The organism is Streptomyces sp. NPDC051286 (assembly GCF_044455345.1).
In the GTDB taxonomy this organism is placed as follows: domain Bacteria; phylum Actinomycetota; class Actinomycetes; order Streptomycetales; family Streptomycetaceae; genus Streptomyces.
Genome location: NZ_JBITER010000043.1, coordinates 1 through 54937 on the forward strand (window position 1 = coordinate 1; position 54937 = coordinate 54937).

The following is a 54937-nucleotide window of genomic DNA, read 5'->3' on the forward strand; positions in this document are numbered from 1 at the left end:
AGTCGAAGCACACCTGCTCGAACTCCTCGGCATCGATGAAACCCGACCCCGCTGGCTACAGACCTAAACCCCCATGTGCGAAGTCTCCGGCTAGCTCCGTACTTCGCGGGTCGTTGATTCAGGTCGAGTTGGGAGCCTGGCGGTGTCTGTTGCGGGGGTGGTGGCGTTGACCGGGCGTGACGAAAACTTTCTGGTCTCCGCGGCCACGATCGCAGCGTCCACGTATGGAATGCGTGGTCAGCGCTGTGGTGGAGAAGCGTCTGGGCGCTCTGCCTGTCGCTGCTGAGTTTTCCCGTCGGCTGACCATGGCCGGGATCGTCGACCGTCTGTGCCCAGGCCGTGAGACCGCTCATGTGAAGCACGGCCAGGTCATCGAGGTCCTGGTGGCCAACCGGCTGACCGCGCCCGCATCGTTGTGGCGGGTGGATGACTGGGCGCGGGACTGGGCTGTGGAAGAGGTCTTCGGCATCGAAAGCGAGTTGCTCAACGACGACCGGCTTGGCCGGGCCCTGGACGCGATTGCCCCGCACCTGCAGGAGATCACCGACAGCATCGGTGCCCGCGCGATCGGCGAGTTCGGCATCGATGTGGCGACGATGCACTGGGACATGACGTCCATGTCGTTGCACGGCGCTTACCCCGCCGACGACCAGGACGAGGAGTATCCCCAGGTCAAGCACGGGCACCCCAAGGACCGCAGGTTCGATCTCAAGCAGATCTAGACCGGGCTCGCGGTCTCCGGCGACGGCGGGATCCCCTTGCTGTCCCGGGTCATCGACGGGGCGCCGCGGAGATCTCCCAGATCACCGGCACCATGACCGCCCTGCGTCAGATGGCCGGGCCGAAGGACTTCCTGCTGGTCGGCGATTCCAAGCTCATCTCCTACGCCAATGTGAGCGCGTTGATCGCCGCCGGGACCGGGTTCATCGCCCCAGCCCCCGCCTCCAAGGTCGCCGACTGTGTCTATGCCGCGCTCGACCTGGACGAGGCGAACGTCGTAGACTATGTCCCCCTCCGGGACGGCCCCGAAGTCCAGCCCGGACACCAGAGAACAAGTAATCCGCCAATAGCTTTCAGGACTTCGTGACTGTGGTCTTCTTCGGCTGGCGGGGCACGGTCCTGGTATTGGCCCCGGAGTCCTAGCCGACACCAGCCGCAAAGTAGGTCGCGGGTAGCCGGAGAGCCCCGTTTTACCCCACGGGCAACTTTTTCGCGCCCTGTTATGACGGCACCATGTCGAACGGCACGTTCTGCCAGACCGACAACGCCACCCTCACGGTCTACCGTCAGGGCTCCCTCACCTCCGGCGAGAAGAGCGTGATCAGCTCGGCACTCACCGGCTACTACAGCCCCACCGACCTCGCGGTCTCCATCAAGAGCTCCGGCGAGTACACCGGCTCTTCGGAGACCGACATCATCTACCAGGCAGGCGTCCTCCCGGCGACCACCATCGGGCGCGCCTGGTGCGACGACGCGGTCACCACGCTGAAGTGCGACCAGCACTACGTCCGCTTCAACGACAACACCTCGTCAATTGGCGCGATCAACAAGTCCGACGCGTGCCACGAGACAGGCCACGCCGTCGGCCTGACTCACGGTCCGCAGGCGTCCCCAAAGCTGGGCCTGTACGACAACCGGCTCGGCTGCATGTCGTACAACGACGTGTACGGGCTGGGCAGCAACAACGTGCAGAACATCAACGCCACCTACTAGGAAGGTTGCCTCCCGTCACCATGAGCACCCAAGTCAAGCTCCTCAGTGCCATCGCCGGCGTGGCTGCCCTGGGCGCGGCCGCCTTCCTGGCCCCGCTCGTCGCCGCCGACAGTCACGAACGCCCGGATGTCATCATCGCCCAGGGCAAGGACGGCTTACCCAACCGATCGCCCATCGACTGGGTCTCCTACGGGGACCAGGTCGCGGTCGTCAACGTCACCTCGGAGGCCGAGATCCCCGCCAGCCCCGAGGAGGTCGCGGCCGGCGAGGGCTACATCAGTAGACGCATCGCCCTGGACATCGGCGAGGTGGTCTGGTCGCGCCCCGGCGCTCCCACGCCTCCGGGAACGCTGAGCATGGTCGTGGACGGCTGGTCCTTCAAGGGCGACACTCGCACGCCGATGGCGCTGGAACAGAGCTCGCGTCTCGAGCCGGGACACACCTACGTGCTGTCGCTGGCCCAGCTCGCCGACGGAACCTGGTCGGCGATCGGCTCCCAGGCGGCGCTGCCATACGACAGCGGAACGATCGGCGCGGGCGAGTACCAGGGCGAGACCGTGACCGCAGCCCAGTTCGGCACGGCCGTGAAGGCCCACGACGACGACAAGCCGAAGGATGGGGGCTTTACCTCGGAGGGCGCCGAGGTGATCATGGAGTCCGTCGCGGAGCTCACCGTCGGCAAGTCAGCAGACTACGTCGAGACGCTGCTGACCACCACCAACCCCGACCCGCTGGCGGAGGCCAACTTCGACCTCGACCCGATCGCGCGGTACGAGGCCGTCGCTGGCGTCGACGAACCCGTCGAGACCTTCTGCTCGATAGCCACTCCCCTCGCCGTCTCCGAGGCGAGCAAGCTCACCTCGCCCGAGCTGGGCGGCATCCTGAACCAGCTCGTCGCCAAGGAGAGCGGGAAGGACGCCACGGACCTCAGTGTCCTGGCCGCGTACCACAACGGTGACGACAGCCTGGCATCCCAGGCCGACACCGTGCGCCCCACGGTCATCGCGAACATCGAGGGCCAGTGCGGGATCGAGGTCGGCGACCTGCTGCCCAACTCCACCGCCCCGCTGGACTAACAGCCGCCTGACCCGTCACACCTGATGCACCGTGATCGCCCCCGTCCCGTTCTTCGGGCCGGGGGCGATCACCGCGCGCGGGCAGGGCCTGGGGGCGGCGCCCAAGCCCCCGCGAGCCCTCAGCCCTGACGCCGCAGAAGGGATGCCCAGCCGGATCGGTGAGAATCTGCGCCTTGGCGTGCGGCTGGTGATCCGGCTCTGTGCGAGCTCGGCCTCACTTCGGGCGCCGTGTCGGCGTACCTGGACCGGCTGGAGAAGGCGGATCACAACCGCCGGGTGCGGGAGGCGGACGACCGCAGGGTCGTCCACCTCCGCCACGAGGAGCGCACCCAGGAGCTCGCCCGGGACTTCTTCTCCGTTCGCCGAGGCCACTGAGGTGACGCGCCGCCGCTTCACCGACGAGGAGCCGGGTACCGTCGTCGAATTCTTGGCCAGACTCAACGACGGATTCAGGAAGCTGCGTCCAGCGACGTGAGATCCGCGCCCTGGACCGCCACCAGCACGGCCTCGCCCGGGGTCTTCCCCGCCGCCACGGCGACCGCCGGATCGATGCCCTCGACCTCGTAGACGGTCACCTTCTCCGACTTCTCCGTGCCGTCGACCTCGCCCGATTCGTCACACCCGGGCAGCAGACCGGTACCGAGGTTTTTGCCGACTGTGAACTTCTTGTCGGTCACGGACCGCCCCCTCACGTCGAGGTAGGACCGCCCCTCGTACTTCACGAGGTACGCGCACTTCTCCTCGGAGGCGCCGCCCGCCTGGAGACCCCCGTCGGTCTCCCCCTTCGTCGTACAGCCGGTCCCCCCGACCACCAGGACCGCCGCCACCGCCAGAGTCCTCATCCACCCGCTCCGCACCCGCGGCTTCGCTTCCATCTCCCGCCCTCCGTCTCTCCGGCATCACCGAAGGCCCTTCGGCCTCTCAGTGCTACGACGGAGCAGCCCCCCTTTTCGTTCGGCCTGGTCGTCGGCGTTGTGACCCTGCCAGGCGGACGGCAGGTCGGGTCCGTCAGCGGAGTTCCGCGGCCCAGTCGGTCCGCGAGCGCGGCATCGGTCCCCTATAGCCTGACCAACCTGGAACAATCCGGCGCGCTGATACGCGACGGCCGGGGCTGGAACTGCCGTCCGGGCCACTGACCGGCACAACAAGGGCTCAACTGGCTGCGCCTGCGCACCGAGATCACCGTTGACGACACGGGCCGCCCCCCTGACCTGGCACTTCGACACCGACGTGCTCCAGGCCGAACAGGCCGTCGATGGCTGGTACGCCCTGCTGACCACCCTCACCCCCGAGCAGGCCGATCCCGCCGAGGTCCTGCGACGCTACAAAGGCCAGGACGCCGTCGAGCGCCGCTAGAGCGACTTCAAGGGCCCCCTGGCCGTCACACCGATCTTCGTCAGGACAACAAGCGCCTCGCCGCACTGATCACCGTGATCTGCCTGGCCCTGCTGCTGTTCTGCCTGATCGAACGCCAAGTCCGCCGCTCCCTGGGACCCGAACAGAAGATGCGGGGCCTGTATCCGGGCAACCAGGCAGTCCGGCCGACCGGCCGGATGATCCTCTACCACCTCTCCGGCCTGCGCCTGCGAGTCAGCAGCGCCACCGCCCCGCCCACCGTCGTCATCAACCGGGGCGTACAGCTCCACCTGCTCGACCTCCTCGGCCTGGAACCCACACATCCCCGCTGGCCAGAGACCAACGGGTTACCCGCGAAGTACGGAGCTAGCCGCCGATCGCCGACATCGGGCGGTCGGGCTGCAGGAACGACGGGTCGTCCAGACCGGATCCGGCCTTTTTCCCCCACATCGCGAGACGCCAGATCCGGGCGATCTCCTCGTCCGGGGCCTCGGACCGCAGCGCGCCGCGCAGATCGGTCTCCTCGCGGGCGAACAGGCAGGTCCGCACCTGGCCGTCGGCGGTGAGCCGGGTGCGGTCGCAGGCCCGGCAGAACGGGCGGGTGACGGAGGCGATGACGCCGACCCGGTGAGGTCCGCCGTCGACGAGCCAGCGCTCGGCGGGGGCGGAGCCGCGCTCGTCCTCGCCCTCGGCGGTGAGGGCGAAACGGGTGCGCAGCGAGGCGAGGATGTCGCCTGCCGTGATCATCCCGTCGCGCTTCCAGCCGTGCTGGGCGTCGAGCGGCATCTGCTCGATGAAGCGGAGCTCGTACCCGTGCTCCACGGCCCAGGCGAGCAGGTCGGGGGCCTCGTCCTCGTTGAGCCCCGGCATCAGCACGGTGTTGATCTTGACCGGGGTGAGGCCGACGCCGTGGGCGGCTTCGAGGCCTGCCAGCACGTCGTGGTGGCGGTCGCGGCGGGTGAGGGTCTTGAAGACGTCGGGGCGCAGGGTGTCCAGGGAGACATTGACCCGGTCCAGTCCGGCGGTTCTGAGGGCGGCTGCGGTGCGCTTCAGCCCGATGCCGTTGGTGGTCAAGGACAACTTCGGGCGGGGTGTCAGCGCCGCGCACTGCTCGACGATGGAGACGAGGCCGGGGCGCAGCAGCGGCTCGCCGCCGGTGAAGCGGACTTCCGTGATCCCCAGCTGGGTGACGGCGATACGGACGAGCCGGACGATCTCGTCGTCGCTCAGCAGGTCCGGCTTGGCCAGCCACTGCAGTCCCTCTTCGGGCATGCAGTAGGTGCACCGCAGGTTGCAGCGGTCGGTCAGCGACACGCGCAGGTCGGTGGCGACCCGGTCGTAGGTGTCGATGAGCATGGTGGGCCCCCTCCCCCGGTGGATCCCGGTTGCGGATCTGACTCCTCCGAGACTACGCGAGACCTGCGACACGCAGGTGGCCCGATTGCCACGAGGTACGGCGCGGCCGCGTCGTAGGACTCTACGACGCGGCCGCGGCAACAGCGTGGTGCGTGGCTCGAACCTTTCGATTAATTCCCGCTCGTCAGTGGGCACCGACGCCGGTGAGGGACTTGACCTCCAGCTCGGCGTACTTGCCCTTGTCCGGCTCCTCCTTAGAGAGGAGGGAGCCGAGCCAGCCGAGCAGGAAGCCCAGCGGGATGGAGATCAGGCCCGGGTTCTCCAGCGGGAACCAGGCGAAGTCGACGCCCTTGAACATCGATGTCTTCGCGTTGCCGGAGACGACCGGCGAGAACAGCACCAGGATCACCGAGCTGGCCAGACCGCCGTAGATCGACCACAGGGCGCCCTGGGTGGTGAACCGCTTCCAGAAAAGGCTGTAGAGGAGGGTCGGGAGGTTGGCGGAGGCGGCGACCGCGAAGGCGAGAGCCACCAGACCGGCGACGTTCATGTCGCGGGCGAAGGCGCCGAGGATGATGGCGACCGCGCCGATGAGGACGGTGGCCCAGCGGGCGGCCCGCATCTCCTCCTTCTCGGTGGCCTTCCCCTTGCGGATGACGTTGGCGTAGATGTCGTGGGCGAAGGAGGACGAGGAGGCGAGGGTGAGGCCCGCGACGACGGCGAGGATCGTGGCGAAGGCAACGGCCGAGATCACGGCGAGCAGCACCGCTCCGCCCGTCGTACCGACCCCGCCGAGGTATTCGGCGAGCTGCGGAGCCGCGGCGTTGCCCGCCGGGTTCTTCGCCCTGATCTCGTCCGGGCCGATGAGCGCCGCGGCGCCGAATCCGAGCGCGATCGTCATCAGGTAGAAGGCGCCGATGATGCCGATGGCCCAGTTCACCGACTTACGGGCGGCCTTGGCAGTCGGGACGGTGTAGAAGCGGATCAGGATGTGCGGGAGTCCGGCGGTGCCGAGGACCAGGGCGATGCCGAGGGAGAGGAAGTCCAGCTTCGAGGTGCCGGTGGCGCCGTACTTGAGGCCGGGCTCCAGGAACGCCGCTCCGTGGCCGCTCTTCCCGGCGGCCGTGCCCAGCAGGTCGGAGATGTTGAAGTCGAACTTGAGCAGCACCAGGAAGGTCATCAGGAGGGCACCGGCGATGAGCAGGACGGCCTTGACCATCTGCACCCAGGTGGTTCCCTTCATGCCGCCGATGGTGACGTACACGATCATCAGGACGCCGACGAGGGCGACGATGAGGATCTTTCCGGCGTCGCTGGTGATACCGAGGAGCAGCGAGACGAGCACACCCGCGCCCGCCATCTGCGCCAGCAGGTAGAAGATCGAGACGACGATGGTGGAGACGCCCGCGGCGGTACGTACCGGGCGCTGCCGCATCCGGTAGGCGAGGACGTCGCCCATCGTGTAGCGGCCGGAGTTGCGCAGCGGTTCCGCGACCAGCAGCAGGGCCACCAGCCAGGCGACGAGGAAGCCGATCGAGTAGAGGAAGCCGTCGTAGCCGAAGAGGGCGATGGCGCCGGCGATTCCGAGGAACGAGGCGGCGGACATGTAGTCACCGGAGACCGCGAGTCCGTTCTGGAAGGCGGTGAACTGGCGGCCGCCCGCGTAGAAGTCGGAGGCGCTCCTGGTCTGCCGGCCCGCCCAGACGGTGATGCCCAGGGTCGCGGCGACGAAGACCGCGAAGAGCGTGATGATCAGCGGCCGGTGCTCGGCGGTGGACGAGGCGGCGAGCTGGATCACGGGGTGCGAGTGGTACGCGGCGCTCATGCGTCGTCCTCCATACGGGACTTGATGGCCTCGGCCTTCGGGTCGAGCTTCGCCGCGGCGTGCCGCGCGTAGAACCAGGCGATGAGGAAGGTGGTGACGAACTGGGCGAGACCGAACACGAAGGCCACGTTGATGTTGCTGTACACCGTGGTGCCCATGAAGCCGCCGGCGTAGTTCGACAGCAGCACATAGAGCAGGTACCAGAGCACGAACGCGATGGTCAGCGGGAAGGCGAACGAGCGGTGCGCGCGGCGCAGTTCGCCGAACTCCGCGCTCTCCTGGACCTCGGCGAACCGTTCTGTCGTGGGCTGGGCGGGGCCGGTGTCCGGACCGGCCTTGGGCGGCGATGCATCGGTAGCCACGGAGTCTCCTCGCGACGCGGGTGCGGTGGTGGGGGCGGTGGATTTCACAACAGAACCTCGATGTCGGGGGGTTGGTGGTGCGACTCCCCTGACAACGGCACGTGCGGCGCGGCGAAGCGGTTCACCGCGCGTTACCGCTTCTCCGCTTCGCCCGATCGGCGGCACCCTTCGAACTGAATGTCGTCAATTCATTGATGTGCCGGATGATCAGCGATAACTTCACCGTTCATACACACGTCCGGACACACCTCGTGTCCGGCCGGCTGACACGGATGATGTGGAGACCCCATGGCGCATCTGGGATCCAGGCGGACCCGCGCACTGACGCTGCCCGTCGGATTGGCCCTCACGGCCTCGCTCGGCTTCCTGCCGACGAGTGCCGCATCTGCCGCCCCGTCGGACGGACTGCCCACGGCGGCGGTCTCGACGAACGGCCCGAAGCTGTCGTACGTCGTCAACACCACCCCCGTACACAGCACGGATGTGGTGCGCCGAGCGATAGCCGCAGCCGGCGGGACGATCGTGACGTCGCACGACCGCATAGGCGTGATCGTCGTCCACTCCTCGAACCCCGACTTCGCGAAGACCATTCGCAAGACCCCGGGCGTCGAGTCGGCCGGTGCCACTCGCACCGCCCCGCTCCGGTCCGTCGCCACGACCGAAGAGGGCAGCACCGAGCTGCTGACCGCCGAGGAGGCCGCGAAGGCCGCCGCGGCCGCGGGTCCGGGCCAGGAGCCGCTGGAGCCCAACCAGTGGGACATGCGCGCCATCCAGGCCGACGAGGCCAGCAAGATCAACGACGGCAGCCGCTCGGTCACCGTCGGCGTGATCGACACAGGTGTCGACGACACCCACGTCGATCTCAAGGCGAACTTCTCCAAGGAGCAGTCGGCCAGCTGCGTCGGCGGCGTGGCGGACACCACCGAGGGCGCCTGGCGTCCGTACCCGGGCCCCACCGGCAGTGACCACGGCACCCACGTCGCCGGTACGATCGCCGCCGCCCGCAACGGCATCGGCGTCACCGGTGTCGCCCCCGGTGTCAAGGTGGCCGGCATCAAGGTCAGCGAGCCCGGCGATGGCTTCTTCTACACCGAGGCGGTCGTCTGCGGCTTCGTCTGGGCCGCCGAGCACGGCATCGAGGTGACCAACAACAGCTACTACGTCGACCCCTGGTACTTCAACTGCCAGGACGACCCGGACCAGAAGGCTCTGCTCGACGCCCTCACCCGCGCCACGAAGTACGCCGAGCGCAAGGGCGTCCTCAATGTCGCCGCGGCGGGCAACGAGAACTACGACCTGAACTCCGACAGCATCGTCGACAGCTCCAGCCCGAACGACTCCACTACGGGGACGCGCACCATCGACCCCCACAAGTGCTTCGACATCCCGACCCAGCTGCCGGGCGTCGTCACGGTGTCCGCGACCGGCGTCAAGGGCTTCAAGTCGTACTACTCCAGCTTCGGTCTGGGCGTCGTCGACGTGTCCGCCCCCGGCGGCGACAAGTGGCAGATCCCGGACACTCCGGACGGAAACAGCTCCGACCCCGTCGTCCGCGGCAACGCGGGCCGTGTGCTCTCGACGGTCGTGGACGGCAAGTACGGCTACAAGCAGGGCACCTCGATGGCGACCCCGCATGTCGCGGGCGTCGCCGCGCTACTGAAGAGCACGCACCCGAAGGCCACCCCCGCGCAGCTCCAGGAGATGCTGAAGGCTCAGGCCGTCAACCCGGGTTGCCCGGCGAAGGTCTACAACTCGGCCGGCCAGCTGATCGACGCGACGACCTGCAAGGGCGACAGCAAGGTCAACGGCTACTACGGCCACGGCATCGTCAACGCCCTGAACGCCGTCAAGTAGTCGGCTCCGCACCTCTGCGCAACCGGGGCCGGACGGGAAGCACTTCCCGTCCGGCCCCGTCGTCATGGCGTCACGGCTCGACGAGCAACTTCAGCGCCGTACGCTCGTCCATCGCCCGTTTGCCGGCGGGGACCTCGTCGAGGCCGATGGTGAGGTCGAAGACGGGGGAAGGGCCAGGGGCATCCCCCGGCCCTCCCTTCCGCCAGGTGGCACTCAGTGCCATAGTGCGGACATGACACACGTACAGAACTCCGGTACGGAGCAGGCCTGGGCCGCTCTCGGCGGTGACCCCGCTCTTCTCGGCCGTATCGGCTTCGGCGGACCGACCGGTGCGCTGCCCGCGCGGCTGCCCGTCCCGGAACTGGCCCGCTCCACTGTCGCGGTCTGTTCGCTGGCCGCCGCCGAACTCGCGGCGCGCCGCACGGGGGGCGGCGCCGGTCGCGTACCGCAGGTCCGGATCGACGACGGGGCGGTGGGCACGGCGTTCCTCAGCGAGCGGCAGCTGCGGATCGACGGACGCGCGCCGACGACGTTCGCCCCGCTGTCCCGGTTCTGGCGGACGGCCGACGGCTGGGTCCGCACCCACGCCAACTACCCCCACCACCGCGCCCGGTTGCTCACTGCGCTCGGCCTGCCCGGCGACACCGGGGTGGACACAGTGACGGCCGTGCTCGCCGAGCGCCGCTCGGTGGAGATCGAGGAGACGGTGTACACCGCGGGCGGTCTGGCCGTCGCGCTGCGCACCCCCGAGGAGTGGGCCGCGCACGAGCAGGGCGCCATGATCGCCGCACGCCCGCTGCTCACGCTCGAACGGACCGAGGCACCGGGAGAGGTGGCGCCGCGCCGCCTCACCCCGCTGTCGGGTCCGCCGCTGCTGCCCGCCGCCGGGCTCCGGGTCCTGGACCTGACGAGGGTGCTCGCCGGTCCGGTCGCCACCCGCACGCTGGCGCTGCTGGGCGCGGACGTGCTGCGGATCGACGCGCCGCAGCTGCCGGAAAGTCAGGACGCCCACAGCGACACGGGCTTCGGCAAGCGGTCGGTCGCCCTGGACCTGCGCGACCGGGCCGGGCGGGCGACGTTCGAGGAGCTGCTCGCCGACGCCGATGTACTGGTGACCGGATACCGGCCGGGCGCGCTGGAGGCGTACGGCCTGACTCCGGAGGCGCTCGCCGTACGCCGTCCCGGTCTGGTCCTCGCGCAGGTGTCCGCGTGGGGCCGGTACGGGCCGTGGCACGAGCGGCGCGGCTTCGACAGCCTGGTGCAGGTGGCCACCGGCATCGCGACGCTGGAGGGAAGCGCGGAAGCCCCGGGCGCGCTGCCCGCGCAGGCCCTCGACCACGGCACCGGGTACCTGCTGGCGGCGGGGGTGCTGCGGGCGCTGTCCGAGCAGCACGACGACGGCGGCTCGCGGCTGCTGCGACTGGCGCTCGGACAGACGGCGCACTGGTTGTGCACGGGCCTGTCGGGGCAGCCGGCCGACGGCGCCGCTCAGACGTACGACCCCGAGAAGTACCTCGGCAGCACGGACAGCGAGATGGGACGCCTGCGGTACGCCCTGCCGCCGGTGTCCTTCGCGGGCGGCCCCGCGGACTGGTCGCGCCCGCCGGGCCGGCTGGGCGCGGATTCCCCGGTGTGGAGTGTCACCGCTGCTGCCACCAGCGGCACCCACTGACCGGGACGGGCCCGGCGGACATGTCTCGTGCGCCGGGCTCGCACAGGTCACTGCCGGCGTCCGCTACGGCTTGATGAGGACCTTCAGCGCCGTACGCTCGTCCATCGCCCGGTAGCCGGCGGGGACGTCGTCGAGGCCGATGGTGAGGTCGAAGACGGGCGACGGGTCGATCGTGCCGGACAGGACGTCGGGGAGCAGTTCCGGAATGTACGCACGCACGGGGGCGACGCCGCCGCGCAGGGCGATGTTCCGGTCGAACATGACGCCGAGGTCCAGCCCGGTGCCGCTGCCGTGCGGCACGCCGACGTAGCCGATCGAGCCGCCGTCGCGGGTGATCCCGACCGCCGTACGCATCGACTGCTCGGTGCCGACGGCCTCGATCACGGCCTGCGCGCCCGCGCCGCCGGTCAGTTCCCGTACGGCGGCGACGGCCGCCTCGCCGCGCTCGGCGACGACGTCCGTGGCGCCGAAGTCGCGGGCGATGTCCGTACGCGTCCGGTGGCGGCCCAGCGCGATGATCCGCTCGGCGCCGATCCGCTTGGCGGCCATGACGCCGCAGAGGCCGACCGCCCCGTCACCGACGACCGCGACCGTGGAGCCGGGCTTCACACCCGCGCCGACGGCTGCGTGGTGGCCGGTACCGAGCACGTCGGACAGGGCCAGGAGCGCGGTGAGCAGCCGGTCGTCAGACGCGGCGGCGGCCGGGAGCTTGACCAGTGTGCCGTCGGCGAACGGCACGCGGACGGCCTCGCCCTGGCCGCCGTCGGAGCCGACCGAGCCCCAGAAGCCGCCCTGCGGGCAGGACGTCATCAGGCCCTCGGCGCAGTACTCGCAGGTGCCGTCGGACCAGACGAAGGGGGCGACGACCAGGTCGCCGACCGCGAATCCAGCGACCTCCGAGCCCGCCTCCTCGACGATCCCGAGGAACTCGTGGCCGATCCGCTGGCCTGGCTGCCGGGCGGACTCGCCACGGTACGCCCACAGGTCGCTGCCGCAGATACACGCCCGCAGGACCCGCAGCACCACATCGGTGGGCTGCTGGATCGTCGGGTCCGGCACCTCCTGCACGCGTATGTCGTGGGGGGCGTGGATGACGGTGGCGCGCATGCGTGGGGGTCCTTGCTGATCTCAGATACTGATACTCCGCTCACGGTACGCCCCAGGGGCGACAGCGGCCCATGGCGCACCCGGTGCCAGCGCTCCGACCGTCAGCAGGAACTGCGCAGCGATGTAGGTGAGCATGATCCAGAAGTCGGGGGCCGGCAGCTGGGGCAGGTCGGCGATGCCGGTGGCGATCAGCGTGTCGGAGAGCAGGAAGAGCGCCCCGCCGACGGCCGCGTACCGGCCGAAGGTACTGGACCGGTAGGCCATCGCGGTCAGCAGCAGGCTGTACCCGGCCATCGGGATCCTCAGGTCTGCGGGCAGCCCGCCCCAGAGCAGGACGAGGAAGCCGGCCAGGACGACCGCGTACGCGACGCCGAGCAGCACGGAACTCCGGGCGCGCCCGAAGAGCCAGAGATAACAGACATGACCTGCGGCGAAGGAGCCCATGCCGATGAGGAAGGCGGTGTCGGCGTCCGCCAGCAGGAAGGTGTCGCCGCCCCAGCCGAAGAGCAGCGCGGCGATCAGCAGCCGGGGGCCGCGGCGGGCGGCGGCGTACCCGGCGAGCAGCGGCATGAGCAGCGGCTTGGCGACGAGGTGGGCGATGCCGGCATCGGCGAGGAGACCGAAGAGATCGACGGCGGAGGCGACGAGGAAGGCGATGAGCAGGGGGCGTACGAGGCGCGCCCGCGGATCAGCGGCCGTGGCGGCGCTCATCCGGTGCGACCGGGTGCGGGGACGACGGTGGCGGAGACCTTGGGCGCCGGCTGCCACCCCGGCCCGCGGAAGACTCGCCCGGCCCGCTCGCGCCAGCTGCCCGCCGCCCGTACGTCCCGGGCGATCGCGGCGTACTCGTGGGTCGCCACGCGCAGGGGGTTGTGGGTGGCGATGTTCTTGGTGAGCCCGTAGACCGGCCGCTCGGTCTCGGCGGTGAAAGAACCGAAGAGCCGGTCCCACAGGATCAGGATGCCGCCGAAGTTCCGGTCGAGGTAGCCGCCCTGGGACGCGTGGTGCACCCGGTGGTGGGAGGGCGTGTTCAGTACGTACTCGAAGGGCCGGGGCAGCTTGTCGATCCGTTCGGTGTGGACCCAGAACTGGTAGACGAGATTGGCCGAGGAGCAGAACGCCAGCGCCGCCGGATGGACCCCGCACGCGATGAGCGGCACATAGAACGGCCAGACGGTCAGCGAGGTCCAGGGCTGGCGCAGCGCGGTGGTGAGGTTGAACTTCCGGCTGGAGTGATGGACCACATGGCAGGCCCAGAGAATCCGGATGACGTGGTGGCCGCGGTGGGACCAGTAGTAGAAGAAGTCCTGCGCGAGCAGCATCAGCAGGACCGTCCACCACAGGACGGGGACGTGGAGCGGGGTCAGCTCGTAGACCGCGGTGTAGATCGCCACGATGGGCACTTTCCACAGCAGGTCGAAGACGAGGCTGCCGAGCCCCATGGTGACGCTGGTGACGGCGTCCTTGGTCTCGTACCCGGCGGCGTCCTCGTCGGGGTGGATGCGGTGGCTGACCATTTCGACAACGGTGAGCAGGACGAAGGCCGGTATGGACCACAGCACGACATCGGGGAGGTTCGGCTCCATGCGAGCACCGTAAAGCTGCTGGTCGGTCCGGGACTAGACGTTGTTACCAACAAGTATACGAGACGCGATGTCAGCAACCTTTGGCACCTTCTGCCAACAAGACCGTCGCACGATTCCGCTCATGTGCCCTCGGGCGGGACCGGTGTGGCCTGGTGGTAGTACATCTGCCACCTCCCGCTCGCGCTCCGCCTGCGCCAGAGGGAGCTCCGTCGTGCCCGGTCTCCACCGATCACGGTCTCGTAGGTGAGGTGCACCAGCCCGGGCGCCAGCAGGACACCGGTCATGTCCGAGGGCTCGAAGCGCGGGCCGCCCTCTGCCGCGCCGTCCAACTCGGGCAGCTCGGCCAGCATGTCCTCATACGTCCACCGTCGGCCCGAGGCGCCTACCTCCACGAAGTCCGGATGCAGCAGCTGCCGGGCCTGCGACCGTGACGTGCGCACGTCGGCGTCCATCAGTCGCAGCTCGCCCGCGATGGCTTCGCGTACCTCGTCCGTCTCTCTGCTCATGCGGCATCATCGCCCAGGTGGCCGGCCCCTTCGCAACCGAGTTACCCCGCGGAGCGGGCTCGGCCCCGGTTCCGGGGAGCCGACGGGCGGGCCGTCGGGCAGAACCGAGCCGCCTCAGTCGGATGTCCCGGACCTACCGCGTCACGGCCGTCCACGCGGACGGCACCAAGTCGGGCGCGACCGAGGCCGTCGCCGTGACCGACTGGGCGCACCCGCGCTGAGCGGACCACGCGGGCGGTGAACTCCACCAAGGAGACTGGAAATTGAGCTTCCAGTCCCCTTCGCCGCGCCACGCCGGATGTCCGGCCTCTCGCCTGCGACCAGCCGCGTCATGATCCGAACGAGAGGTCCCGGTGCCCCTCCGGGCAAGCTTTGCCCGGAGGGGCACCGTCCAGGTCACGGCATTACGGCCTGGTGCACGATAGAGAGTGGATCAGGCCGTTAGACCCCCACCGCCCCCAGCAACGCCCCCGCCCCGTAGGTCACCGCCATCGCCACCGCTCCCCCGCCCATGTTCCGCAGTACCGCGCGCCCCGCCGCCGCGTCGCCCAGCCGCGCGCTCCACCACCCCGTGAGCGCCAGCGCGGCCAGGACCGCCAGGACCGTGATGATCAGGCGTACCGACGACGGCGGCAGCACGATCGCCAGCAGCGGCAGCAGGGCGCCCACCGTGAACGCCAGGAAGCTGGCGCCCGCCGCGTGCCAGGGGCTCGTCAGGACGTCCGGGTTGATGCCCAGCTCGACTTCCGCGTGGGCGCGCAGCGCGTCGCGGTCGGTGAGCTGGAGGGCGGCCTCGCGGGCGACTTCGTGGCTGAGGCCCTTTCCCTCCAACAGGCCGGTCAGTTCCACGAGTTCCGCCTCCGGGGTCTCCTTCAGCTCCCGTTTCTCCGTGGCCAGCGCAGCCTGTTCCGAGTCTCGCTGGGTGGAGACCGATACGTATTCGCCCGCGGCCATCGACATCGAACCGGCCAACAGCCCGGCCAGGCCCGCTGTGAGCAGGGCACCGCGGTCGTCGGTGGCTCCAGCTACACCGACGACGAGACCCGCGGTGGAGACCACGCCGTCGTTGGCTCCGAGGACCGCGGCGCGCAGCCAGTTCAGCCGCGCGCCCAGGCCCTCGCCGTGGGACTCGTCATGCGCCTGGGTATCCGTCACCCGGGGATGGTCTCACCCAGCCCCGTCACCAGACGCGGACCGACCCGCCCGGCGCGAAGGCTGGGCTGGTCGCGTCAGCCGGGGCCTCAGTGAGGGGCTCTCGGGCCGACGGTTGTGGCGATACGGTCGAGCGCGGCCAGGTCGAAGCCGTAGACGCGGGCCGCGTTGCCGCCGGCCATCGCCGCGTTCTCGTCGGACGGGAGTCCGGCGTACGCGATCCACAGGCCCTCCCGTGAGTAGGGGGCGGTGCCCTCGTCGTGCGGGCAGTCACTGCCCCACATGATCTTGTCGAGGCCGATCCGGTCGCGCAGCGGCACCTCGTGAGGGCGCATGAAGCTGGCGCCGACGAAGCAGTTGTCGCGCCAGGCCTCGCCGGGGGTCGTCCCCCACCGCGAACTGCGCGCCCGCCCCCATCTGATCGCCATGGTCCATGAACGCGGTCTCACGGAACGGATGTTCCTGCCCGCGCAGCAGACGCTCGTCCATGAGGTGCACGCCGCGGGGCTGCTCGGGGCGCGGGCCGCCGACGCGGTGCGGGCGGTGCAGTTCCAGACGGTCGGCTTCCTGCTGGTCGAACGCAACCGGGAACGCTCCCCCTCCGGTCCCCCGGTGAGAGTGATCTATGGAGTGCGGCCACCACGGAGCACGACCGGGCGCCGGCCCGGGCGCCGGCCAGGCCCGCCGATCAGGACCGGCTGTTCACGGTGTCCGTGCGGGCGCTGGTGAACGGGCTGCTGGCGGGCGGCGGGACGTGGTGCCCCTCCCGGCAAGCTTTGCCCCGTCGCGCCGCGCTCCTCACGGGGCAAACATTGCCGGTCACGGCACCAGTTGCTCTGTCCCGGACCGATCGAACAGAGGGCTCCCGGATAGGGGACTGTCAGTACCGGCCCGTATTCTCTGTGACCATGCTCGACGACCCCCAGACCGCAGCACCGTGGCCGACCGCCTACCCGCAGGGGTACGCGGTCGTCGACGTGGAGACCACCGGACTCGCCCGCGACGACCGGATAATCTCCGCTGCCGTCTACCGGCTGGACGCTCAGGGCGATGTCGAGGACCACTGGTACACCCTCGTCAACCCGGAGCGGGACCCCGGCCCCGTCTGGATCCACGGTCTGACCAGCGATGTCCTGGACGGAGCCCCCCTCTTCCCGGAGGTCGCCGCCGCCCTGTCGGAGCGTCTCGCGGGCCGGGTCCTGGTCGCGCACAACGCCGCCTTCGACTGGTCGATGCTGGCCCGGGAGTACGCCCGCGCGGCGGTCGTCGCCCCGGTCGAGCAGCGGCTCTGCACGATCGCGCTCTCCAAGGAACTGCGGCTGCCGCTGCCCAACCACAAGCTGGAGTCGCTGGCCGCGCATTTCGGAGTCGTGCAGCAGCGTGCGCACCACGCGCTGGACGACGCCCGGGTGCTGGCCGAGGCGTTCCGGCCGAGTCTGCATGCGGCCGCGCGCGGCGGGGTGCGACTGCCGCTGCTGGAGTGCCGCCCACTGACCGAGTGGTCGGAGTCCCCGGTGACCCCGAGGGTCGGCTATCAGCCCTCGTACGGCAGCCAGAACAGCTGGCGCCCTTCCCGGAAGCGGCCCGCCTGCCCGTATCCCAACCCCGGGCGGTACGACAAGGACAAACCACTCATGCAGGGCATGCGTGTGGCGTTCTCCGGGGACACCTCCGTCGACCGTGAGCTGCTGGAGGACCGGGCGGTCGAGGCCGGGCTGCATGTGGCAACCAGCGTCTCCCGGCTGACCAGTCTGCTGGTCACCAACGACCCGGACGCGGCGACGTCGAAGACGGTGAAGGCCAAGGCGTTCGGCACGCCGATCGTGGACGAGAGCGCCTTCACCCACCTGCTGAGAGATGTGGCCGAGGTGTCGGCGACGAGGGGGGCGCCCGTGGCTCCTGCTCTGCCGACGCCGTCATCGGAGTGAACCGGGGGCGACTCGCCCGTCCGCCGCTCGCTGCCCGGCGTCCCCACGTCCCACCCTGTGGCGCATGGCACGTTGTGAGGTTTGCGGAAACGACTACGGCATGTCGTTCGAGGTGCACGCGCAGGGCGCGGTGCATGTCTTCGACTGCTTCGCCTGCGCCATTCACCGGATGGCACCCATCTGTGAGCACTGCCGGGTCCAGGTCATCGGCCAGGGTGTCGAGGTCGACGGTCACTGGTTCTGCGGGGGGCACTGCGCCCGCGCCGAGGGGAAGGTGGGCATCATCGACAGAGTCTGAGCCCCGGCCGCGCGACACCGTCCGCCACCCCCTCCGCGATGCACCCCATGACGCAGTTGTACCGTCGTGGGGTGTACCGCTTCCTGTTGACCCGGCAGTGGCTGATCCTCGCCCTCCTCGCCCTCGTCCTCATTCCCACGATGGTCGAGCTGGGTTTCTGGCAGCTCCACCGGCATGAGAACCGGGTGGCGCAGAACTCCCTGATCTCGCACAACCTGAAGGCGAAGCCGGTTCCGGTCACCACGCTCACCTCCCCCGGTCACACGGTCCCGCGCTCCGACTACTGGCGCGCGGTGACGGCCACGGGGACGTACGACACGAAGCACGAGGTCGTCGTGCGCCGCCGGACCTCCACCGACGGCAGCGTCGGCTTCCACGTACTGATCCCGCTCGACCTCAAGGGCGGCGGTACGGTCCTGGTCAACCGTGGCTGGATCCCCACCGCCGACGACCAGCGCGCCTTCCCGGACATCCCGGCCGTGCCCACGGGCGAGGTGACCGTCATGGGACGGCTCAAGGCCGACGAGACGACGGGCACCAGCGGCATCAAGGACCTGTCGGACCTGCCGGACCGCCAGGTGATGCTGATCAACAGCGCCCAGCAGGCCAAGGCGCTCTCCCGGCCGGTCCTCGGCGGCTACATCGAGCAGACCGCCCCCGAACCGTCCGGCGACGTTCCGGAGCTGATCGCGGCGCCGGACGACAGCTCCATCGGTCCGCACATGGCGTACGCGGTCCAGTGGTGGCTGTTCGCCGCCGGTGTCCCCGCCGGATACGTGGTGCTGGCCCGGCGCGAGAAGCGCGACCGGATGGAGGCCGCGGCAAAGGCCGGGGCAGCAGGCGATCCGGAGCCGGAACAGCCGGAGAAGCCCGCGCCCGCGACTGCCTGAGCAGCCCTGCCCGACGACGGCCCGCCGCGTGCCCACGAGCCGGTGATGTCGGGCGGGCGGCCGCCTGTGGGACATCGGCTGCTTAGCGGGGCCCCGGTGCGGGAACACGCCAGAACGTGACCCCACGCATCGAGGACTACGCCCTCATCGGCGATCTGCAGACAGCCGCCCTGGTCGGCAGGAACGGTTCTGTGGACTGGCTCTGTCTGCCCCGCTTCGATTCGGGCGCCTGTTTCGCCGCCCTGCTCGGCGACGAGGACAACGGCCACTGGCGCATCGCCCCGAAAGGCGCGGACACCTGCACCCGGCGCGCCTACGCGGGCGACTCCCTCGTCCTGGAGACGTTCTGGGAGACCCGCACCGGCACCGTCAAGGTCATCGACTTCATGCCGCAGCGCGACCGTGAACCCGATGTCATGCGGATCGTCGAGGGGGTCAGCGGCACCGTCGACATGGCCTCAGTGATCCGGCTGCGTTTCGACTTCGGCTCCATCGTGCCGTGGGTGCGCCGCGCGCGGGGCCACCGGGTGGCGGTCGCCGGGCCCGACTCGGTCTGGCTGCGCAGCGAGCCGCCGGTCAAGACGTGGGGCCAGGAGTTCTCCACCTGCTCGTCGTTCACCGTCTCCGCGGGCGAACAGGTGGCGTTCGTGCTGACCTGGCATCCCTCGCACTCGCCGCGCCCCGATCTCGTCGATCCGCACGAGGCGCTGAAGAACACCCTGTCCGACTGGGCCGAGTGGTCGGCCCGCTGCAAATACCGGGGCCCGTACCGGGAGGCCGTGATCCGCTCGCTGATCACCCTCAAGGCGCTCACCTTCGCTCCGACCGGCGGCATCGTGGCTGCCCCCACCACCTCGCTGCCGGAGGAGATCGGCGGCGTACGGAACTGGGACTACCGCTTCTGCTGGCTGCGGGACTCCACCCTGGCGCTCAACGCGTTGATCTCGGCCGGCTATGTGGAGGAGGCCGCCGCCTGGCGGGACTGGCTGCTGCGCGCCGTCGCCGGCGACCCGGCCGACCTGCAGATCATGTACGGCCTGTCGGGCGAACGACGGCTGCCCGAGGCGGAGCTGCCGTGGCTGCGCGGATACGGGAACTCCAGCCCGGTCCGGATCGGCAACGCGGCGGTCCGGCAGCGGCAGCTCGATGTGTACGGAGAGGTCATCGACTCGCTCCGGCTGGCGCGTGAGGCGGGCATGGCCGACCAACCGCACGCCTGGAGCCTGCAGCTCAGCCTGCTCGGCTTCCTGGAGTCCACCTGGCGAGAGCCGGACGAGGGGCTGTGGGAGATCCGCGGCCAGCGCCGCCACTTCGTGCACTCGAAGGTGATGGCCTGGGTCGCCGCCGACCGCGCGGTGCGCACCCTGGAGGCCAACCCGTCGCTGGCCGGGGACGCCGACCGGTGGCGGGCGATGCGGGACGCCGTGCACCGGGAGGTGTGCGAGAAGGGGTACGACCCGGTGCGGAACACCTTCACCCAGTCGTACGGCTCCCGGGAACTGGACGCCGCGACGCTGCTGATCGCCCGGACCGGCTTCCTGCCGCCGGACGATCCGCGGATCGTCGGGACGGTCGACGCGGTCCGGGCCGAGCTGGGCAGCGACGGGCTGGTCCGCCGCTACAGCACGGAAGGCGGCTCGATCGACGGGCTGCCGGGCGACGAAGGAGCGTTCCTGGCGTGCTCGTTCTGGCTGGCGGACGCGTTGCGCCTGACCGGGCGCACCGAGGAAGCCACGGAACTCTTCGAGCGGCTCCTCGCGCTGCGCAACGATGTCGGGCTGCTCGCCGAGGAGTACGACACCGTGGCACGGCGGCAACTGGGCAACTTCCCGCAGGCGTTCAGCCACATCGGGCTGGTGGGCACCGCCGTTGCCCTGGCCGGGTGCGACATGCTGGAAGCCGACGCGGCAGGATAGGGCCCATGGATCTTGGGCTGAAGGACCGTGTGTACATCGTGACCGGCGCGACCCGGGGGCTTGGCCATGCCACCGCGCGGGAGCTGGCGGCGGACGGCGCGAAGGTGATCATCACCGGGCGGGACGGGAAGCGGGCCGAGGCAGCCGCCGCCGAACTCGGACCGGACGTGGTCGGCGTGGCCGCCGACAACGGGGAGCCCGGCGCGGCGCAGCGTCTGGTGGACGCCGCCCATGAGCGGTTCGGGCGGCTCGACGGCATCCTGATCAGCGTCGGCGGACCTGCGCCCGGTTTCGTCGCCGACAACACGGACGAGCAGTGGCAGTCGGCGTTCGACTCGGTGTTCCTGGGCGCGGTACGGCTGGCGCGCGCGGCGGCCGCGGCGCTCGGCGAGGGCGGGGTCATCGGCTTCGTGCTCTCCGGCTCGGTCCACGAGCCGATCGCCGGGCTGACCATTTCGAACGGTCTGCGTCCGGGCCTGGCCGGGTTCGCCAAGTCCCTGGCCGACGAGCTCGGCCCACGGGGCATCCGTGTGGTGGGCGTGCTGCCGTCCCGGATCGACACGGACCGGGTGCGGGAGCTGGACGCGCTGTCCGGCGATGCGGAGGCTTCGCGTACGGCGGCCGAGGCGCGGATTCCGTTGCGCCGGTACGGTACGCCGGAGGAGTTCGGGCGGACGGCGGCGTTCCTGCTGTCGCCCGCGGCGTCGTATCTGACGGGGATCATGGTGCCGGTGGACGGCGGGTCACGGCACGGGTTCTGAGGCGTGTTCCGAAAGGAGCGCCGTCCGCCCGCAGGGCGGGCGGCGAGACTTTCGGAACACACCCTGACGGCCGCCCCGTGCCAGGAGGGCGAGGGAGGGCCCCTCGTCGGGCTCGATTCTGCCGCTGCCGGACGTCCCCGCGCTCAACTCACCCGTTCCGCACGGTGCTTGACGGCCCTCAGGCGCACTTCCGCCGGCAGTTCCGCCAGGCCCGCCGAGTCCCTCGCGTGAGCCAGGGCCTCGTCCGTGAGGCGGCCGAGAGCCTCGTCCGGTGCCGCGTGCGGTTCCATCAGCAGCCGGATCCGCGCCTGCGGCGTGCTGCGCCGGCCGACCAGCATCACCTGGGCGCGGGCCACCCCGTCCAGCGTCCCCGCCTCCGCGGCGAGCACGCCCTCCAGGGCCCGGCCGCGCAGCAGCGCCCCCTCGCCGTCGCCGCTGTCGACCAGCACCTCGGCGAGGCGGGCGCGGCGGAGCTGGGCGAGGAACCACCACAACGCGAGGACGACGAGGACCGCGAGGACCACGAGGACAGTCGGCCACCACCAGCCGTCGGCACGCCAGCGGTCCCGGTCGGCCCTGCTGAGCAGCACGTCGGTCCTGCCGTGCCACGGCCACCAGGACGGCACGGAAAGGCCGAGCGCGGCGGCGAGCACCGCGCCGCCGCCGCAGATCAGCACCAGCCCGGCCAGTGCGAGCAGTACCCGGTTGACGGTCCTGAGCACCGAGGTCACCCCTTCTTCGCCGGACGGCGGACATACACGGACAGGCTCGGCGGCTTCGCCAGGCCCAGTTCCTCGATCCCCGCGCCCAGCACGGTGTCCAGGTCGGCCCGCACGTCGTCGAGTTCGCGGAAATGCGACACGGCATGCACCGCGACCTTGGCGCGCCCCATCCGGACCCGCACCGACTGCACGCCGGACACCTCCACGGCCCGGTCGCGCAGGACCAGGGCGGCGGCGGTCCGGTCGAGCCCGGCCCGTACCCCCGGACGGTCTCGGCGCATCGGCAGCACGTCGCGCAGACCGGGCGTGGCGGCGAGCACGATCAGCCACACACCGATCGCCATCATGAGCGCGGCACCAGTCACCACCCACACATTGTCCAGCGGCCGCTCCGCCAGGTCGTCGGCGAGGGCGCGGCGCCAGTGCATGGCCGGGTGATGGGCCCGTACCGCCGCCACGTCGTACAGCAGCAGGCCGGATCCGCCGAGGATCACCAGCGCGAGGAGCCCGGCCGGGATGCGGCGCGCGGACCAGAAGCGGCCGGCGCTGCCGCCGCTGCGCTCCTTCACCGGCGCCGGTTCGTACGCCGCGGCGGAGGCGGACTGGTCGAGAGCCAGTCCGCCTCCGCGTTCCACGGGGTCGCCCGTGGGCGGGCGCCGCGTGCTGTTCTCCGGCTCCTGGGGCTCGGTCATCGGATCCTCCCCTGTGTCGCGGCGCTCGCTCCCGCGGGGTGCAGACGCTCGACCTGTACGGCCACTTCGGGCACTTCCATCCCCGCCAACGCCCTTACCCGTTCGATGACGTGCCGACGCACGGCACCGCACTGGCGGCCGATGTCGGTGGGATATCCGAGCTCCAGACTGACCCGTACCCGGGCGGTGTCGCGGTGCACCGTGACCGTGGCGCGCGGCGAGGCACCCTCCCGCGGCGGCTCGATGACAGCCTCCTTCGCCGCCTGTGCGGCGATCTTCGCGACAACCCGGTCGGCGATCCGGGTCTCGCCCCGTTCCGCGGCAGGGACCCGGCCGAGCACCCCCGACAACGCCGTCACCGCCGTCGGTCGCCGCGCTCGCGACTCCGGAAGAAGTCGCCGGGTTCCAGATCGCCGTCCAGGAAGCGACCGGCGACGTAGCCGATCGCTCCCAATGCGGCGACGAGCAGAAAGGCCCCGAATCCGCCGAAGTACCCGGCGAATGCGAGCGCCATGCCGGCCACCATGCCGACCACAGCCATGCTCATCGTGCGCTCCTCAACTGCCTCGGGTGGGAGGCCTACTGGAGACGTGGCTCGGAATGGTCCTCTTCCTCCTCGTCGGGCAGCTTCACATCGCTGACCGCGATATTGACCTCGACGACCTCGAGGCCCGTCATCCGCTCGACCGCCGCGATGACGTTCTCCCGTACGTCACGGGCGACATCGGCGATCGACACGCCGTAGTCGACGACGACCTCCAGGTCGAGGGCGGTCTGCGACTCGCCGACCTCCGCCTTGACGCCGCGGGTGACCGATTTGCCGCCGCCGGGGACCCGGTCGCGCACCGCGCCGAAGGTACGGGCCAGGCCGCTGCCCATCGCGTGGACACCGACCACGTCACGCGCCGCCATACCGGCGATCTTCTCGACCACACCGTCCGCGATGGTGGTACGGCCGCGGGTGGCGGGATCTCCTCCGCCGCGCTTGGTCAGCGGACTCTTCCTGGCGTCGTCCCCCGTCGCGCTGTCGGGGTTCTCGGGCCGGTTCCGCTGCGGGATGTCGGTCATCGCGGCTCTTCCCTTCGGGGCAGGGTTGGACTTCCTTGCCCACACTAAGTGCGCTTGCCCCGTCTCGCGCCGTGGATGCGGCAGGCTGGGGCAATGACGACGGCTGACAGCCCGCACAGGGCCGACGGGTGGACGGCGGCGGTACGGCAGAGGCTCGGCCTGGGCCGTCTACTCCCGCTGGGTGGTCCGGCGGACGGTGCGTGGATCGCGGAGCGGGCCGTGATCTCGGTGCTGCGGCGCTCGGTGGGCGCATCGGAAACCGGCCCGGTGCTCGGGCACGTACGGATCACCGTGGTGGACCCGGACGCGGCCCCTCACCCGGCGCTGCCGTCGCCGCCGAGCGCGCTGCCGCCCGGGCCGCTGCGGATCGAGGCGACGATGTCGGCGACGGCCGACCGGCCGCTGCCCGCCGCTGCGGCCGCCCTGCGCTCGGTCCTGGTGACGGCGGCCGTGCAACGGCTCGGCCTGGTGGTCGGCGAGGTGGATCTACAGGTGACGAAGCTGCTGGACACGGTCCCCGACCGGACGGCCCCGGAGCCTTCCGCGGTGCGCGGGGCGGAGCCGGAGGGCGCGGCGGGGACGGCGGCGGCCGCGGTCCCCGGTGTCGCGACGCTGACCCGTGTGCTGGGCAGCGCGGTGCACACGGCTGCGGACCATGTGCGGGTCGAGCTGGCGACGGACGCGAACCACCGGGCGCTCGATGTGGCGCGGGCGGTGCGAACGGCGGTGGCGGACGCCGTGGACGGTCATCCGCCGGTGACCGTGCTGGTCACCTCGGTGGTGGCCGCGGGATGAACGGACCGGCCGCCGCGGTGGTGGACGCGGAGCCACCGGAATCGTCACGGCCATGGGGCGGACGAAGTGCCCCTGCATCGCCGCCACTGCGGCGCACACGGAGCGGCCGGACCGTCGGCACCGCGGCGCACACGGAGTGACCGGGCGGCTCCCGCTGGGGGGACGCCCGGTGCCATGACCTCACGGCCTCCCCGCGACAGGGAGTGGATCAGCGAGCGGAGCCGCAGGGCGTCGGGAGCCCACTCCCTGTCGCGGGGGAGGCCATCAGTCCGTGAGACCCGCGAGGTCGCGGAGGCGGCGGCCCTGGGCCGCGCGCTCGGCGGTGCGCTGGTCCTCGTACGAACGCGAGACCGCACCGCTCAGCAGCGCCTTGGTCTCTACGACGGCGTCACGCGGGGCCGCCAGCAGCGCCGCGGACAGTTCACGGGTCGCCGCGTCCAGCTCGTCGGCGGGGACCACGAGGTTGGCGAGACCGGTGCGCTCGGCCTCCTCGGCGTGGACGAAGCGGCCGGTGGCGCAGATTTCGAGCGCGCGGGCATATCCGACCAGGTGCACCAAGGGGTGCGTGCCGGTGAGGTCGGGGACCAGACCGAGACTGGTCTCACGCATGGCGAACTGCACGTCCTCGGCGACAATCCGCAGATCGCAGGCGAGGGCGAGTTGGAAGCCAGCGCCGATCGCATGCCCCTGGACCGCCGCGACCGACACGATGTCGTTGCGACGCCACCAGGTGAACGCCTCCTGGTACTCGGCGATGGTCGCGTCGAGTTCGGACTCCTTGCCGCGCGCCAGGTCAAGGAAGGACGGCTCACCGTCGAACCCCTCGGGGCTGAACGCCTGCCGGTCGAGCCCCGCGGAGAAGGACTTGCCCTCACCACGGAGCACGACGACCCGCACGCTGCCGGGCAGCGCCCGTCCGGCCTCTGTCAACGCCCGCCACAGAGCGGGGGACTGAGCGTTGCGCTTGGCCGGATTGGTGAGGGTCACCGTGGCAACCGCGTCATCGACGGTGAGTCGTACGCCGTCCTGGTCGAGCACAGAGTCGAACGAGGTCATGGGGCGCCTCCGAGTCGGGTGCAGTCAGCATGGCGAGCTAAGTGACTGAACAGTAACCACCCGGTCGGCCATAGGGCCGACCGGGTGGCCACCGCCCGAAACCGGCGAGCCCTCGGGGCATGCCCATCCCGCGACATGTCCCGACACGGCCTGAGGCCGTCAGGCCGTGGCAGCCTTCTTGCCCCGTGTCGCTCCGCCGCGTCCCCGCAGCGTGACTCCGGACTCGCTGAGCATCCGGTGGACGAATCCGTAGGAGCGGCCGGTCTCTTCGGCCAACGCCCGGATGCTCGCACCGGAGTCGTACTTCTTCTTCAGGTCTGCCGCGAGCTTGTCGCGCGCGGTGCCGGTCACCCGGCTGCCCTTCTTCAGAGTCTCGGCCACCCGTGCCTCCTCAGGGGAAGTGCGCTCTGGATTCTCATGATCACCCCTCGCGGGCTTCCTGGCCACCCATTCGGCAAGGTCCATACAACCGGTTTCGCACCCCGGGAATACGTCTTCACGAGCGGAATCTCGCATTCTGCCGGGCTTCGGGGGCGGTCCGGCGCGGAGTTGAGACGAAGAGCCAGGTCAGGGCCGTATGAGGGGAATCGGCCCCACATGGGTGCGCCCGGCAGGTACCTGCCGGGCGCCGCGCCGAGGTACGAGAGGTCCTCACGCAGATGATGGATCACGCGTAGGCCGAATGATCCAGTCGGAGTGGATCAGCCGGCAGCGGGCAGGGAAACCGCCCGGACCGCGGGAATCAGGCCAGGGCGACCAGGTCCCGGTAGTCAGCACCCCACAGGTCCTCGACGCCGTCCGGCAGCAGGATGATCCGCTCCGGCTGGAGCGCCTCGACCGCACCCTCGTCGTGCGTGACGAGGACGACCGCGCCCTTGTACGTGCGCAGCGCGCCGAGGATCTCCTCGCGGCTGGCCGGGTCGAGGTTGTTCGTCGGCTCGTCGAGGAGCAGCACATTGGCGGAGGAGACCACCAGGGTCGCGAGCGCCAGACGGGTCTTCTCACCGCCGGAGAGCACGCCGGCCGGCTTGTCGACGTCGTCGCCGGAGAAGAGGAACGAGCCCAGCGTCTTGCGGACCTCGACAAGGTCGAGATCCGGGGCGGCGGAGCGCATGTTCTCCAGGACCGTGCGCTCCGGGTCGAGGGTCTCGTGCTCCTGGGCGTAGTAGCCGAGCTTGAGCCCGTGGCCCTCGATGACCTCGCCGGTGTCGGGCTTCTCGGCGCCGCCGAGGAGCCGGAGCAGGGTGGTCTTGCCCGCACCGTTGAGGCCGAGGATGACGACGCGGGAGCCCTTGTCGATGGCGAGGTCCACGTCGGTGAAGATTTCGAGCGAACCGTAGGACTTGGACAGTCCCTCCGCCATCAGAGGGGTCTTGCCGCACGGCGAGGGCTCGGGGAAGCGCAGCTTGGCGACCTTGTCGGAGACCCGGACCGCTTCCAGGCCGGAGAGCAGCCGCTCGGCACGCTTGGCCATGTTCTGCGCGGCGACGGTCTTGGTCGCCTTGGCGCGCATCTTGTCGGCCTGAGAGTTGAGCGCGGCCGCCTTCTTCTCGGCGTTCTGGCGCTCACGCTTGCGGCGCTTCTCGTCGGCCTCGCGCTGCTGCTGGTAGAGCTTCCAGCCCATGTTGTAGATGTCGATCTGCGAGCGGTTGGCGTCGAGGTAGAAGACCTTGTTGACGACCGTCTCGACAAGGTCGACATCGTGGGAGATCACGACGAAGCCGCCGCGGTAGTTCTTCAGGTAGTCGCGCAGCCAGACGATGGAGTCGGCGTCGAGGTGGTTCGTCGGCTCGTCGAGGAGCAGGGTGTCGGCGTCCGAGAACAGGATGCGGGCCAGCTCGACGCGGCGGCGCTGACCGCCGGAGAGCGTGTGGAGCGGCTGTCCGAGCACCCGGTCGGGCAGGCTGAGCGCGGCGGCGATGGTGGCGGCCTCGGCCTCGGCGGCGTAACCGCCCTTGGTGAGGAACTCCGTCTCCAGCCGCTCGTACTTCTTCATCGCCTTCTCGCGGGTGGCGCCCTTGCCGTTCGCCATCCGGTCCTCGTTCTCACGCATCTTGCGCAGGATCTCGTCGAGACCACGGGCGGACAGGATGCGGTCGCGGGCGAGGACGTCGAGATCACCGGTGCGCGGGTCCTGCGGGAGGTAGCCGACCTCACCGGAGCGGGTGATGGTGCCGCCGGCCGGTGCGCCCTCGCCGGCGAGGCACTTGGTGAGAGTGGTCTTGCCCGCTCCGTTGCGACCGACGAGGCCGATGCGGTCACCCTTGGCGATACGGAAGTTGGCGGACTCGATGAGGATGCGGGCGCCGGCACGCAGCTCGATGCCGGAAGCGGTGATCACGGAAAAACTCCAGGGCGGGTTGGACGGCGGACGGGCACGACTTCAGAGTCTCGACTCGATGCCGCTACTCATGCACAAGGAGAATTGCCATACGGGCCATTCTACTGGCGGTGTGCAACTGCTTTTCCGCATGCTCCTACGGCATTTGCCGATCACTCGCCCGGGACGCCCTCCGGCGCCGCCATCCTGACTCCATCCGGCAACCAGAACAGGCATAGCGGTGTGAACTATCTGATACTCGGCGCAGTGCGGTGAGGCAGCCGCGGCCGGACCGGAGCGTGGTGGCCCCATGCAGTTCGACGACGACGCCGATCTGGACACGTCCGAGGTCAGCGACGTACGCAGCAGCCGGATCCCGGGGGGAAAGGCGACGGTGGGCGGCGGTATCGCCGGTCTCGTCGCCCTGATCCTGGGGCTGCTCTTCGGTGTCGGCCCGGACCAGCTGGGGCTTTCGTCGGGCGGCTCGGGTACGACGGCGACCGCGTCGTCGGCCGCGCAGGTCGAGCAGAGCTGCCGGACCGGTCGGGACGCGAACACCAGGGACGACTGCCGCATCGTCGCCGTGGTCAACAGCGTGCAGGACTTCTGGCGCCAGGAGCTCACCCGCCGGGGCGCTCGGTACGGGGACGCGAGGACGGTTCTGTTCACCGACCGGATCGGGACCGCCTGCGGTTCGGCCACCTCGGCGGTCGGGCCGTTCTACTGCCCGGCCGACCGGCAGGTCTATCTGGATCTGGGGTTCTTCGACGAACTGCGGACCACATTCGGGTCGAGCGGCGGCCCGTTCGCCGAGGCGTACGTCGTGGCGCACGAGTACGGCCACCATGTGCAGAACCAGATGGGGACGCTCAGCCGCTCGCAGGACAGCCGCACGGGCTCCAGCAGCAACGCCGTGAAGGTGGAGCTGCAGGCGGACTGCTACGCCGGGGTCTGGGCGCACCACGCGACGACCACGCCGGACGAGTCGACCGGGCGGCCGCTGATCACCTCCCTGACGCAGGCGGACATCCGGGACGGACTCGACGCGGCCGCCGCGGTGGGCGACGACCGAATCCAGGAGAAGTTCCAGGGCAGGGTCACGCCGGAGTCCTGGACGCACGGCTCGGCGGCACAGCGGCAACAGTGGTTCACCACCGGTTTCCGCAGCGGAGACATGGCCGGCTGCAACACCTTCCGGTGAGCCGGCCGCGCGGCCGGTCCGGCCGCTGTCGGTGACCGCCGGAATACTGAGACGCAGATCACAATGGAGAGTGAAGAGAGGTGAGCGTCATGGCGGGCGCACGGGCCGGGATTCCGACGATCTATCCGACGATTCTGTACGACGACGCGAAGGCCGCGATCAGGACGCTGACGGAGGGGCTGGGGTTCACCGAGGAAGCGGTGTACGAGGGCGAGAACGGCATGGTGCTGCACGCGGAGCTGTCCTGCGGCAACGGCAGGGTGATGCTGGGCTCCAAGGGGCGCGGGGGGATCTTCGCCAAGGCGATGACGGATGCCGGACCGAGCGGGGTGTACGTCGTGGTGGACGAGGTCGATGCGCACCATGCGCGGGCCGTGGAGTACGGGGTGGAGATCCTGATGCCGCCCACGGATCAGGACTACGGGTCGCGCGACTACACGGCGCGTGACGCCGAGGGCAATGTGTGGAGCTTCGGGACGTACGCCCCGGGGTCCGCGGACTGACCGCGTCCGCGTCCCCGGGCGCTCCCCCTGATTCCTCGTGGGTGCCAGGCGTCGCCTGGCACGCGGGACTGCCGGAACACGCCCTACGCGCCGCCGGTGTGCACCTGGAAGGCGGCCCGGCGGACGGCCTTGGCCAGCGCGGGGTCCGGATGGGCGGCGGCCAGCGCCACCAGCACCTGGACGGTGCGCGGGTGGCCGACGGCCCGGACCTCGTCCAGCAGCGCCGGGACCGTGCCCTGGACTGCGGAGTCGAGATGACGGACCAGCAGCGCCGTCTCGCCGTGGTCGGCGACGGCCGCCGCGGTGTCGACCCAGAGCCAGGTGGCTTCCTCGCGGCTGAGGACCTCCTGGGCGTCCTCCGGGTCGGCTCCGTCGTACTCGGCCAGCCAGAGCAGCGCGTACGGGCGCAGCGATGGGTCGGTGACGACGGAGCGCACCACCGGCTCGGCGGGGGCTCCGACGACCCGGAGTGCCTCGAAGGCGAGTCCGCGCAGCAGCGCGTCCTCGCCACGGGCAACGGCGAGCAGTTCGGCGACGGCGCTGCCGACGGGACGGGCGGCCAGCCAGGCGCGGTATTCGGCGCGGGCCGGTCCGGGGGTGAGCCGGGCACAGCCGAGCAGCATGTCGGCGGCGGACTGCTCGATGTTCCCGGCCGGGCTCTGGGCCGCGACGCAGATCTGTTCCAGCTTGACCCAGACCGCCCAGTTGCCGAGCGGGGTGAGGGTGGCATGACCGGCGCCGAGCGTGAGTGCGCCGACGGCGGCCAGTCCCTCCAGTGCCCAGTCGAGGAGCAGCGCGACCAGGGCGGCGGGGTGCGCGGTGAGAGCGGGTCCCGCCGGTTCGACCGGCGCCTCCGCTCCGTACGGCACCTCGCAGCGCTCCTCATGGAGTTCGGCGACGCGCTGGCCGAGGAGATCGAGGAGGGCGGGCACGGTGACCGGGCCCGCCGAGAGCTGCAGGAGGGAGAGCACCTGGGGTACGGCCTCGACAGCTTCGGCGACCGCGGTGGACTCGATGCCCTCGGGCGCCGGGTGGACGAGCGACCAGGCATCGAAGAGCGCCACCCAGCCACGGAGCACGGCGGAGTCGTCGCGGTCCCAGGCGCGCAGCCGCCAGCCGGGGCGCGCCGTCTCGCCGTGGAGTTCGACGAGGCCGGCCAGGCGGGCCCGGTCCCAGCCGGAGCGGACCTGCGCCGGGGACAATTCCAGTGCGGTCGCAGCCCGTTCGAGAGCGTGGGCGGCGAGCGGGGCCGTGCCGGGGCTCGCGCCGTCGGCGGCCCAGCGGGCGATCCGTACGGCGTCGGCGAGCGCGGCCCTGGCCTGGTGGGCCAGTTCGGCACGGGGCGGGGTGCCCTCGGGCGGGCGGGGGACCGGCCTGGTGCGCCGGGTGGTCACGGCCTTGCGGGCGGTGGCAAGGGGTCGCGGGCGGACAAGTCGCAGCCTGGAGTCGCGCGGGGTACGGGACGTCACGGGGAGCAGTCTTGCCCCTGACGGCCCGAAAGCCCAAACGGAACCCGGATTCGCGGCGGAGGAGGGCTGCGGGCCCGGACGGCACCAACCGGCCGATCCCTCGCATCAGCTCACATCAGGGGCGTGAGGAAGCGCCGCAGAGCCTCTTCGTAGCGGGCCGGATCGGCATTCCACATCGCCGCATGCGGAGCCTGCGGTACGGGATGCAGGGCGACCAGGTCGGGACGGCGCTCGGCGAGCTCCCGGCTCGGCTGCCAGGGGGCCAGGGTGTCGGCGGGGCCATGGAAGATCAGTGTCGGGGCGTGCAGGGCCTGCGGGAGGGAGGCGTCGAGGAGCCGGGAGCCGCGCAGACCGGTCTGGCCCTGGGCGGCGCGCAGGGCGAGCGGCAGCAGCGGGGGCGGAACGCCGCGGGCGATGGCCAGGGCGCGCAGGGTGGTGGCCCAGTCGAGCACCGGGGAGTCCAGGACGAGGCCGCAGATCCGCGTGCGGAGCGCGGAGTTGACGGCCGCGTGCAGGGCCATGGAGGCGCCGGTGGACCAGCCGTGCAGGACGACCTTCTCGGCGCCGTACCGCACGGCGAAGCGGACGGCCGCGTCCAGGTCGCGCCATTCGGACTCACCGAGGTGAGCGAGTCCGTCCGGGGAGCGCGGGGCTCCGGGGTCGCCGCGGTAGGCCAGGCCGAGGACCGGCAGCCGCAGCCCGTACAGGAACTCCATGATGTTCATGGGGTGTTCGCGGGTGGCGCCGAGGCCGTGCACGGTGATGACCCAGGTGTCCCGGGGGCCGGGCACGAACCAGGCGGGCAGGATGCCGAGCTCACCGGGGATCTCGACGTCCTCGTGGTCGAGGCCGAGGGCCGTGCCGGGGTCGCCGCTGTACAGCGCGGGGGTGATCCGGACCTCGGCGCCGGGTTCCAGGCTGCCGTCGTTGACACGTTCCAGTCTGCGTACGACGGCGTCGGGGGCGTGCGGCGCCTGCTCGACCACCGGGCCGACGACGGCCTGGACGCCGTCGCCCACCAGCCCGTACGTACCGGGCCGGAGCGCGGCGAAGGAGCGGGTCAGTGTGACCTGCCCGGCCGCCGTGGCGTGCACGGTGAGCCTCCGGTCGGCGGGGAGCGGACGTCCGGACGGCACCCTCAGGGCGGCGCCGCTGGCGTACCGGCCGGCCACGACCGCTGCCGCGCCGACGCCGAGGAGGGTGGTGACGGCTGCTGCCGCCGCTGTTGCCGGGCGCACTGCTTCAGTGTCGGGGGGTGTGCCGCGCCCTGCCAGTGGACAGGGGCCGTCCGATGGCTCGCCAAGGCTCCCGGTCAGCCGGGTTGTCCGTACCCCTTCAGGGCGTCCTGCACGTCGCGCAGCTGAGCGAGGGAGAGCAGGGACGGGGTGTGGCCGGGTACGGAGCTCGCGGTGAGCCAGAGCCGGCACATCCATTCCAGCTGGGCGGTGCGGTCGTAGGCCTGGTCGAGGGTGGATCCGTAGGTGACGGTTCCGTGGTTGCGGAGCAGACAGCCCGTGCGGTCACGCAAGGCGGCCAGCATGTGCTCGGCCAGCTCCTGCGTTCCGTAGCGCGCGTAGGCCGCGGTACGAACAGGACCGCCGAGCATGGCGGCGGCGTAGTGCACCAGCGGGACCTCGGGGACGAGGGTGGAGACGGCCGTGGCGTGCACGGCGTGGGTGTGCACGACGGCGGCGGCGTCGGTGTTGCGGTAGACCGCCAGGTGGAGCGGGAGTTCGCTGGTCGGGGCGAGGGCGCCGAGCACCTGGTTGCCGTGGAGGTCGACGGCCACGGTGTCGCCGGGGCCCAGCCGGTCGTACGGCACACCGCTCGGGGTGACCAGGACGAGGTCGCCGACCCGCGCCGACACATTGCCCGAGGTGCCGACCACCAGGCCCTCCGCAGCGGTCCTGCGGGCGGTGGCGACGACACCGTTCCAGGCCTGCTCGATCGCGTCGCGTGCGTCGTTCGCATCGCGCCCGTTGTGCCCGTTATGCCCGCTGTGCGCGTCCTCGTGATGCTCAGTCATAGGGGAATCCTGTCAGCGGGTCCGGCACGGCAGGAGACGTCGGGTGATCCACATCTCTTTTCGGAGGTTTCCGGGCACCCGGATCAGAGGGCGTGAAGCGAGGCGGGAGGGGCGAAACCCGGCCACGACAGGCGCTGCACCCCCGCATCGACTGTCGGTGACCCGACAAAAAGAGTGACTCAACTCCGCTTGGAGTCACCACAGAGCCCCGCTCAGTTCATCTTCCGTTCACCCAGGTTGCCTACGTTCCACGTGCCAATGACGTCGAACGATTGCCTGGGTAAATGGAACACATCACGCTGCTCCTCGCGATTGTGATCGTGACAGCTCTAGTGTTCGATTTCACGAACGGTTTCCATGACACCGCGAACGCGATGGCGACCACCATCTCGACCGGTGCCCTCAAACCCAAGACAGCGGTGGCCATGTCCGCCGCTCTCAACCTCGTCGGCGCCTTCCTGTCGGTGGAAGTCGCCAAAACGATCTCCGGCGGGATCATCAACGAGGACGGACTGCGGACAGAAGTCATCTTCGCGGCCCTCGTCGGCGCCATTCTGTGGAATCTGCTCACCTGGCTGGTCGGCCTGCCGTCCAGCTCGTCCCACGCACTCTTCGGCGGTCTGATCGGCGCCGCGGTGATGTCGGCGGGCTGGTCCTCGGTCAACGGCGGAACCGTCGTCACCAAGGTGCTGCTTCCCGCGGTCGCCGCCCCGGTCGTCGCGGGTGTCGCCGCGCTGCTGGCGACCAGGCTGACGTACCGGATCGGCGGCGGGAACCGCAACGAGGCCCAGGAGAAGGCAACTGCCAAGGGCTACCGGGCCGGCCAGATCGCCTCGGCCGGACTGGTCTCGCTCGCCCACGGCACCAACGACGCGCAGAAGACCATGGGCGTCATCACCCTGGCCCTGGTCACCGGTGGCGTCCTGTCCCCCGGCTCGAACCCGCCGGTCTGGGTCATCGTCTCCGCCGGTCTGGCCATCGCGCTCGGCACCTACCTGGGCGGCTGGCGCATCATCCGCACCATGGGCAGCGGCCTCACCGAGCTCAAGCCGCCGCAGGGCTTCGCCGCCCAGACCAGCGCGGCCACGGTCATCCTGGCCTCCTCGCACCTCGGCTTCTCCCTCTCCACCACCCAGTCCTGCTCCGGCGCCGTGATGGGTGCGGGTCTGGGCCGCCAGGGCGGCGTGGTCCGGTGGTCCACCGCGACCCGGATGTTCGCCGCCTGGGGTCTGACCCTGCCGGCCGCGGGTCTGGTCGGCGCGGGCGCGGAGTTCCTCACCAAGCAGGGCACCTGGGGTGTCGTCGCCGTCGCCGTCCTGCTCGTCGCGGGCTCCGGAGCGATCTGGCTGCTGTCCCGGCGCAAGCCGGTCGGGCACGGCGATGTCGCGCCCACCGGTGAGGTCGCCGAACCGGCGGGTGTCATCACCACCGCCATCGCGGCCGTCACCCCGCCGCCGCCCGCCGGAGCGGCCGCGGTCGCCACGGCAGTGGACACGACCACGGACCTCAAGACCACCATCCCGGCCCAGCCCGGAACCGTCGCCGCCGATCCGGCGCGGCCCGCCACGGTGTAAGGACAGATCACCATGAACATCGACTGGGCAGCTCTCGGCACCGTCTTCGGCGTCTCGCTCGTCGTCACCGTCGCGCTGGTGGGCCTCTTCACCCTGGGCATCGTCGGCCTCTCCAAGCAGCCGGAACCGGCCGCGCAGGGCGGCTCCACCGGAGGCTCCCTGGTGCTCGCCCGCGCGGGCGCGTACCTCTGCTTCGGGCTCTGTGCGGCCTCGGTCGCGTACGGGATCTATCTGATCGTCGCCTGAGCCCCTTTCCGCACTCCGCCATCGGGCCGGACACACCTCACGTGTGTCCTGCCCGATGTGCGTCTGCGCACACTGCACCACCGCAGGTCAACGCCAGGTTGACGGGCGTTCGCGGAGCGTGGTGGACTGCCGGAGCCATTTACGGCGACAGCAGAGGAAGCCGGTGTGAATCCGGCGCGGTCCCGCCACTGTCACCGGGGAGCAGTCCCCCACACCGGAAGTCACGGCCCGCGCATGCGGGCTGGAAGGCCGGGGGAACTGCGGATCCGGGAGCCAGGAGACTCTCGCCGCCGGTCACGTCGAACCAGGGCGCGGACCCTGAGTGAGGACATATCGCCATGCCCGGCTGCCGTGCGTCCGCCGTTTCTGTGCCGCTCTCACCAGGAGCCGGCTGTACCGAGGTCCTTCGAGGCAGCGCGGCCGGCTGAGCCGTGCGAGCCGACCGCATCTTCGCGTACGGCGCCGCCGCCGGCCTGATCGGCGATCTGCTGCTCGGTGATCCCCGCCGGGGGCATCCGGTCGCCGCCTTCGGGCGGGCCGCGGCGGGCCTCGAACGGCGTCTGTGGCGCGACCACCGCGGGTGGGGCGCCCTGCACACCCTGGTCTGCGCCGGAGGCGCTGCGGGTGGAGCCGCGCTCGCCGCCCGTGCCGTACGCCGTCATCCCGCCGCCTCCGTCGCGCTGACCGCGGCCGCCACCTGGTCCGTCGTCGGCGGCACCTCGCTGGGTCGCGAGGCGCGCGCCATCGGCGGCGCGCTCGCCGCCGGTGACATCGAGCTGGCCCGGGAGCGCCTCCCCCATCTGTGCGGGCGCGACCCGCACTCCCTCGACGGGCCGCAGATCGCGCGCGCCGTGGTGGAGTCCGTGGCCGAGAACACCTCGGACGCGGTGGTGGGTGCCCTCGTGTGGGGCGCGCTGGGTGGCGTGCCCGGACTCGTCGCCTTCCGCGCCGTCAACACCCTCGACGCGATGGTCGGGCACAAGTCGCCCCGCCATGTGCGCTACGGCTGGGCCTCGGCCCGCCTGGACGACGTCGCGGGCTGGCCCGGCGCCAGGCTCACCGCAGCGCTCGCCGTGGTTGCCGGGGGGCAGCCACGTCGAGCGCTGCGGGCCTGGCGGGCGGACGCGGGCAGGCATCCGAGCCCCAACGCGGGTCCGGTGGAGGCCTCGTTCGCGGGGGCACTCGGCGTACGGCTCGGCGGGACCCTCGCGTACGGCGGGCGTGTCGAGCACCGGCCGGTACTGAACGGCGCGACCGGCCGTGCGGTGCAGACCGGGGACATCGAGCGCGCGGTGCGGCTGTCGCGCCGCGTGGGGGTACTGGCCCTCGGCGTGTGCGCGGCGGGCCGGCTGATCGCGGGACGCTGGTCGCCCTCGGGGCGGCGTGCGGCCGCGGGACGGAGCGGGAAATGAGCGGCGGGCTGCTGGTCGCCGGAACCACGTCGGACGCGGGCAAGAGCGTCGTCACGGCAGGCATCTGCCGGTGGCTGGTGCGCCAGGGTGTGAAGGTCGCGCCGTTCAAGGCGCAGAACATGTCGCTGAACTCGTTCGTCACCCGCGAGGGCGCGGAGATCGGACGCGCGCAGGCGATGCAGGCGCAGGCCGCCCGGGTGGAACCGACCGCGCTGATGAACCCGGTGCTGCTCAAGCCCGGCGGCGACCGGTCCAGTCAGGTCGTCCTGATGGGCAGGCCGGTGGGCGAGATGAGCGCACGCGGTTACCACGGGGGGCGACAGGAATCGCTGTTCGGCACGGTCGTGGACTGTCTGGAGCAGCTTCGGGGCACCTATGACGCCGTGATCTGCGAGGGGGCGGGCAGCCCGGCCGAGATCAATCTGCGGCGCACCGACATCGTGAACATGGGGATCGCGCGGGCTGCGGGGTTCCCCGTCGTCGTCGTCGGTGACATCGACCGCGGTGGCGTCTTCGCCTCGTTCTTCGGCACGACGGCGCTGCTCAGCGCCGAGGATCAGGCTCTGATCGCCGGCTATCTGGTCAACAAGTTCCGCGGCGACGTGTCGCTCCTGGAGCCGGGTCTCGACATGCTGCACGGGCTGACCGGGCGGCGGACGTACGGAGTGCTGCCGTTCGCCCACGGCCTGGGCATCGACGAGGAGGACGGGCTACGGGTCTCGCTCCGCGGGGCCGTACGCGAGTCGGTCGTCGCTCCGCCGCACGGCGAGGACGTGCTGCGGGTCGCGGTGTGCGCCGTGCCGCTGATGTCCAACTTCACCGATGTGGACGCGCTGGCCGCCGAGCCGGGTGTCGTGGTGCGGTTCGTGGACCGGGCGGAGGAGCTGGCCGACGCGGATCTGGTGATCGTGCCGGGCACGCGCGGGACGGTGAAGGCGCTGGCCTGGCTGCGGGAATGGGGGCTGGCCGACGCGTTGCTGCGACGGGCGGCGCAGGGGCGTCCGGTGCTCGGCATCTGTGGCGGGTTCCAGGTGCTCGCGGAGCAGATCGAGGACGAGGTGGAGTCGCGGGCGGGGCGGGTCGACGGGCTCGGACTGCTGCCGGTGCGGATCCGGTTCGACCGTGAGAAGACCCTCGCCCGGCCGGTCGGTACGGCGCTCGGGGAGCCGGTGGAGGGGTACGAGATCCACCACGGGGTCGCCGATGTGCGGGGCGGCGAGCCGTTCCTGGACGGGTGCCGGGTCGGCGCGGTGTGGGGGACGCACTGGCACGGGTCGCTGGAGAGCGATGCGTTCCGGCGGCGGTTCCTGGGGGAGGTCGCGCGAACGGCGGGACGGCGGTTCGTGGCCGCACCCGACACGAGTTTCGGGGCGTTGCGGGAGGAACAGCTGGACCGGCTGGGGGATCTGATCGAGGAGCACGCGGATACGGGGGCGTTGATGCGGTTGATCGAGGCGGGGGTACCGGAGGGACTGCCCTTTGTGGGCCCCGGGGCGCCGGAGGTGCCGGCGGCCCGTGGGGCCGGGGAGACCGGAGGGTGGGCGTGAGGGGGACGCCCTCCGCGGACTCTGTTCCCCGGCCCGCACCTTCCCGTGACCGGACCTCCGCCCCGGGCCCCGGTCCTCAGGTGCCGGACGGGCTGAGCCGTCGCCCAAAAGCGCTGGACAGCGGGCCGGGCGGACTGGGTGGCGGGCCGGAACGGGTCACCGGTTCTTGGATGGATTTGGATGGATGACGTCGTCAAGGAGGCTTTGTGAGTACCCCGTATCCCTTTACTGCCATCGTCGGCCAGGACGATCTGCGGCTCGGACTGTTGCTGAACGCCGTATCGCCCGCCGTCGGTGGTGTGCTCGTGCGTGGGGAGAAGGGGACCGCCAAGTCCACCGCCGTGCGGGCGCTCGCCGCGCTCATGCCCGAAGTCGATGTCGTCTCCGGATGCCGGTTCTCGTGTGACCCGGTGTCGCCCGATCCGGCGTGTCCCGATGGGCCCCACGAGGCCGGAGGCGGCGTGTCGCGGGCGGCGCGGACCGTGGAACTGCCGGTGGGCGCCTCCGAGGACCGGCTCGTCGGGGCGCTCGACATCGAGCGGGCACTCACCGACGGGGTCAAGGCGTTCGAGCCGGGGCTCCTCGCCGACGCGCATCGCGGAATCCTGTACGTCGACGAGGTCAACCTGCTCCATGACCACCTGGTGGATCTGCTGCTGGACGCGGCTGCCATGGGTGCCTCGTACGTGGAACGCGAAGGCGTCTCCGTACGGCATGCCGCGCGGTTCCTGCTCGTCGGAACGATGAACCCCGAAGAGGGCGAGCTGCGGCCGCAGTTGCTCGACCGGTTCGGGCTGACCGTCGAGGTCGCCGCGTCACGCGACACCGATCAGCGGGTCGAGGTCGTCCGGCGGCGGCTCGCGTACGACGACGATCCGGCCGGGTTCGCCGCCCGGTGGGCCGAGGAGGAAGGGGAGTTGCGGGAGCGGATCGCCGCCGCGCGGGCGCTCCTTCCCCACGTGGTGCTCGGGGACCGTGCGTTGCGGCAGATCGCCGCCACCTGTGCGGCCTTCGAGGTCGACGGGATGCGCGCCGACATCGTGATGGCCCGCACCGCGACCGCGCTGGCCGCGTGGGCGGGACGTACCGACGTGCTCGCCGAGGACGTCCGGCAGGCCGCCCTGCTGGCGCTCCCCCACCGACGCCGCCGCAATCCGTTCGACGCGCCCGGTCTCGACGAGGACAAGCTCGACGACACGCTGGAGCAGAACAGCGGTGAAGGCGACGGGAGCGGGGACGACCCCGGTCCGGACGGGCCGGGTGGAGGTGGGCAGCCCCCGCGGGGGGATGGGCCCGACACGCCGCCGCAGCCCGAGGCGGGGAACGGCGACACGCCCGGACTGCCCTCGCAGGGGCGGCCGGCCGACGGCGGCGAGCAGCAGCCCGTACGTGCTGCCGAGCCGTTCCGCACGAAGATGCTGAGCGTGCCGGGGCTCGGCGAGGGCGCGGCGGGGCGGCGGTCCCGGGCGCGTACCGAACACGGGCGTACGACCGGGGCGCGGCGGCCCGAGGGGGCCCTGACCAGACTGCACCTCGCCGCGACCGTGCAGGCTGCCGCCCCGTACCAGCGTGCGCGCGGACGGTCGGGCCGGGGGTTGGTGGTGCGACGGGATGATCTGCGGCAGGCGACCAGGGAGGGACGCGAGGGGAACCTCGTTCTCTTCGTCGTGGACGCGTCCGGGTCGATGGCCGCCCGGCAGCGGATGGGCGCCGTGAAGGGTGCGGTGCTTTCGCTGCTGCTGGACGCGTACCAGCGGCGGGACAAGGTCGGTCTGATCACCTTCCGCGGCAGGGGCGCCGACGTGGCACTGCCGCCGACCTCGTCCGTGGACGCGGCCGCCGCGCGGCTGGAGACGCTGCCGACCGGTGGGCGCACCCCCCTCGCGGCCGGACTGCTGAAGGCCCATGACGTCCTGCGGGTGGAGCGGCTGCGCGATCCGTCGCGGCGGCCGCTGCTGGTTGTGGTGACGGACGGACGGGCGACCGGAGGCCCGGAGCCGGTGGCCCTGGCGGCGCGGGCCGCGCGGCTGCACGAGGCCGAGGGCACGGCGTCCGTCGTCGTGGACTGCGAGTCGGGGGTCGTGCGGCTCGGGCTGGCCGGCTCCCTGGCCCGCGATCTCGGGGGCACTGCCGTCACGCTCGACGAGCTCCGGGCCGACTCGATCGCCGGGCTCGTCAGGGATGTTCAGGGAACCAACGGATCCAACAGGAGGGCCGCCTAATGCCGCAGGGACAGCCGACCACCGTGCCGGACGACGGGCTGACGACGCGTCAGCGCCGCAACCGTCCGCTGCTCTTCGTCCATACCGGTATCGGCAAGGGCAAGTCGACGGCTGCGTTCGGGCTCGCGCTGCGCGCCTGGAACCAGGGCTGGCCGATCGGGGTGTTCCAGTTCGTCAAGTCGGCGAAGTGGAAGGTCGGGGAGGAGAACGCGCTGAAGGTCCTCGGCGCGAGCGGTGAGGGCGGCACGGTCGCCTGGCACAAGATGGGCGAGGGCTGGTCGTGGGTCCAGCGCGGCCTGCACGGTGACAACGCGGACAACGAGGAGAAGGCCCGCGAGGGCTGGGAACAGGTCAAGCGCGACCTGGCCGCCGAGACGTACAAGCTGTACGTCCTCGACGAGTTCGCGTACCCGATGCACTGGGGGTGGATCGACACCGACGAGGTGGTCGAGGTGATGCGCGACCGTCCGGGGACGCAGCACGTGGTGATCACCGGGCGCAACGCCCCGCAGAAGCTCGTCGAGGCCGCCGACCTGGTGACGGACATGTCCAAGGTGAAGCACCCGATGGACGTCGGCCAGAAGGGCCAGAGGGGCATCGAGTGGTGACCATTCCGCGACTGGTGATTGCCGCGCCGGCCTCCGGCAGCGGCAAGACCACCGTGGCGACGGGACTGATGGCGGCCTTCGCGGAGCGCGGCCTCGCCGTGTCGCCGCACAAGGTCGGGCCCGACTACATCGACCCCGGCTATCACTCGCTGGCCACCGGGCGGGCGGGGCGCAACCTCGACGCGTACATGTGCGGGCCGGAGCTGGTCGCTCCGTTGTTCGCGCACGGGGCGCGTGGGTGCGACCTGGCGATCGTCGAGGGGGTGATGGGGCTGTACGACGGGGCCTCCGGAGAGGGCGAGCTGGCGTCGACCGCCCATGTCGCTAAGCTGCTGCAGGCACCGGTGGTGCTGGTCGTGGACGCGTCGTCGCAGTCGCGGTCGGTCGCCGCGCTGGTGCACGGCTTCGCCTCGTGGGATCCCGAGGTACGGATCAGCGGGGTGATCCTCAACAAGGTCGGCTCGGACCGGCACGAGATGCTGCTGCGGGAGGCGCTGGACGAGTCCGGCGTGCCGGTGATGGGGGTGCTGCGGCGGGCCGAGCAGGTGGCCACGCCCTCGCGCCATCTGGGGCTGGTGCCGGTGGCCGAGCGGCGGGGCGACGCGGTGGCCGCCGTCGCGGCGATGGGGGCGCAAGTACGGAGCGGGTGTGACCTGGATGCGCTGATGGCGTTGGCGCGGTCGGCACCGCGGACGCCTGCCGCGTCGGGGGCGTGGGAGCCGGTGGAGGCCGTGCGGCAGTCGGGCGCAGCCAGGGACGCCGACGGCGAGGGTGGCCCGGGCGGGCCGCGTCGTGGCCGGCCCGTCGTCGCCGTGGCCGGAGGGCCCGCCTTCACGTTCTCCTACGCCGAGCACAGCGAGCTCCTCGCCGCCGCCGGGGCCGACGTCGTGACGTTCGATCCGTTGCGGGACGAAGCGCTGCCCGAGGGCACGCGTGGGCTCGTCATCGGTGGAGGGTTCCCGGAGGTGTACGCCCCCGAGCTGTCGGCCAACGAACCGCTCCGCAAGGCCGTTGCCGGTCTCGCCGCCGCCGGGGCCCCCCTTGCCGCCGAGTGTGCCGGGCTGCTCTATCTCTCGCGTTCGCTCGACGGACTGCCGATGTGCGGGGTGCTCGACGCCGACGGCCGGATGTCGAAGCGGCTGACACTCGGCTACCGGGAGGCCGTGGCACTCACCGACAGTCCGCTGGCCGCGGTCGGCACACGGCTGCGTGGGCACGAGTTCCACCGCACGGTGCTGGAGCCGGGCGCCGGCGCTTCTCCCGCCTGGGGGATGCATCTGCCGGAGCGGCGCGTGGAGGGCTTCGTGCAGCAGGGCGTCCACGCCAGCTATCTGCACACGCACTGGGCCTCGGCGCCGGGCGTCGCGCGGCGGTTCGTCGACAGGTCCGCGGTGTGACCCACCCCATGGTTCTGCCAGGGCGCGTTTCGAAAGTCCCGCCTGCCTGGCGGCGTCTGGCACGCACGCTCGCTGCGTTGTCGGGCTCGCCCCGATACGACCGGTACCGGGGCGACCCTCCGCCTTGCGATCGCACGCACTGGACGCCGCTCCTTTCGGAACACGCCCTGGTCGTCGGGGTCGGCGCGGGCCGTGGTGCCCCGGCCGGTGAGGTGCTGGAGCTCATCTCGTCCGTACTGCACGAGGCGGGGCTGTCGCCCCGCGGCGTCGTGGAGTTGGCGACGCTCGACACGAAGACCGAGGAGCCGGGGATCGTCAGAGCGGCGGCGCGGCTGGGCGTTCCCGTGCGCGGGTACAGCGCGGAGGAACTCTCCGCAGTTGCCGTACCGAATCCGTCGGGCGCCGTGCTCGCCGCGGTCGGTTCGGCGTCGGTCGCGGAGGCGGCGGCTCTCGTCCACGCCGACGAACTCCTCGTACCGAAGCGGAAGTCGAACCCCGCGGGGCGGGTGGGGAAGGTGACCTGTGCGGTGGCCCGGCGGGCTTCGCAGGCGCATCCGGATCCGACCGTTGCGTCGAGTGCGGTGCCGGGCACATAGTCGTCCTGCTGTCGCTCCATCCCCATCGCCATGAACCCGCCCCCCACACCCTCTGGAAGTCATGCACACTCCCACTGAGAGACCCGATGTCAACCGCGCGGACGGACAGCACGATCTGCGGCACCACGGTGACGCGGAGGTCCGCGGCCTGGATCTGACCGACCTCGCCGTCAACGTACGTACCGATACGCCCCCGGCCTGGCTGAAGGAGCGAATATCCGCGTCCCTCTCCACGCTCGCCGCCTACCCGGACGGGGGCCGCGCGCGGGCCGCGGTTGCGGCACGGCACGGGCTGCCGGTGGACCGGGTCCTGCTGACGGCGGGTGCGGCGGAGGCGTTCGTGCTGATCGCGCGGGCGCTGCCGGCCCGGCGGCCGGTCGTCGTGCATCCCCAGTTCACCGAGCCCGAGGCGGCGTTGCGCGCGGTCGGGCACACGGTGGGGCGGGTGCTGCTGCGCGCGGAGGACGGTTTCCGACTGGATCCGGCGGCCGTGCCCGAGGAGGCGGATCTGGTGGTGGTCGGCAATCCGACCAACCCGACGTCGGTCCTGCACCCGACGGCCGCACTGGAGAAACTGGCGCGCCCCGGGCGGACGTTGGTGGTCGACGAGGCGTTCATGGACGCGGTGCCGGGCGAGCGCGAGGCGCTGTGCGGGCGTACGGACGTCCCGGGCCTCGTCGTGCTGCGCAGCCTCACCAAGACATGGGGGCTGGCGGGGCTGCGGATCGGTTATGTGCTGGCTTCCCCGGAAACCATCGGCGCGCTCCAGGAGGCGCAGCCGCTGTGGCCGGTGTCGTCCCCCGCGCTGGCGGCGGCCGAGGCGTGCATGGAGCCGCGGGCGCTGGTGGAGGCGGCCGCCGCGGCGGACCGTATCGCGGTGGACCGGGCCCATCTGATCGCCGGGCTCATGGAGTTCGCCGAAGTGCGGGTGGCGGAGCCTGCCGCAGGGCCGTTCGTACTGGTGCGGCTGGAGCGGGCGGCGGAGGTGCGGGAGCGACTGCGGGCGCTGGGCTTCGCGGCGCGGCGCGGCGATACGTTCCCGGGGCTCGGTCCGCAGTGGCTGCGGCTGGCCGTGCGCGACCGCGTGACGACCAACCGTTTTCTGCAGGCGCTCGATCAGGCGCTCCAGGTGCTCGCCTCCCCCAGGAACCGCTGACGGGGAGCGGCGCTCACCCCTGTGTGAACGCCGCTCCCCATCCCCCCTGATTTCCCCCTGTCCCGCCCCTCGGGCCGGGTCGGTGTCAGTCCTGGGCGCGCCTGCGTGCCACGACCGTCGCGCCCGCACCCAGCGCCAGCAGGAACGCCGCTCCGCCCGCGAGGTACGGCGTCGCGGAGCTGCCACCGGTCTCCGCGAGGTTCGTGCCGACCGCTGCCGGGGCGTGGCCGGTCCCGGTCTGCGGCTTCACCTCGCCGCCGGTGCTGCCACCGCTGTTGCCTCCGCCGGAGTCGCCCCCCGCGGGCTCGGTGGGCTTGGCGCTGAGAGCGGCCGCCTTCGGGGTCTCACAGGTCGCCTCGGCGAGCGTGACCTCGCCCTCGACCTCGGCGACATTGAGCTTGCGCGGGTTGACCGACACCTTCAGCTGCAGCGCGGTCGCCGCGGCAGTACGTGACGTGGTCTGCGTCTTCGACAGGTCGAGAACGACCTCGCCGACGCCGGGCACCGCCACCCGTGTCGTGCCGCCCGCCGTCAGCGTGATCTTCCGGCCGAGGACCGTGACATGACCCAGCACATTCGATTCGGCAACGGGCTTGTGACCCACTTCGCAGACAGCCTTGGAGGTGACCTTCTCGACCTCGATGAGCGAGAGCAGCGGCAGTCCGGGCACATGGACGCGGGCCTTCGCCAGGTTGCTGTAGCCCTCGGCCCTGTGCTTGTCGACGGTCGCGTCCGCCGTGGCCACGTCGGCACGCAGCACGTCGACCGGGCGGCCTTGCGACACGCCGTCGAGCCGCACGCTGAGTGCGGTCTCCTCGGCGCTCGCCGGTGCGTGCACCTCGTTGAGCGTGGCCTTCAGCGGCACGTCGACCGTCTTGTTCAGGAGTGAGACGTCGAGTGCGGTGCGGAGCACGACCGCGCTCGCCTTCCCGCCGCCGGTGGTCGTGGTGGACCCGGTGGCGTGCGCCGGGGCGGCAACCAGCAGGGCGACGGGCGCGGCGGCAACCGCCAGTGCGGCGAGGCGGAAGGTGTTGCTGTTCAAGATGGTGGAACCCCCACAAGAGACATGGAGCCACCGGCGCCGTCCAATGGGGGACATCGCGGGCACCGGTGGCCTCGACTCCGTGAATCTTTTCGTACAGAGAGTGAACTGGCGGTTGCCTAAGGCGAGTTCACCCCAAAGGGGGTTTCCGTGTCTGTATTCGAATACCTCGGCGCATGCGCCCCTCGGTGTCACCCGATCCGCCGAGCGTGTGCGAGGTGCCGGCCGACTGCGCCGGGATGTGCGCTGAGGTGCTTCAACGAGCGCGAGCCCCGTCCGGTCACTGGCTGTCAACGCGGCGCCGGCATCAGCAGATCACACGGCCGTTCAGCACCACATGGCGCGGCGCCGCCAGCACCCGTACATCCACCCGCGGGTCCGCCTCGTACACCACCAGATCCGCCGGGGCGCCCTCCTCCAGACCCGGCCGCCCGAGCCAGGCGCGCGCACCCCAGGCCGTCGCCGAGAGTGCCTCGCGGGGCGGGATGCCCGCCGTGACCAGTTCGTCGACCTCCGCCGCCACCAGGCCATGGGCCAGCGAGCCGCCCGCGTCGGTGCCGACGAAGACCGGCACGCCCGCGTCGTACGCCGCACGCACGGTGTCGTAGCGACGCTCGTACAGCCGCCGCATATGCGCCGACCAGCGCGGGAACTTGGCTTCGCCGCCGGCCGCGAGGTCCGGGAACGTGGCGATGTTGACCAGCGTCGGGACGATCGCGACACCGCGCTCGGCGAAGAGCGGGATGGTGTCCTCGGTCAGCCCCGTCGCATGCTCGATGCAGTCGATCCCGGCCTCGACGAGATCGACGAGGGCTGCCTCGGCGAAGCAGTGCGCGGTGACCCGGGCGCCGAGCCGGTGCGCCTCGGCGATGGCCGCCTCGACCTCGCCGCGCGGCCAGCAGGCGGCCAGGTCACCGGCGTCCCGGTCGATCCAGTCGCCGACCAGCTTGACCCAGCCGTCGCCGCGCCGCGCCTCCTGCGCGACGTATGCGACGAGGTCGCCGGGCTCGATCTCATGGGCGTAGTTCCGGGTGTACCTGCGGGTCCTGGCGATATGGCGTCCGGCCCGAACGATCTTGGGAAGGTCCTCACGGTCGTCGATCCACCGGGTGTCGGAGGGCGATCCGGCATCCCTGATGAGCAGCGTGCCGGCCTCCCGGTCGGTGAGCGCCTGCTTCTCGCTCGTGGCGGCGTCGACCGGGCCGTGGCGATCGAGCCCCACATGGCAGTGGGCGTCCACGAGGCCCGGCAGCACCCAGCCGGCGACAGTCTCCGCCGCGTCCGCGCCGGGCGGCCGCTCGTACGAGATCCGCCCGTCGACGGCCCACAGTTCGTCCCGTACGTCGTCGGGACCGACGAGTACCCGCCCCTTCACATGCAGCACCGGCTTCACCGTGTGATCTCTCATGGCAGCACTGTACGAGGCGGCCGATGGCGGCCTCGGTACTCTCGACGGAAGCGCTGTTCGTACGCCGAACCGCAGGCCGATCCGATCCGAAGAGAGCACCACCGTGACGCACCCCTTCCTCGACCTCGCCCCGCTCACCGCCGCACACTTCGCCGCCATCGAGCGGCGGGTGGCCGGCCTCCTCGCCACCGAGCAGGACGTCGTCATCATGCAGGGCGAGGCACTGCTTCCCCTCGAAGGCTGCATCCGGGGCGGCGCCCGGCCCGGTTCGACCGCACTGAACGTGGTCACGGGGCCGTACGGGCAGACCTTCGGGAACTGGCTGCGCGACTGCGGTGCCAATGTCATCGATCTGGCGGTTCCGTTCCACACGGCGGTCACCGCCGACCAGGTCGCGCAGGCGCTCGCCGCGCACCCGGAGATCGACTTCGTCTCGCTGGTCCACGCGGAGGCGGCGACCGGCAACACCAACCCGGTCGCGGAGATCGGTGAGGTCGTCCGGGCGCACGGGGCGCTGTTCATGCTGGACGCCGTCGCCTCGGTGGGCGCCGAGCCGCTGCTGCCGGACCTGTGGGGCGTCGACCTGTGCGTGATCGGCGCGCAGAAGGCGATGGGCGGCCCGGCCGGGGTATCGGCGGTGTCGGTGAGCGAGCGCGCCTGGGAGCGGATCGCCGCCAACCCCGAGGCCCCCCGTCACTCGTACCTCTCGCTCCTGGACTGGAAGCAGCGCTGGATCGACGGCGGCCGCAAGGCGCTCCTGCATGCCCCCGCGCAGCTGGAGATGCTGGCCCTGGAGGCGTGCGTGGAGCGGATCGAGACGGAGGGGCTGGAGGCGCTGACGGCACGGCACGCGGCGGCCGCCGCGGCGACGCGGGCGGGCGCGGTGGCGCTCAGCGGTGGCCTGGCGCCTTACGTGCACGAGGCGCGGGACGCGGCGCCGGTCGCCACGACGCTGCGCGCCCCGGCGGGGATCGACGCCGCCGGGCTGGTCACCAAGGCACTCGCGGCCGACCCGTCGCTGCCGCTGATCGCGGGCGGCGGGGCGCTGTCCAAGGAGATGATCCGGGTCAATCACTACGGTGCGGACGCGACGCGGGGCGCGGTGCAGTCCTCGCTCGCAGCTCTGGGGGCGGCGCTGGCCGACGCGGGCCGGCCGGTCGACTTCGAAGCTGCCCGCAGGGCCGTCTCGGAGGCCTGGCCGAACGAATAAATTCCGGAGGGGTTCGCCATTCGATCCGGCGGCGGACCGCCACGAATTCACCAACGCGGGGAGCTGTTCCATTCAGGGCAGCTCCCCGCATCCTTTTGCCCGCTTTCCCGGACCCTAAACTCTCAAGTTTCAGCAGCGTCGATCCGCACAATTCAGCCACACCTCCGCGGAGTTACGACGCTGTGACCGACTCCACATCCGGGGAAGATTTGCCGGATAAGTGACGGATATATCAGCAGAAACCTTCACCGTTTCACGCCCGGGCGCGCGCCCGCGCGATAACACAAAGGACTGTTTCACCCAACCCTTCGCGTCGAGGAAATTTCAGAATTTGCTGGGTAAATTCAATTCGCATGACCGCCGCACCAGCAGATTTTGCACGTGCCCGAAGCGAATTCCTCACCATCGACACCCCGCGAGTGGAGGACGGAGCCGCGATCTGGCGTATCGCCCGCGACTCCGAGGTCCTGGACCTCAACTCCTCGTACAGCTACCTGCTGTGGTGCCGTGACTTCGCGGCGACCTCCGTGGTCGCCCGCGACGAGACCGGCGAACCGGTCGCCTTCGTGACGGGATACATCCGGCCCGACCACCCCGAGACGCTCGTTGTCTGGCAGGTGGCCGTCGAACCCGGCCACCGCGGGACCGGGCTGGCCGCCAAACTGCTGGACTCGCTGACCGCGCGGGTCGCCGCAGTGCAGGGCCTGGCCTCCGTCGAGACCACCGTCACCCCGGACAACACCGCGTCCGACCGGCTGTTCACCTCCTACGCACTCCGCCATGACGTGGGCCTGGAACGCGAAGTGCTGTTCGACGGCGGGCTGTTCCCCGAGGGGTCGCACCTGTCGGAAGTGCTCTACCGCATCGGTCCGTTCCATGCCTGAGCGCGACGAAGACCGCACCGCCGCCCTCCCACCCCTCGAGCAGGAGATCCCTTGTGACCATCACCCCGCCCTCCCGCCCGTCTCCCGCCGCCACCCTCGGCCGAGCGGCCTACGGCCGCGCTGCTGACACTCCCAGCGTCTTCGAGACCCTGGAGTCGGAGGTACGGAGCTACTGCCGCGGCTGGCCCGCCGTGTTCGACCGTGCGCAGGGCTCCCGGCTGACCGATGAGGACGGCCACACGTACCTCGACTTCTTCGCCGGTGCTGGATCCCTCAACTACGGCCACAACAACCCGGTACTGAAGCGCGCGTTGATCGACTACATCGAGCGCGACGGCATCACCCACGGCCTCGACATGGCGACCACCGCGAAACGCTCCTTCCTGGAGACCTTCCGACACGTGGTGCTGCGCCCGCGCGACCTTCCGTACAAGGTGATGTTCCCCGGCCCGACCGGCACCAACGCGGTCGAGGCCGCGCTGAAGCTGGCCCGCAAGGTGAAGGGACGCGAGTCGGTCGTCTCGTTCACCAACGCCTTCCACGGCATGTCGCTCGGCTCCCTCGCCGTCACCGGCAACGCCTTCAAGCGGGCTGGTGCCGGTATCCCGCTGGTGCACGGCACGCCGATGCCGTTCGACAACTATCTCGACGGCCGGGTCCCGGACTTCCTCTGGTTCGAGCGGCTCCTCGAGGACCAGGGATCGGGTCTCAACCAGCCCGCCGCCGTGATCGTCGAGACGGTGCAGGGCGAGGGCGGCATCAATGTGGCGCGACCCGAGTGGCTGCGGGCGCTGGCCGATCTGTGCCACCGCCACGACATGCTGCTGATCGTCGACGACATCCAGATGGGCTGCGGCCGTACGGGCGCGTTCTTCTCGTTCGAGGAGTCCGGCATCACCCCGGACATCGTCACCTTGTCGAAGTCCATCAGCGGTTACGGACTGCCCATGTCGCTCTGCCTGTTCCGCCCCGAGCTGGACGTCTGGGAACCGGGCGAGCACAACGGCACCTTCCGCGGCAACAATCCCGCCTTCGTCACCGCCGCCGCCGCTCTCGACGCCTACTGGGCGGACGGCCAGATAGAAAAGCAGACCCTGGCCCGCGGCGAACAGATCGAGCAGGCACTGGCGGCGATCTGCGACGAAGAAGCCCTGCTCGGCGCCCGGTTCCGCGGCCGCGGCCTGGTCTGGGGACTGGAGTTCGCTGACGCTTCGCGCGCCGACGCGGTCTGCGCCCGCGCCTTCGAACTGGGGCTGCTGGTGGAGACCTCCGGACCGCAGAGCGAGGTCGTGAAGCTGCTGCCGGCCCTGACCATCACCCCCGAGGAGCTGGACGAGGGACTGCGCACGCTGGTCCGCTGCGTCCACGAGACCGACTGACACCCCGGCGCAGAGACACAGAAGAGAAAAGAAGAGAAAGGCACCGACTCACCGTGATCGTCCGATCGTTGAGTGACATCGAGAACACCGACCGGCATGTGAAGGCAGCCTCCGGCACCTGGGAGAGCAAGCGCATCGTGCTCGCCAAGGAGAAGGTGGGCTTCTCGCTCCACGAAACCGTGCTGTACGCGGGCACGGAGACGTCGATGTGGTACGCGAACCACATCGAGGCTGTGTTGTGCACCGAGGGCGAGGCCGAGCTCACCAACGACGAGACCGGCGAGAAGCACTGGATCTCCCCCGGCACGATGTACCTGCTGAACGGGCACGAGCACCACACGCTGCGCCCGAAGACCGACTTCCGCTGCGTCTGCGTCTTCAACCCTCCCGTCACCGGACGGGAGGACCACGACGAGAACGGCGTCTATCCCCTGCTGACCGAGGAGGGCTGAACGATGACCACCGATGTACGCGCCGATCTGTATCCCACCCGGAGCTCGGCCGAGCTGATCACTCCCCGCCAGGACCCGGTCATCTGGTCGGCTCCCGGCGCCCCGGGCCCGGTCGCCGTGAAGGACCTGCAGGGCTTCGAGCGTGATGGCTTCCTCACCGTCGACCAGCTGATCACGCCCGACGAGGTCGCCGCCTACCGGGCCGAGCTCGACCGGCTGATCGGCGATCCCGCGGTCCGGGCCGACGAACGCTCGGTCATCGAGCCCACGTCGCAGGACGTCCGATCGGTCTTCGATGTCCACCGGATCAGCGAGGTCTTCGCCCGGCTGGTCAGCGACGAGCGGGTGGTGGGCCGGGCCCGCCAGATCCTCGGTTCGGACGTGTACGTCCACCAGTCGCGGATCAACGTCAAGCCGGGCTTCGGCGCTTCGGGGTTCTACTGGCACTCGGACTTCGAGACCTGGCACGCCGAGGACGGTCTACCGCGCATGCGGGCGGTGTCCGTGTCGATCGCGCTGACCGAGAACCACGACACCAACGGCGGGCTGATGATCATGCCCGGTTCGCACAAGTCGTTCCTCGGATGCGCGGGGAGGACACCGAAGGACAACTACAAGAAGTCGCTGAGGATGCAGGAGGCCGGCACCCCGTCCGACGAGGCGCTGACCAGGATGGCCGACCGGTACGGCATCCGGCTCTTCACGGGCCCGGCCGGTTCGGCGACCTGGTTCGACTGCAACTGCATGCACGGCTCGGGGGACAACATCACCCCGTACCCGCGCAGCAATGTCTTCATCGTCTTCAACAGTGTCGAGAACGCGGCCGAGGAACCGTTCGCGGCGCCGGCCAGGCGCCCGGAGTTCATCGGGTCACGGGACTTCTCGCCGGTGGGATGAGGCGGTGGCACGGTGGGCGGGGACGGCTCAGGCGGTCCCCGCCCACCGGCACAATCGGGTGGACCCGGCGGTCCGACAGCAACGAGAGTGAGACCATGACTTCACTCGTACGACACGTCACCATCGACTGCGCCGACGCCTACAGGCTCGGCAGTTTCTGGGCCGAGGTGCTCGGTGCGCAGCTGTCCGACGAGGACCGGCCCGGTGATCCCGAGGCACTCGTCGAGACCCCTGGCGCCGCACTGCTGTTCATTTCGGTACCCGAGCCCAAGGCCGGCAAGAACCGCGTCCACCTGGACATCCAGCCGCAGGACCGTACCCGTGACGAAGAGGTCGAGCGGCTGCTCGCCCTCGGCGCCACGCTCGTCGGCGACCACCGCAAGCCGAACGGCCGGGGCTGGGCGACGCTCGCCGACCCCGAGGGCAATGAGTTCTGCGTGGAGTGCAGCGCCGCGGAAAAGGCCACGCTGACCGCAACCCGGCTGCCGGTCACCGCGGACGACGTGACCACCGCGGTCCATCTCTCGCTCGCCGCGCTCCGGGAGGTTCCGGAGGACCACTGGCGGGCACCCGCCGGAACGCTGGAATGGGACTCCTGGGAGACCGTGGAGCACCTGAACGACGATCTCTTCGCGTACGCCGCCCAGTTGGGCCCCAAGAAGCCGCCGCTGGACCGCGAGGTGCCGTACCGCTGGGGAGCCGACCGCAAGGGCGGTCCGGCCAACGCGATCTTCGCCGACCCCGATGCCGGTGCGGTCGGTCTGCTGCAGACCCTGGAGGCGAGCGGGGCACTGCTGGCGGCGATGGTACGGACCACCCTGGCGGATGTCCGCTCATACCACGCGTACGGGATCTCGGACCCGGAGGGCTTCGCCGCGATGGGAATCGTGGAGACCCTGGTGCATACGCACGATGTCGTTCGGGGCCTGGACATCTCCTGGGCACCGCCCGCCGATCTGTGCGACCGCGTACTGGCCCGGCTGTTCCCGGACGCCCCGGACGACGCCGACCGGTGGACCGTCCTGCTCTGGTCCACCGGCCGCGCCGAGCTGCCCGGGCGTGAGCGCGTCAGCTCGTGGAAGTGGCGGAGCGCGCCGCTGGACACGCCTGCTTCCTGACGGCCTCCCGCACGGATCAGGGGCGCACACCCCAGCCGACACCGACGGGAGAACCGGCTCGCTGCCGGGAGCAACGTCGCGTTGCAGTCGAACAGTGTCTTGTTCTCCCCTACGTTGCCGGACGCCCGGATCCGCCGGATCCCATCCGCTGCCGCTGACAACGGTCGACAACTCGCCTGCGGCGCTTGCGTCCCGGCCGGAGCCGACCACGATCCGGCAGCCGTGGGACCGGATCAGCGCCGCGGGCCGGGACAGTCAGTCCGCCAGCACCTCCAGCGCGTGGTCCACATCGGCCTGCGTGTTGTAGAGGTGGAACGCCGCCCGCAGATTCCCGGCCCGGTCCGAGACCGTGATCCCGGCCCGCGCCAGCGCGGGCTCCCGGCTGCCGAGCCCCGGCACGGCGACGATCGCGGTCCGGCCGGGCACCGGCTCGTGACCGATCCCAGCCAGTCCGGTACGGAACCGGGCGGCGAGCGCGGTGTTGTGGGCGTGCACGGCATCGATGCCGATCTCGGCCAGCAACGCGAGAGAGTGCTCGGCCCCGTGGTAGGCGAGGAAGGCGGGCGCCGCGTCGAAGCGGCGCGCGGTGCCGGCGAGCCGCTCGACCGGACCGTAGACGCTGCCCCAGCGGTCCTCGGCGGCCATCATGCCCGCGTAGAGAGGCCGCAGGGTCTCCTGCGCCTCCTCGGTGACCGTGAGGAACGACGTACCGCGCGGGCAGAGCAGGAACTTGAAGCCGCCGGTGACGGTGTAGTCGTACGCCCCGGCGTCCAGCGGCAGCCAGCCCGCGGACTGGGTGGCGTCGAGCAGCACCCGGGCTCCGTGCGCGGCGGCCGCCGCCCGGACCGCGTCGAGGTCGGCGAGGCGGCCGTCGGCGGACTGTACGGAGGAGAGGGCGACCAGCGAGGTCGTGGGCCGTACCGCCTCGGCCATGCCGTCCAGCGGGACGTACCGCATCCGCAGATCCCCGCGGGCCGCGAACGGGCCGACTGCCGAGCTGAACTCCCCCTCGGGAACGAGCACTTCGGCACCTTGCGCCAGCGAGGCCGCGATCAGCCCGACATGCACGGCGACCGAGCTGCCGATGGCGACCCGGTCGGGGCCGACGCCGACGAGCCCGGCGAACCGGGCCCTCGCCCGGTCCACCACTTCGAAGCTTCCCCCGCCGGGGACGGCGCCCGCGGCGTTCTCGTCGACGAGGGCCTTCACCCCCCCCTCGACGGTGCGGCGGGGCAGCAGCCCACAGGTCGCGGTGTTGAGATACGTGGATTTGGGCGCAAACTCGGCGTCTACCGTCTGGGTGAACGAGGAGATCTCCATGCGTCCACCCTGGATTCCCCTCAACTCATCGTCAACTGCGAAAAGTTAAGGGGAATCCCCAAGCGGTGCTTATGTGCGCGGCGTCAGCCCTGGGCGCCGGACTGCGGGACCTCGCACGCCCCGTCGGCGTCACAGGCCGCCGCGTCCGAGCCGATCGCGGTCAGCGGACGGTCCTTCCACGCCTGCTCCAGCGCCTGCGCGAAGACCTCGGCAGGCTGGCCGCCGGAGATCCCGTACCGCCGGTCGAGCACGAAGAACGGCACGGCGTTGGCGCCCAGCTCGGACGCCTCCTGCTCATCGGCCCGCACCTCGGCCGCGTACGCCTCCGGGTCGGCGAGCACGGCACGCGCCTCGTCGGCGTCGAGTCCGGCCTGGGCGGCCAGCTCGACCAGCACCTCGGCGTCGAAGACGGACCGCTCCTCGGCGAAGTTCGCCCGGTAGGCAATCGTCAGCAGCTCGTCCTGGCGGCCGCGGGCCTTGGCGAGGTGGAGCAGCCGGTGGATGTCGAAGGTGTTGCCGTGGTCACGTCCCTCGGTCAGATAGCCGAGCCCCTCGGACTGCGCGTTGGCCGCGACGTTCGCCTCCATGGCCTGCGCTTCCTCACGTGTACGCCCGTACTTCTGCGCCAACATGTCGATCACCTGCACGGTATCGCCCTTGGCCCGGCCGGGGTCGAGCTCAAAGGACCGGTGCACGACCTCGACCTCGTCGCGATGGGCGAACCCCGCCAGGCCCTTCTCGAACCTGGCCTTGCCGATGTAGCACCAGGGGCAGGCGATGTCGCTCCAGATCTCGACGCGCATGACTCTTCTTCTCTCCAGGATGTCGGGGCGGACCGCGGGCACGCGGCAGCGCGGAGGCACCCTCCGCACCCCTGGTGAACGCGCGCACGGCCCCGGTCATTCCCGCGTCGCCGCGCGGAGCGATGTCTCCCGGGTCCGGGGCGGGGGGTTCCGTCCTCAAGCGCCGGACAGGCTTGGGATGCGCTGCCCGGCAACGGGGCGGGCCCGCGTCCACCCCACCCCGGGTCCGGGGTGACCGGTTCCGTCCTCAATCGCCGGACAGGCTTGAGTGTGCTGCCCAGCAACGGGGCGGGCCCTCGTCCACCCCACCCCGGGTCCGGGGTGACCGGTTCCGTCCTCAATCGCCGGACGGGCTTGGGAGGCGCTGCCCGGCAACGGGGGTGCCGCCGCGTTGTCCGGTGGTGGGGTGGGTGGGGCCCTTCCGGGGCGTCTCCTCGGGACTGGCGCGGAAGCCGG

At 71.0% G+C, this 54937-nt stretch carries 53 protein-coding genes, 5 pseudogenes and 1 riboswitch; of the genes and pseudogenes, 31 read left to right on the plus strand and 27 right to left on the minus strand.

Translation table 11 applies throughout. The features are described 5' to 3' along the window. Positions 1 to 224 precede the first annotated feature (224 nt). The 5 genes from ACIBB8_RS30150 to ACIBB8_RS30170 all read left to right on the plus strand — a co-directional run bounded on the left by ACIBB8_RS30150 (position 225) and on the right by ACIBB8_RS30170 (position 3164). Positions 225 to 722: a DUF4277 domain-containing protein gene (locus ACIBB8_RS30150; protein WP_398957445.1), complete on the plus strand. Its 498-nt coding sequence runs from the start codon at positions 225 to 227 to the stop codon at positions 720 to 722. Between the two features lie 92 nt (positions 723 to 814). Next, complete coding sequence (locus ACIBB8_RS30155; RefSeq protein WP_398957447.1) at positions 815 to 1087, plus strand: hypothetical protein; 273 nt, start codon at positions 815 to 817, stop codon at positions 1085 to 1087. Between the two features lie 146 nt (positions 1088 to 1233). Continuing rightward, positions 1234 to 1713: a hypothetical protein gene (locus tag ACIBB8_RS30160; protein WP_398957449.1), complete on the plus strand. Its 480-nt coding sequence runs from the start codon at positions 1234 to 1236 to the stop codon at positions 1711 to 1713. A gap of 20 nt (positions 1714 to 1733) precedes the next feature. Then, positions 1734 to 2789, plus strand: coding sequence for a hypothetical protein (locus ACIBB8_RS30165; protein ID WP_398957450.1), 1056 nt, complete (start codon positions 1734 to 1736; stop codon positions 2787 to 2789). A gap of 228 nt (positions 2790 to 3017) precedes the next feature. Beyond that, positions 3018 to 3164, plus strand: coding sequence for a hypothetical protein (locus tag ACIBB8_RS30170; protein WP_398957453.1), 147 nt, complete (start codon positions 3018 to 3020; stop codon positions 3162 to 3164). 74 nt (positions 3165 to 3238) lie between these two features. Here ACIBB8_RS30170 and ACIBB8_RS30175 read toward each other — a convergent pair whose 3' ends face one another. Further along, complete coding sequence (locus ACIBB8_RS30175) at positions 3239 to 3631, minus strand: DUF6281 family protein (RefSeq protein WP_398957455.1); 393 nt, start codon at positions 3629 to 3631, stop codon at positions 3239 to 3241. A gap of 343 nt (positions 3632 to 3974) precedes the next feature. Between ACIBB8_RS30175 and ACIBB8_RS30180 the strand changes: the two genes are divergently transcribed. Further along, positions 3975 to 4145 carry a hypothetical protein gene (locus tag ACIBB8_RS30180; protein ID WP_398957458.1) on the plus strand — a complete coding sequence of 57 codons (171 nt, stop codon included), beginning with the start codon at positions 3975 to 3977 and terminating at the stop codon, positions 4143 to 4145. Here the strand turns inward: ACIBB8_RS30180 and ACIBB8_RS30185 are convergent. The 4 genes from ACIBB8_RS30185 to ACIBB8_RS30200 all read right to left on the minus strand — a co-directional run bounded on the left by ACIBB8_RS30185 (position 4142) and on the right by ACIBB8_RS30200 (position 7688). Beyond that, positions 4142 to 4435, minus strand: coding sequence for a hypothetical protein (locus ACIBB8_RS30185; RefSeq protein WP_398957460.1), 294 nt, complete (start codon positions 4433 to 4435; stop codon positions 4142 to 4144). The two genes, ACIBB8_RS30180 and ACIBB8_RS30185, sit on opposite strands and share 4 nt — an antisense overlap. A 76-nt stretch (positions 4436 to 4511) precedes the next feature. Beyond that, positions 4512 to 5501: a GTP 3',8-cyclase MoaA gene (gene moaA, locus ACIBB8_RS30190; RefSeq protein WP_398957462.1), complete on the minus strand. Its 990-nt coding sequence runs from the start codon at positions 5499 to 5501 to the stop codon at positions 4512 to 4514. Between the two features lie 184 nt (positions 5502 to 5685). After that, positions 5686 to 7326, minus strand: coding sequence for a cation acetate symporter (locus ACIBB8_RS30195; protein ID WP_398957464.1), 1641 nt, complete (start codon positions 7324 to 7326; stop codon positions 5686 to 5688). After that, complete coding sequence (locus ACIBB8_RS30200) at positions 7323 to 7688, minus strand: DUF485 domain-containing protein (RefSeq protein WP_398957466.1); 366 nt, start codon at positions 7686 to 7688, stop codon at positions 7323 to 7325. Before ACIBB8_RS30200 ends, ACIBB8_RS30195 begins: the two co-directional genes overlap by 4 nt. Positions 7689 to 7976: 288 nt before the next feature. On the opposite strand from ACIBB8_RS30200, the gene ACIBB8_RS30205 reads away from it, so the two are divergent. After that, positions 7977 to 9542: a S8 family peptidase gene (locus tag ACIBB8_RS30205; protein ID WP_398957468.1), complete on the plus strand. Its 1566-nt coding sequence runs from the start codon at positions 7977 to 7979 to the stop codon at positions 9540 to 9542. Between the two features lie 70 nt (positions 9543 to 9612). On the opposite strand, the pseudogene ACIBB8_RS30210 reads toward ACIBB8_RS30205, so the two are convergent. Then, positions 9613 to 9714, minus strand: a pseudogene (locus ACIBB8_RS30210) (alcohol dehydrogenase); the annotation flags it as partial. 60 nt (positions 9715 to 9774) lie between these two features. Here ACIBB8_RS30210 and ACIBB8_RS30215 point away from each other — a divergent pair. Next, the gene (locus ACIBB8_RS30215; RefSeq protein ID WP_398957470.1) at positions 9775 to 11214 is read left to right on the plus strand and encodes a CoA transferase; all 1440 of its coding nucleotides are present in this window, start codon (positions 9775 to 9777) and stop codon (positions 11212 to 11214) included. Positions 11215 to 11277: 63 nt separating this feature from the next. On the opposite strand, the gene ACIBB8_RS30220 is transcribed toward ACIBB8_RS30215, so the two are convergent. The 6 genes and pseudogenes from ACIBB8_RS30220 to ACIBB8_RS30245 all read right to left on the minus strand — a co-directional run. Continuing rightward, positions 11278 to 12321 carry a zinc-dependent alcohol dehydrogenase family protein gene (locus ACIBB8_RS30220; RefSeq protein WP_398957471.1) on the minus strand — a complete coding sequence of 348 codons (1044 nt, stop codon included), beginning with the start codon at positions 12319 to 12321 and terminating at the stop codon, positions 11278 to 11280. 21 nt (positions 12322 to 12342) lie between these two features. After that, the gene (locus ACIBB8_RS30225) at positions 12343 to 13032 is read right to left on the minus strand and encodes a lysoplasmalogenase (protein ID WP_398957473.1); all 690 of its coding nucleotides are present in this window, start codon (positions 13030 to 13032) and stop codon (positions 12343 to 12345) included. Continuing rightward, positions 13029 to 13907, minus strand: coding sequence for a sterol desaturase family protein (locus ACIBB8_RS30230; protein WP_398957475.1), 879 nt, complete (start codon positions 13905 to 13907; stop codon positions 13029 to 13031). Before ACIBB8_RS30230 ends, ACIBB8_RS30225 begins: the two co-directional genes overlap by 4 nt. Before the next feature lie 119 nt (positions 13908 to 14026). Continuing rightward, the gene (locus ACIBB8_RS30235; protein WP_398957477.1) at positions 14027 to 14413 is read right to left on the minus strand and encodes a DUF4440 domain-containing protein; all 387 of its coding nucleotides are present in this window, start codon (positions 14411 to 14413) and stop codon (positions 14027 to 14029) included. Between the two features lie 441 nt (positions 14414 to 14854). Next, positions 14855 to 15568, minus strand: a complete 714-nt coding sequence (locus tag ACIBB8_RS30240; protein ID WP_398957479.1) for a VIT family protein — start codon at positions 15566 to 15568, stop codon at positions 14855 to 14857. A gap of 25 nt (positions 15569 to 15593) precedes the next feature. Then, positions 15594 to 15948: pseudogene (locus ACIBB8_RS30245) on the minus strand (amidohydrolase family protein); the annotation flags it as partial. Between the two features lie 10 nt (positions 15949 to 15958). On the opposite strand from ACIBB8_RS30245, the pseudogene ACIBB8_RS30250 reads away from it, so the two are divergent. The 6 genes and pseudogenes from ACIBB8_RS30250 to ACIBB8_RS30275 all read left to right on the plus strand — a co-directional run. Next, a pseudogene (locus ACIBB8_RS30250) lies at positions 15959 to 16308 on the plus strand (TetR/AcrR family transcriptional regulator); the annotation flags it as partial. Positions 16309 to 16467: 159 nt separating this feature from the next. Next, positions 16468 to 17493 carry a DEDDh family exonuclease gene (locus ACIBB8_RS30255; protein ID WP_398957531.1) on the plus strand — a complete coding sequence of 342 codons (1026 nt, stop codon included), beginning with the start codon at positions 16468 to 16470 and terminating at the stop codon, positions 17491 to 17493. Between the two features lie 64 nt (positions 17494 to 17557). Continuing rightward, entirely contained in the window at positions 17558 to 17791 is a 234-nt protein-coding gene (locus ACIBB8_RS30260) for a hypothetical protein (protein ID WP_358860900.1), read from the plus strand. A 71-nt stretch (positions 17792 to 17862) separates the two neighbouring features. After that, entirely contained in the window at positions 17863 to 18681 is an 819-nt protein-coding gene (locus ACIBB8_RS30265; RefSeq protein ID WP_398957533.1) for an SURF1 family protein, read from the plus strand. Positions 18682 to 18797: 116 nt separating this feature from the next. Then, positions 18798 to 20597, plus strand: coding sequence for a glycoside hydrolase family 15 protein (locus tag ACIBB8_RS30270; protein ID WP_398957482.1), 1800 nt, complete (start codon positions 18798 to 18800; stop codon positions 20595 to 20597). Positions 20598 to 20602: 5 nt separating this feature from the next. Further along, positions 20603 to 21358, plus strand: coding sequence for an SDR family oxidoreductase (locus ACIBB8_RS30275; RefSeq protein ID WP_398957484.1), 756 nt, complete (start codon positions 20603 to 20605; stop codon positions 21356 to 21358). A 143-nt stretch (positions 21359 to 21501) separates the two neighbouring features. Here ACIBB8_RS30275 and amaP read toward each other — a convergent pair whose 3' ends face one another. The 5 genes from amaP to ACIBB8_RS30300 are packed head-to-tail and all read right to left on the minus strand — an operon-like array spanning position 21502 to position 23840. Beyond that, positions 21502 to 22089, minus strand: a complete 588-nt coding sequence (amaP, locus tag ACIBB8_RS30280; protein ID WP_398957486.1) for an alkaline shock response membrane anchor protein AmaP — start codon at positions 22087 to 22089, stop codon at positions 21502 to 21504. Beyond that, positions 22086 to 22772 (minus strand): DUF6286 domain-containing protein, encoded by a 687-nt coding sequence (locus ACIBB8_RS30285; protein WP_398957488.1) that lies wholly within the window; start codon positions 22770 to 22772, stop codon positions 22086 to 22088. The genes amaP and ACIBB8_RS30285 overlap by 4 nt, the downstream gene beginning before the upstream one ends. Further along, positions 22769 to 23122 (minus strand): Asp23/Gls24 family envelope stress response protein, encoded by a 354-nt coding sequence (locus tag ACIBB8_RS30290; RefSeq protein ID WP_398957535.1) that lies wholly within the window; start codon positions 23120 to 23122, stop codon positions 22769 to 22771. Before ACIBB8_RS30290 ends, ACIBB8_RS30285 begins: the two co-directional genes overlap by 4 nt. Before the next feature lie 5 nt (positions 23123 to 23127). Next, a complete protein-coding gene (locus tag ACIBB8_RS30295) occupies positions 23128 to 23319 on the minus strand; it encodes a hypothetical protein (RefSeq protein ID WP_358860894.1) in 192 nt (63 codons plus the stop codon). A 32-nt stretch (positions 23320 to 23351) separates the two neighbouring features. After that, positions 23352 to 23840: an Asp23/Gls24 family envelope stress response protein gene (locus ACIBB8_RS30300; protein ID WP_398957490.1), complete on the minus strand. Its 489-nt coding sequence runs from the start codon at positions 23838 to 23840 to the stop codon at positions 23352 to 23354. 93 nt (positions 23841 to 23933) lie between these two features. Between ACIBB8_RS30300 and ACIBB8_RS30305 the strand changes: the two genes are divergently transcribed. After that, on the plus strand, positions 23934 to 24635 hold the full coding sequence (locus ACIBB8_RS30305) for a hypothetical protein (RefSeq protein WP_398957492.1): 702 nt from the start codon (positions 23934 to 23936) through the stop codon (positions 24633 to 24635). A 264-nt stretch (positions 24636 to 24899) separates the two neighbouring features. Here ACIBB8_RS30305 and ACIBB8_RS30310 read toward each other — a convergent pair whose 3' ends face one another. The 3 genes from ACIBB8_RS30310 to ACIBB8_RS30320 form a co-directional block, all read right to left on the minus strand. Next, positions 24900 to 25691: an enoyl-CoA hydratase/isomerase family protein gene (locus ACIBB8_RS30310; protein ID WP_398957494.1), complete on the minus strand. Its 792-nt coding sequence runs from the start codon at positions 25689 to 25691 to the stop codon at positions 24900 to 24902. Positions 25692 to 25850: 159 nt separating this feature from the next. Then, positions 25851 to 26072 (minus strand): helix-turn-helix domain-containing protein, encoded by a 222-nt coding sequence (locus tag ACIBB8_RS30315; protein ID WP_037691626.1) that lies wholly within the window; start codon positions 26070 to 26072, stop codon positions 25851 to 25853. Positions 26073 to 26433: 361 nt separating this feature from the next. After that, on the minus strand, positions 26434 to 28032 hold the full coding sequence (locus tag ACIBB8_RS30320) for an ABC-F family ATP-binding cassette domain-containing protein (protein ID WP_398957496.1): 1599 nt from the start codon (positions 28030 to 28032) through the stop codon (positions 26434 to 26436). Between the two features lie 289 nt (positions 28033 to 28321). Between ACIBB8_RS30320 and ACIBB8_RS30325 the strand changes: the two genes are divergently transcribed. Both ACIBB8_RS30325 and ACIBB8_RS30330 read left to right on the plus strand, forming a co-directional pair. Next, a complete protein-coding gene (locus tag ACIBB8_RS30325) occupies positions 28322 to 29212 on the plus strand; it encodes a neutral zinc metallopeptidase (RefSeq protein WP_398957498.1) in 891 nt (296 codons plus the stop codon). 89 nt (positions 29213 to 29301) lie between these two features. Then, positions 29302 to 29715 carry a VOC family protein gene (locus ACIBB8_RS30330; protein ID WP_398957500.1) on the plus strand — a complete coding sequence of 138 codons (414 nt, stop codon included), beginning with the start codon at positions 29302 to 29304 and terminating at the stop codon, positions 29713 to 29715. Between the two features lie 83 nt (positions 29716 to 29798). Here the strand turns inward: ACIBB8_RS30330 and ACIBB8_RS30335 are convergent, their stop codons facing one another. The 3 genes from ACIBB8_RS30335 to ACIBB8_RS30345 form a co-directional block, all read right to left on the minus strand. Continuing rightward, a complete protein-coding gene (locus ACIBB8_RS30335; protein ID WP_398957537.1) occupies positions 29799 to 31109 on the minus strand; it encodes a hypothetical protein in 1311 nt (436 codons plus the stop codon). Between the two features lie 185 nt (positions 31110 to 31294). After that, positions 31295 to 32422 carry an alpha/beta hydrolase gene (locus tag ACIBB8_RS30340; RefSeq protein WP_398957502.1) on the minus strand — a complete coding sequence of 376 codons (1128 nt, stop codon included), beginning with the start codon at positions 32420 to 32422 and terminating at the stop codon, positions 31295 to 31297. 74 nt (positions 32423 to 32496) lie between these two features. Continuing rightward, positions 32497 to 33210: a class II aldolase/adducin family protein gene (locus ACIBB8_RS30345; protein ID WP_398957504.1), complete on the minus strand. Its 714-nt coding sequence runs from the start codon at positions 33208 to 33210 to the stop codon at positions 32497 to 32499. A 284-nt stretch (positions 33211 to 33494) separates the two neighbouring features. Between ACIBB8_RS30345 and ACIBB8_RS30350 the strand changes: the two genes are divergently transcribed. The 8 genes and pseudogenes from ACIBB8_RS30350 (at position 33495) to cobC (ending at position 43968) form a co-directional block, all read left to right on the plus strand. Continuing rightward, a complete protein-coding gene (locus tag ACIBB8_RS30350) occupies positions 33495 to 34784 on the plus strand; it encodes an anion permease (protein ID WP_398957506.1) in 1290 nt (429 codons plus the stop codon). A gap of 12 nt (positions 34785 to 34796) precedes the next feature. Next, the gene (locus ACIBB8_RS30355) at positions 34797 to 35030 is read left to right on the plus strand and encodes a hypothetical protein (protein WP_366693466.1); all 234 of its coding nucleotides are present in this window, start codon (positions 34797 to 34799) and stop codon (positions 35028 to 35030) included. A gap of 152 nt (positions 35031 to 35182) precedes the next feature. Beyond that, positions 35183 to 35314: riboswitch (cobalamin riboswitch) on the plus strand. 147 nt (positions 35315 to 35461) lie between these two features. After that, the gene (locus ACIBB8_RS30360; RefSeq protein WP_398957508.1) at positions 35462 to 36442 is read left to right on the plus strand and encodes a cobalamin biosynthesis protein; all 981 of its coding nucleotides are present in this window, start codon (positions 35462 to 35464) and stop codon (positions 36440 to 36442) included. Then, positions 36439 to 38177, plus strand: a pseudogene (locus ACIBB8_RS30365) (cobyric acid synthase). Before ACIBB8_RS30360 ends, ACIBB8_RS30365 begins: the two are co-directional and overlap by 4 nt. An 18-nt stretch (positions 38178 to 38195) precedes the next feature. Beyond that, positions 38196 to 40211 carry a putative cobaltochelatase gene (locus tag ACIBB8_RS30370; RefSeq protein ID WP_398957510.1) on the plus strand — a complete coding sequence of 672 codons (2016 nt, stop codon included), beginning with the start codon at positions 38196 to 38198 and terminating at the stop codon, positions 40209 to 40211. Continuing rightward, positions 40211 to 40819, plus strand: a complete 609-nt coding sequence (gene cobO / locus ACIBB8_RS30375) for a cob(I)yrinic acid a,c-diamide adenosyltransferase (RefSeq protein ID WP_398957512.1) — start codon at positions 40211 to 40213, stop codon at positions 40817 to 40819. Before ACIBB8_RS30370 ends, cobO begins: the two co-directional genes overlap by 1 nt. Then, positions 40813 to 42216: a cobyrinate a,c-diamide synthase gene (locus tag ACIBB8_RS30380; protein WP_398957514.1), complete on the plus strand. Its 1404-nt coding sequence runs from the start codon at positions 40813 to 40815 to the stop codon at positions 42214 to 42216. The genes cobO and ACIBB8_RS30380 overlap by 7 nt, the downstream gene beginning before the upstream one ends. A gap of 212 nt (positions 42217 to 42428) precedes the next feature. Beyond that, positions 42429 to 43968 (plus strand): annotated as a pseudogene (gene cobC / locus ACIBB8_RS30385) (Rv2231c family pyridoxal phosphate-dependent protein CobC). A gap of 85 nt (positions 43969 to 44053) precedes the next feature. Here cobC and ACIBB8_RS30390 read toward each other — a convergent pair. Both ACIBB8_RS30390 and ACIBB8_RS30395 read right to left on the minus strand, forming a co-directional pair. Continuing rightward, positions 44054 to 45010, minus strand: a complete 957-nt coding sequence (locus ACIBB8_RS30390; RefSeq protein WP_398957517.1) for an SCO1860 family LAETG-anchored protein — start codon at positions 45008 to 45010, stop codon at positions 44054 to 44056. Positions 45011 to 45317: 307 nt separating this feature from the next. Further along, positions 45318 to 46418, minus strand: coding sequence for an amidohydrolase family protein (locus tag ACIBB8_RS30395; RefSeq protein ID WP_398957519.1), 1101 nt, complete (start codon positions 46416 to 46418; stop codon positions 45318 to 45320). Between the two features lie 103 nt (positions 46419 to 46521). Between ACIBB8_RS30395 and ACIBB8_RS30400 the strand changes: the two genes are divergently transcribed. From ACIBB8_RS30400 to ACIBB8_RS30425, 6 genes are all read left to right on the plus strand, one after another. Next, positions 46522 to 47628: a pyridoxal-phosphate-dependent aminotransferase family protein gene (locus tag ACIBB8_RS30400; RefSeq protein ID WP_398957539.1), complete on the plus strand. Its 1107-nt coding sequence runs from the start codon at positions 46522 to 46524 to the stop codon at positions 47626 to 47628. 419 nt (positions 47629 to 48047) lie between these two features. Next, positions 48048 to 48512: a diaminobutyrate acetyltransferase gene (gene ectA, locus ACIBB8_RS30405; RefSeq protein WP_398957541.1), complete on the plus strand. Its 465-nt coding sequence runs from the start codon at positions 48048 to 48050 to the stop codon at positions 48510 to 48512. A gap of 53 nt (positions 48513 to 48565) precedes the next feature. Continuing rightward, on the plus strand, positions 48566 to 49891 hold the full coding sequence (gene ectB / locus ACIBB8_RS30410; protein WP_398957521.1) for a diaminobutyrate--2-oxoglutarate transaminase: 1326 nt from the start codon (positions 48566 to 48568) through the stop codon (positions 49889 to 49891). 53 nt (positions 49892 to 49944) lie between these two features. Further along, a complete protein-coding gene (locus ACIBB8_RS30415) occupies positions 49945 to 50343 on the plus strand; it encodes an ectoine synthase (RefSeq protein ID WP_358860876.1) in 399 nt (132 codons plus the stop codon). A 3-nt stretch (positions 50344 to 50346) separates the two neighbouring features. Then, entirely contained in the window at positions 50347 to 51240 is an 894-nt protein-coding gene (gene thpD / locus ACIBB8_RS30420) for an ectoine hydroxylase (RefSeq protein ID WP_398957523.1), read from the plus strand. Between the two features lie 95 nt (positions 51241 to 51335). After that, entirely contained in the window at positions 51336 to 52358 is a 1023-nt protein-coding gene (locus ACIBB8_RS30425; RefSeq protein WP_398957525.1) for a VOC family protein, read from the plus strand. A 255-nt stretch (positions 52359 to 52613) separates the two neighbouring features. Here the strand turns inward: ACIBB8_RS30425 and ACIBB8_RS30430 are convergent, their stop codons facing one another. Together ACIBB8_RS30430 and ACIBB8_RS30435 are read right to left on the minus strand one after the other, a co-directional pair. Beyond that, positions 52614 to 53678 carry an aminotransferase class V-fold PLP-dependent enzyme gene (locus tag ACIBB8_RS30430; RefSeq protein ID WP_398957527.1) on the minus strand — a complete coding sequence of 355 codons (1065 nt, stop codon included), beginning with the start codon at positions 53676 to 53678 and terminating at the stop codon, positions 52614 to 52616. An 83-nt stretch (positions 53679 to 53761) separates the two neighbouring features. Next, positions 53762 to 54481 (minus strand): DsbA family oxidoreductase, encoded by a 720-nt coding sequence (locus ACIBB8_RS30435; protein WP_398957529.1) that lies wholly within the window; start codon positions 54479 to 54481, stop codon positions 53762 to 53764. Positions 54482 to 54937 lie beyond the last annotated feature (456 nt).

Coding starts and splice junctions, on each gene's coding strand:
- ACIBB8_RS30310 (WP_398957494.1), bottom strand. CDS start 25,691: ATGACCTCGTTCGACTCTGTGCTCGACCAGGACGGCGTACGACTCACC.
- ACIBB8_RS30175 (WP_398957455.1), bottom strand. CDS start 3,631: ATGAGGACTCTGGCGGTGGCGGCGGTCCTGGTGGTCGGGGGGACCGGC.
- ACIBB8_RS30295 (WP_358860894.1), bottom strand. CDS start 23,319: ATGAGCATGGCTGTGGTCGGCATGGTGGCCGGCATGGCGCTCGCATTC.
- ACIBB8_RS30205 (WP_398957468.1), top strand. CDS start 7,977: ATGGCGCATCTGGGATCCAGGCGGACCCGCGCACTGACGCTGCCCGTC.
- ACIBB8_RS30305 (WP_398957492.1), top strand. CDS start 23,934: ATGACGACGGCTGACAGCCCGCACAGGGCCGACGGGTGGACGGCGGCG.
- thpD (WP_398957523.1), top strand. CDS start 50,347: ATGACCACCGATGTACGCGCCGATCTGTATCCCACCCGGAGCTCGGCC.
- ACIBB8_RS30160 (WP_398957449.1), top strand. CDS start 1,234: ATGTCGAACGGCACGTTCTGCCAGACCGACAACGCCACCCTCACGGTC.
- ACIBB8_RS30430 (WP_398957527.1), bottom strand. CDS start 53,678: ATGGAGATCTCCTCGTTCACCCAGACGGTAGACGCCGAGTTTGCGCCC.
- ACIBB8_RS30220 (WP_398957471.1), bottom strand. CDS start 12,321: ATGCGCGCCACCGTCATCCACGCCCCCCACGACATACGCGTGCAGGAG.
- ACIBB8_RS30235 (WP_398957477.1), bottom strand. CDS start 14,413: ATGAGCAGAGAGACGGACGAGGTACGCGAAGCCATCGCGGGCGAGCTG.
- ACIBB8_RS30155 (WP_398957447.1), top strand. CDS start 815: ATGACCGCCCTGCGTCAGATGGCCGGGCCGAAGGACTTCCTGCTGGTC.
- ACIBB8_RS30285 (WP_398957488.1), bottom strand. CDS start 22,772: ATGACCGAGCCCCAGGAGCCGGAGAACAGCACGCGGCGCCCGCCCACG.
- ACIBB8_RS30275 (WP_398957484.1), top strand. CDS start 20,603: ATGGATCTTGGGCTGAAGGACCGTGTGTACATCGTGACCGGCGCGACC.
- ACIBB8_RS30435 (WP_398957529.1), bottom strand. CDS start 54,481: ATGCGCGTCGAGATCTGGAGCGACATCGCCTGCCCCTGGTGCTACATC.
- ACIBB8_RS30395 (WP_398957519.1), bottom strand. CDS start 46,418: ATGAGAGATCACACGGTGAAGCCGGTGCTGCATGTGAAGGGGCGGGTA.
- ACIBB8_RS30165 (WP_398957450.1), top strand. CDS start 1,734: ATGAGCACCCAAGTCAAGCTCCTCAGTGCCATCGCCGGCGTGGCTGCC.
- ACIBB8_RS30150 (WP_398957445.1), top strand. CDS start 225: ATGGAATGCGTGGTCAGCGCTGTGGTGGAGAAGCGTCTGGGCGCTCTG.
- moaA (WP_398957462.1), bottom strand. CDS start 5,501: ATGCTCATCGACACCTACGACCGGGTCGCCACCGACCTGCGCGTGTCG.
- ACIBB8_RS30225 (WP_398957473.1), bottom strand. CDS start 13,032: ATGAGCGCCGCCACGGCCGCTGATCCGCGGGCGCGCCTCGTACGCCCC.
- cobO (WP_398957512.1), top strand. CDS start 40,211: ATGCCGCAGGGACAGCCGACCACCGTGCCGGACGACGGGCTGACGACG.
- ACIBB8_RS30330 (WP_398957500.1), top strand. CDS start 29,302: ATGGCGGGCGCACGGGCCGGGATTCCGACGATCTATCCGACGATTCTG.
- ACIBB8_RS30195 (WP_398957464.1), bottom strand. CDS start 7,326: ATGAGCGCCGCGTACCACTCGCACCCCGTGATCCAGCTCGCCGCCTCG.
- ACIBB8_RS30215 (WP_398957470.1), top strand. CDS start 9,775: ATGACACACGTACAGAACTCCGGTACGGAGCAGGCCTGGGCCGCTCTC.
- ACIBB8_RS30345 (WP_398957504.1), bottom strand. CDS start 33,210: ATGACTGAGCATCACGAGGACGCGCACAGCGGGCATAACGGGCACAAC.
- ACIBB8_RS30325 (WP_398957498.1), top strand. CDS start 28,322: ATGCAGTTCGACGACGACGCCGATCTGGACACGTCCGAGGTCAGCGAC.
- ACIBB8_RS30230 (WP_398957475.1), bottom strand. CDS start 13,907: ATGGAGCCGAACCTCCCCGATGTCGTGCTGTGGTCCATACCGGCCTTC.
- ACIBB8_RS30350 (WP_398957506.1), top strand. CDS start 33,495: ATGGAACACATCACGCTGCTCCTCGCGATTGTGATCGTGACAGCTCTA.
- ACIBB8_RS30300 (WP_398957490.1), bottom strand. CDS start 23,840: ATGACCGACATCCCGCAGCGGAACCGGCCCGAGAACCCCGACAGCGCG.
- ACIBB8_RS30355 (WP_366693466.1), top strand. CDS start 34,797: ATGAACATCGACTGGGCAGCTCTCGGCACCGTCTTCGGCGTCTCGCTC.
- ACIBB8_RS30425 (WP_398957525.1), top strand. CDS start 51,336: ATGACTTCACTCGTACGACACGTCACCATCGACTGCGCCGACGCCTAC.
- ACIBB8_RS30260 (WP_358860900.1), top strand. CDS start 17,558: ATGGCACGTTGTGAGGTTTGCGGAAACGACTACGGCATGTCGTTCGAG.